The sequence below is a fragment of the Streptomyces sp. NPDC059906 genome, from assembly GCF_042730645.1.
GTDB classification, from domain to species: Bacteria; Actinomycetota; Actinomycetes; order Streptomycetales; family Streptomycetaceae; genus Streptomyces; species Streptomyces rubrogriseus.
This window is the reverse complement of the sequence record NZ_JBHWKU010000036.1, coordinates 18725-68832: the sequence shown is the minus strand read 5'-3', so window position 1 is coordinate 68832 and position 50108 is coordinate 18725. Positions and strand designations below refer to the sequence as shown.

The following is a 50108-nucleotide window of genomic DNA, read 5'->3' as shown; positions in this document are numbered from 1 at the left end:
TGGCGCATTTTCCGCAGATCCCGGTGCAGCCCGAATCGAATGACGTCAATCGCTGCTGCCGTCCTCACCCTGGAGCGGCAACGCTGAAAGAGCTCCGTGATCCCCATGCTTTGCCGCAAGGCCGGCGTCCCCGCCGCCGATGTCCGAGGGAACATCACCAGCCACCGGGCCCGCTGCACGATCGCCAGTCAGCTCCACAACGCCAAGGAGCCGATGACACTGTTCGAGCTGCAAGCCTGGCTCGGCCATCGCTCGCCACAGTCCACACGGTTCTACGCGAAGATCAGCACCACGACGCTGACCCGAGCCTACGACGACGCCGGATACTCTCCCGCAACGTCCGCACCATCGAGGTCCTCGTCGACCGGGATGCCGTCACCTCCGGTGCCGCCGCGGCCGGGGAGCCCTGGCAGCACTACGACCTCGGCCACGGCTACTGCACCTATAGCTTCTTCGAACAGTGCCAGCACCGCATGGCCTGCGCACGCTGCGATTTCTACACTCCGAAGGAGTCCAGCAGGGCCCACCTCCTCGAAGCCAAGGGCAACTTGCAGAGGATGCGGGCGTCGATCCCGCTCACCGAGGGCGAGCAAGCAGCCGTCGACGACGGGCAGGCCGCCCTCAACCGACTTCTCGACCGGCTCGCCGACGCCCCCACGCCTGCCGGTCCGACGCCTCGCCAGCTCGACCTTGCCGCAGGTGCCACTGCCCTACCGATCGTCGAAGTCCGACAGGGCAAATCGCAACAAGCTTGACAAATCCGATTCCACATAATAATCCGGTCGTCAGCGAAGTTTCGGTGAGTCTCCGTCGTGCGGATGGGGAGATCGACGAAGGCTTGGCCTGGTCGACGACAGGCGCGGATGTCTGCAGGCCTTCACTGCCGTTGCGTACGTTCCGCTGGCGCTACGGGCAGAAGCACCACTGGGGAACGCACTGGTCTTCCACCATGCGCGACCACGTCGCCTACGAGTCCCGGCTTGAGCTGACGCGCCTTCTCTACGCCGACTTCGCCCCCGACGTGTTGTTACTGGCATCGAGGAGCTCGGTCACGAGCCGACGGGCGTACGCGGCATCGAGTCCGGCCGGGCGGAAGAGGATGCGGTACATCATGGGGGCGACCACGCGATCCATCGCCGTCTCGACGTCGGGAGTTTCCTCCTCGCGACCGATCGCGCGGGCGAGCATGACGTCGATCTGTTCGGCTGCGTAGGCCGAGCACTGGCCGGCGTTGCTGCCGTCCCGATCGCCGAGCAGAGCGTCACGGATGTAGGCGCGGCCGGAGGGAGACGACATCTCGTCGAGGAACTGTTCGACCCAGGCCGTCAGGTCGGACAGCAGGTCGCCGTGGTTCTCCGGCGCTGTGTCGGGCCGCAGGCGCTCCACCGCGACGTCCGACAGCAGCTCCTGAAGGTCGCCCCAGCGGCGATAGATCGTCGAAGGGGTGACTCCGGCGCGCTGGGCGACCAGAGGGACGGTCACCGCGTCGCGGCCCTGCTCCGACAGGATTTCGCGGACAGCGGTGTGCACCGAAGCCTGGACCCGTGCACTGCGCCCGCCGGGGCGCGCCATCGGCTTGCGACTCATGACTCCACCTTAAAGCACGGATATTGCGTTTAGGAGGAGCGTGCCGGCTCGACGGGGGCGCCAGGGGCCCCTTGCCGGTCTCCTCGCTGCGGGCATCCGGTCCTGGTCCCGACCGGAGCCGAACGCATACGGGCCCGGGCCGGACGTTTCCGGCCCGGCCCGTATGGCGTTCTCAGGCGGTCGGCGCGAGCGGTCGGGCAGACTGCGTCCGCTCGTAGGCGTGGCCCACCCGCAGCAGCTGCCGCTCGCCGAAGGGCCGTCCGAGCAGCTGCATGCCGATCGGCATGCCCGCCGTGTCGTGGCCCACCGGGACGGACAGGGCGGGTACTCCGGTGATGTTGGCCGGGGAGGACAGACGCACGTAGGCGTCGGAGACGGCCTCGGTCGAGCCGTCGGACCAGTTGACACTCTCCTGACCGGCCTTCACCGCGGCCATCGGGACCGCCGGGGCGGCGATCACGTCGACCTTCTCCAGAATGCGGGCCCATTCCTCCTGCATGAGCGTCCGGGAGCGCTGGGCACGCAGATAGTCGCCCGCGCCCATCAGCTCACCGGCCTCCAGGAGGATGCGGACGTCCGCCTGGTACAGCTCGGGGACCGTACGCAGCGTGCCCTCGTGGTAGGCGGTGGCCTCCGGCACCATCAGCCCCCACTGGGTGGCCTGGACGTACCTGGTCATCGGGATGTCGATCTCGACAAGATGGGCGCCGAGCGTCTCCAGCTGCGCGATGCCCCGGCGGACGGCGGTCTCCACCTCCGCGTCGACATGGTCGAAGTAGTAATTGCGCGGCACCCCGACGCGCACTCCCGCCAGGTCCGGCTCCCGTTCCGGCCGGTAGTCGACGGCGGGGGTGTCCAGCGAGGCGGGGTCACGCGGGTCGTGCCCAGCGAGGACGGTCAGGACCAGGGCTGCGTCCTCGACGGTGCGGGTGATCGGTCCGACGTGGTCCAGTGACCAGGACAGCGACGTGACGCCGTGGCGTGGCACCAGCCCGTAGGTCGGCTTGAAGCCGACGACCCCGTTCAGCGCGGCGGGAACCCGGATCGACCCACCGGTGTCGGTGCCGAGAGCGAAGGTCGCCGCCCCGGCCGCCACCGCGACGGCGGACCCGCCGCTGGAGCCTCCCGCGACCCGGCCGCGGTCCCAGGCGTTGCCGGTCTGCGGGGTGATCAGGCCGTAGGCGAACTCGTGGGTGTGGGTCTTGCCGACCAGGACGGAGCCTGCGGCCCGTAGCCGGGCGGCGACCGTGCTGTCGGCGGCGGCGCGGTGGCCGGCCCGGACCCGGGAACTGGCGCTGGTGGCCGAACCGGCGACATCGATCACGTCCTTGAGCCCGGCCGGGACGCCGTGGAGCAGTCCCCGGAACACGCCGCGGGCCGCTTCCTGCTCGGCCTCCCGCGCCGCGCCGCGGGCCTGCTCAGCGGTGACCGCGACGTACGCCTCGACGTGCGGGTCCGCCTGGTCGATGCGGTCGAGGACCGAGTCCACCAGCTCGACGGGAGACAGCCGGCGGGCCCGGATCTGCTGCGCGGCGTCGGCCAGGGTCAGCTCATACGGCTGCATCGTGCTTCTCCTTTCCGGCGCGGTAGGCGCTGGCGGGCGGGGTGTCCCCGCAGTCCAGCTCGCGCAGGACCGCGACGACGGAGTGGATGTGGTTGGCGGTGGCGGCGACCGCGGCGTGGCGGTCATCGGGCAGAGGAAGTCCGGCACGGGCGGCCCAGCGGGCAGCCTCGGGCGGTGTGAGTTCAGCGGAGGGCATGCGGTTTCTCCTGGTCAGGGGGCATGGCAACGAAGCGCCCCGCACTAAAAGCTAACAGTTTGCTTTAGCCCGACCGTAGGCCTATGGTCGAGCTAAAGCAAATACGTTGCATTTACGGGGAGTCCCATGCCCGACGTCATGTCCGACGCACCCGCGGTGACCGACGCGCCCGCGCACGTCGCTCACCAGGCCACCCGCACCCGTGCGGGGAGGCGCACACGCACGGCTTCTTTCGCCCTCAACGTGTCGATACTCGCGGCCCTGCTGGCCGCGTCCAGCGCTCCGACCCCGCTCTACCCTCTCTACCAGGACCAGTGGGGCCTCTCCGCGCTCGCCGTCACCGTGGTCTTCAGCGCGTACGCCCTGGCCCTGTTGCTGGCCCTGCTCACCACCGGAGCGCTCTCCGACCACCTGGGGCGACGCCCCGTCCTGGCAGGCGCCCTGCTCATCGCGGCTGCTTCCATGGTCCTTCTGGCCTCAGCGGACGGCGCAAGCTCCCTGGCCATCGCCCGGGTCCTGCAAGGAGCGGCCACGGGCGCGGCCACAAGCGCCGCGGGCGCGGCGCTCCTCGACCTGGAAAACCCCCGGCGCCCGGGCCGGTCCGCCCTGGCCAACAGCGTCACCCCGGTCGCCGGCATGGCTACCGGCGTGCTCGTCTCCACCCTGCTCGTCCGTTTCGCCCCCACCCCCACGGTCACCGTCTACGTACTGCTGGCGGCGTTGTTCCTCGCCCAGGCGATCGCGGCCACCTTCACCACGGAGACGGCCCACCGCCACGCGGGAGCGCTGCCGTCGCTGCGCCCGCGGGTCAGCATCCCGCTCCCGGCCCGCCGCACTCTGCTGGCCGCGGGCGTCGCTGTCGGCGCCGTCTGGGCGCTGGGCGGCTTCTACTCCTCCCTCAGCCCGGCCCTCGTACACCTGGTGGCCCCCGACGCCCCGCAAACAGCCCGCGGCATGGTCTTCTTCACCCTCAGCGCCACCGCCGCGCTCACCGTATGGGCGCTGCGGCGAAGGCCGCCCCGTGCCACGGCGATTGGCGGCTGCATGTCCGTCCTGCCTGCCGCGGCCCTGACCCTGAGCGGTCTGCACGGCACCGGGCTGCCCGCCGTCTACGGCGGCGCGGCACTGGCCGGCATCGCCTTCGGCGCCGTTTCCCAGGGGGTGCTGCGCATGCTCCTCGCCTCGCTCGACGAGCGGGACCGCGCCGCGACACTGGCCGCCTACTACATCCTCAGTTACCTCTCCATGAGCCTGCCCGCCGTCGCTGCGGGCGCCGCTACCCAGCACTACGGGCTGGGGACCACCTCACACGCCTACTCCATCACCGCAGCTCTCCTCGCCCTGGCGGCCCTGGCGGCGCTCACCGCGTCACGACGCGGGGCGGCCCGCCCCGAAGCCGACCGCTCCCACTGAAGAGAACAAAGGAACCGACACGATGCACACCTCCCCCGCCGCCACTCCCATTCCCTCCTGGACCGTGGGCGGCGTCACCGTCCACCGCGTCGACGAAGTCGCCCTGCCGCCCGCAACCGGACCCTGGCTGCTGCCCGATGCCACCCCTGAGGTGGTGACCGCCCAGAACTGGCTGCACCCCCACTTCGCCGGCCGGGACGGGATCCTGCACATCGACAGCCACAGCTTCGCGTTCGTCGTGAACGGGCTGCGCGTTCTCGTCGACACCGGCATCGGCAACGGCAAGGAGCGGACTAACCCGGCCTGGCACAACCTGCGGACCGACTTCCTGGAGCGCCTCACCGCCGCCGGTTTCCCCCCGGACTCCGTCGACCTGGTGATCCTCACTCACCTGCACGCCGATCACGTCGGCTGGAACACACGGCAGGTGAACGGCGAATGGGTCCCCACCTTCCCCAGCGCCCGCTACCTCACCTCCCGCACCGAGCGGGAGTTCTGGGCCACGTACGACATGGAGGAGGCGCGCGAACAGATGTTCCGCGACTCCGTGATCCCGGTCGAACAGGCGGGTCTGCTGAGCACGGTCGACGTCCCGCGCAAGGGAGCCGAGATCGCCCCCGGCCTGCGCTTGATCCCGACACCCGGCCACACCCCCGGCCACGTCGCGGTGGAACTGACCAGCCAGGGGGAAACGGCGCTGATCTCCGGCGACTGCGTCCACCACCCCGTCCAGCTCGCCCACCCCGCCATCGGCGCCTGCGTCGACATCGACCCGCGGCAATCCGAGGCCACCCGCCGCAAGCTGCTCGGCTCCCTCGTCGGCACGGACACCCTCCTCCTCGGCACCCACTTCGCACCGCCCACCGCCGGCCGCGTGGTCGCCCATGGGGACGCCTTCCGGCTGGAGCCCGTCCCCGCTTCCTGATGCCGCCCTCACCTTCATCCGCAACGCCACCGGAGTCCAAATGCCTTGCTGTCCTGACGCCGGCCGGTGATTCTGGGCAGGTGCCAGGGCAGGGGAAGAGAAGGCGGCGGCAGGAGGACGCGCGGCAGCGGCTTGCTGCTCGCACCGCGCCGGACGCGGGACAGTGGGAAGTGGTCGTTGAGACACGGGATCAGGCGGAGATGCGTACGCGGTTGCGCCGTCTTCGGGAGGCAGGAGTCGACGGGTCGATGATCCGGATCGACACGCTGTGCGGGCGCCTGGGGCTGCCGACCGCTTACCGGCTGAGTCGTTTCGTGACGGGCCCCGCGCGGGAGTCCGAGCACGGGCACTCTGATCATTGATCTTGTGGCAGGTCGAGGTGATTTGACGGATGCGGCATGGGAGCGAATAGAGCCCCCGTTGCCGCGGTTGGATGGGCGTGGTCGTCCGTGGCGTGATCACCGGCAGGTGGTCAACGGGGTGCTGTGGCGGCCGACTACTCGGCGACCAAGTCAGGCATCGAGAGGTACACCATGGGGGTCGCACGGGACCTCGGGCCCCGCGACATCACGGCCAACGTCGTGGAAGCCGGGCTGATGGACGGCGGCATGCAACCGCCGGACCCCGACACCCTCAAGGCCCTGCTCAGCTCGCTGTCCCTGCAACGCATGGGGCACCCCGACGAAATCGCCGCGGCGATCGCGTTCCTGGCGAGCCCCGCCGCGTCGTACGTCACGGGCGCGGTGCTGGACGCCCACGGCGGCTACAACGCCTGAACCCGCACCCCTGCCGCGCGCCCCGAAGGACATCGCGTCTTCGGGGCACGCACCGCCAACGCCCCGCGTGTGCGTGGACACGCCTCAAGAAGCCTGGATATGGCGTCCAGGGACTACCAAATCGTCTGCGGTTCAAGCATCACCTTTCACAAAGCCATCAACCAGCACAAGGCGGCCTTCTGGGGAGACCGAACCGTTGGTCCTCCGCCCCATGGGTGAACAACCGGGAAGGCACGCTCCAGCGAGGAGCGCCGCCTGCAGGCCGTACGTCTGGCCGAAGGGGAAAGAAGAGTGAGCAGGTCTGCCTTGTCTGTCGTGTATGGCGGCCCGGCTGATCAGCAGACTGACGGTGCGGGCGATGCTGTGCAGCGAGCGATGGCTCAGCACAGCCGCAGACCGCTCGGTTGTTCGCGTTCCATTAGCGGGAGCCACAACTGCCGTGTCCTGATCTGTACGGTCTGCAACAGCGTGATGCTGGGGCCAGAGGGCAAGCTGGTCGAGGAAGTCGCGTCCTGCCGGAACAGCCGTCGTGCCACCCGCGTCATTGTCCGGGATCTCCATCGCTTCGGGGTCGGCGAAGACGACCCTCGCGCTCAAGGCGTCGCTCTGTGGCCTCGTCTCTGCTCTCCGGGTCTGCGGGAACAGCGGCACAACTGTCGCTCCGGCACGCAGTGCTCCGAAGCAGAGCACGGTGAAGGCCGCCGTGTGCGGCAGCCTCAGCCCCACGCGGTCGCCGCGGCCCACTCCATGGGCCAGCAGCCCGCCGGCGGCCCGTGCGCTGAGTTCGTCCAACTCGGCGTAGGTCAGGGCGCGGCCCTCATCCTGGACTGCGATTCGCTTCGGAAATTGCTCAGCCGCTTCCACCATGGCGGTGGCGACGTTGCTCACGTCGGTTCACTCTCATGCACACGGCCATCCTCCATCGGGATCGATCTCCACTACGGCCGGTCCGGGGCACCATGGGCAGGATGACAGGCACCTTTGTTCCCGCCGACAACGTCCCCGTCAGGGCGGCACTGCAGGCGCTTGTCCGGAGTCGAGCGCTCAAGAGGCCGGCTTGCTCGCCGCCGCAGGTAAAGCAGCGGCTGAGGAAGGTCAACGACGGGTGAACCGTCATCAGGCAGCCTGCCGCGGCGACGATCGTGACGGGGGGGGAGTCCAGATCATCCGGACGAGCTCAGAGCGTCTTTGTCAGCCACCAATGGCTGACATAGGCCGTTCCGGTCGGCTGAAATCGGGGCTGTTGATGGCGTGGCCGGGTCCTTTGCCGCTGATGCAGGTTCGCCAGGCTGCTTCGAGTGCGGTGTCATCGGCACCGTTCCTCAGAAGAGCCCGAAGGTCGGACTCTTTGGTGGCGAACAGGCAGTTGCGCAACTGTCCGTCGGCGGTAAGCCGCACACGGTCGCAGTTGCCGCAGAACGGGCGGGTGACGCTGGCGATGATTCCGATCACTGAGTCTGTCCCGGCGATGCGCCATTCTTCTGCCGGTGCGTTGTCCCGTCGGCCGATGGGCAGCAACTCGAAGCGTTCGGTGAGGCTTTGGAGAATCTCTTCAGCGGTGATCATTGCGTCGCGTTGCCACTCCCCCTGCGCGTCCAGCGGCATCGATTCGATGAACCGCATTCGGTACCCGTGCTCGGTGGCGAAGGCGGCCAGGTCGGTGACCTCGTCGTCGTTGACTCCACGAATGGGGACAGCGTTGACCTTGACCGGGGCGAGCCCCACATCACGGGCCAGGCGCAGTCCGTCCAACACGTCGGCCAGTCGGTGCCTGCGCGTGAGGACGGCATAGCGCTCCGGGCGAAGCGTGTCGAGGCTGACGTTGACCCGGCGCAGCCCGGCCGCGCGCAGGGCGACCGCGCTGCGCGCCAGACCGACACCGTTGGTCGTGAGCGACAGTTCAGGGGCAGGGTCGAGAGCGGTGAGGCGGGCGACGAGCTGGGGCAGGCCCCGGCGCAGCAGCGGCTCACCACCGGTCAGTCTGACTTCCGTGATGCCTAGACGCCGGGTGGCGACTCCGATCAGACGGACGATCTCGTCGTCGGTGAGCACGTCCTCCTTGGGCATCCAGTCCAAGCCCTCTGCCGGCATGCAATAGGTGCACCGCAGATTGCACCGGTCGGTGAGAGAGACCCTCAGATCCGTGTGGACGCGACCAAAACGGTCCGTCAGAGCCTCACCACGATGGTCGAAGGTCGGTAGGGACACTGGGACTGCCTTCTTCCTCTGATTGCAGAGCTGGTACGTCGTCGAATTCACGATACGAGAGAACCTGACTCGAGACGGCACGCCGCGTCTGCCCCGAGCCCCGCAGACGAACCTGGCGTCTGCACGCTATGCCCATCGGCCGATAAGCACCTCTTATCACCTCATCGAGATCACCTCTTTGACAACTTCTGGGGGACAGATGAAAGCTACTTTCGGGCACAGTGAGTGAATGCGGGTGTGGGTTTCGTGCTCGTGCCGCAGGGCTGCGTTCTCACAAGGGTTATGGAAGAAGAGGCAGAGCAGATATGAGCAGCAACGAGGACCCTGTCGACGACGTTCACGTCAGCTCGCCCAAGACCTGGGCGACTGGCGTGCCCGCGGTGACGCATGCGCTGGAGTACGCCCTGGGCCAGACATCGGTGCGCCGCACAGCCTTGACGCTGTTGAACATCAACCAGGGAAAGGGCATCGACTGCCCCGGCTGCGCCTGGCCCGAGCCCGCACCAGGCAAGCGGCACCTCAACGAGTACTGCGAGAACGGCGCCAAGCACATCACCGACGAGGCCACCTCGCGGCGCATCACCCGTGACTTCTTCCGCCAGTACTCGATCGCCGAGCTGGACGCCAAGTCCGACTACTGGCTCAACCAGCAAGGACGGCTCACCGAGCCCATGGCCAAGCGGCCTGGCGCCACCCATTACGAGCCCGTCAGCTGGGACGCCGCGTTCGACCTGCTCGCCAGGGAACTCCGGGGGCTGGACTCCCCCGACGAGGCCCTCTTCTATGTCTCCGGCCGGCTCAACAACGAGGCGGCCTTCCTTCTCCAGCTCTTCGCCCGCGCCTACGGCACCAACAACCTGCCCGACTGTTCCAACATGTGCCACGAGTCCAGCGGGTTTGCGATGCAGGAGACCCTCGGCACCGGCAAAGGCACCATCTCCCTGGACGACATCCACCGCTCCGACCTCGTCTTCGTGGTGGGCCAGAATCCGGGCAGCAACCACCCGCGGATGCTTTCGGCCCTCGAGGAGACCAAGCGCAACGGCGGAAGGGTCGTCGCCGTCAACACGCTGCCGGAGGCAGGGCTGCTGCGCTTCAAGCATCCACAGCGCCCGCGGGGCGTGATCGGCCGCGGCACACGGATCGCCGACCAGTTCCTGCACATCCGCGCGGGCGGAGATCTTGCCCTCTTCAAGGCCCTCAACCGGCTACTGCTGGACGCCGAGGAAGTAGCACCGGGGACCGTACTCGATCACGACTTCATCCGGACCCACACGACCGGATTCGAGGAGTTCGCCGCTCACACACGGCGGGTCACCTGGGAGGACACGCTCAGGGCGACCGGGCTGGCGCGCGAGGAGATCGAGAGCGTGGTCGACCGGGTGCTGGAGAGCCGGAGCATCATCGTGTGCTGGGCGATGGGTCTGACCCAGCACAAGCACGGGGTCCCCTCGATCCGTGAGGTCATCAACTTCCTGATGCTCCGTGGAAGCCTTGGCCGTCCGGGTGCTGGCGCGTGTCCCGTGCGCGGCCACAGCAACGTGCAGGGCGACCGCACCATGGGGGTGTGGGAGCAGATGCCGAAGGAATTCCTGTGCTCCCTGGAGCAGGAGTTCGGATTCGCCCCGCCCGCCCACCACGGCATGGACGCGGTCAACGGCATCCGGGCTATGCACGAGGGCCGAGCCAAGGTGTTCCTCGGCGTCGCCGGCAACTTTGTCAGAGCGGCACCCGACAGCGCGCGGACCGAGGCCGCCATGCGCGGGTGCCGGCTCACCGCCCACATATCCACCAAGCTCAACCGCTCGCACACCGTGTGCGGGGACACGGCCCTGATCCTGCCGACCCTCGGTCGCAGTGACCGGGACGTCCAGGCGACAGGCGAGCAGTTCATCACGGTCGAGGACTCGATGAGCGAGGTGCACGCCTCCCGGGGGAAGCTGGCGCCGGCGTCCCCGCATCTGCTGAGCGAGGTGGCGATCGTCAGCCGGCTCGCCCGCAGGACCCTGGGCAGCACGCCGCCGCTGCCGTGGGAGGACTTCGAGGCGGACTACGGCACGATCCGCGACCGGATATCCCGGGTCGTGCCGGGCTTCGAGGACTTCAATGCCCGCGTGGCCCGGCCCGGCGGTTTCCGCCTGCCCAATCCCGTCGCCGACCGGGTCTTCCCGACCCTCAGTGGGAAGGCCGTGTTCACCAGCAATGCGTTCACCGTGCCGCACGTGCCCGACGGGCATCTGCTCCTGCAGACCCTGCGTTCGCACGACCAGTGGAACACCGTCCCCTACGCTCCCAACGACCGGTACCGAGGCATCCACAACGCCCGTAGGGTCGTTCTCGTCAACCCGGACGACCTGGACGCCCTTGGCATCACGGACCGCGACGAGGTGGACCTGGTGAGCGTCTGGCACGACGGAACGGAGCGTCGCGCCCGGAGCTTCCGGGTGGTCGCCTACCCCACCAGCCGCGGCTCCGCCGCCTCGTACTACCCCGAGACCAACGTACTGGTCCCGCTGGACAGCGTCGCCGACATCAGCAACTGCCCCACCTCCAAGGGCGTGGTGGTCCGTCTGGAACCCGCACAACCCGGTGACGGCAACGCGCACGGCCCTACGGACGAGACTCGAACGCACGTATGACCGTTGGGGCGGAGGTTGCCGGCCGGCAGTGCGTGTACGGCCTCCGTTGGGCCGCTCGGCTGTGCTTGACGATCATCACCGGGTAGCTGAGGGAACCTTCCCCTTGTGCGTCGCCCTACCGACCGCATGCCCCCCATCCGCAGAAGCGGCCGGGCCACACTGCACGAAGGAAACGAGACATGGGACGAGTGACCGAGCGGCGACGGGTGCTGCGGTTCAGGGACGGGACGTCCTCGTACCGCCCGGACACCCTGGCCACCGAGGAGCCGATGGAAATCAGGGTCGGCGGACGTCCGCTGACCGTGACCATGCGTACTCCGGGCGACGACTTCGACCTCGCCGCCGGATTCCTGGTGAGCGAGGGCGTGGTGTGCACGGCCGACAACGTGGCGGGCATCCGCTACTGTGCGGGCGCCACATCGGACGGCGGCAATACCTACAACGTGGTGGACGTGGCCCTGGGCCCGGGTGTCGCCGCCCCTGACGCGTCGCTGGAACGAAACTTCTACACCACGTCGTCCTGCGGGCTGTGCGGCAAAGCCAGCCTGGACGCGGTACGCACCCGGACCACGTGGACCGTCGCCGACGACCCTCTGCGCATCGGACCGGAGATGCTCACCGCCCTTCCCGACCGCCTGCGGGCGGCGCAGCGCGTCTTCGACAGCACTGGCGGCCTTCACGCCGCCGGGCTCTTCACCGCCGACGGAGAGATGCTGTGCCTGCGCGAGGACGTCGGCCGGCACAACGCCGTGGACAAGGTCGTGGGCCACGCGTTGCGCTCGGGCATGCTTCCGTTGCGGGAGTCGGTACTCATGGTGAGCGGCCGGGCTTCGTTCGAGCTCGTACAGAAGGCGCTCATGGCAGGAATTCCCATGCTCGCGGCTGTCTCCGCCCCCTCCTCGCTTGCGGTGGATCTGGCCGCCGAGAACGGGCTGACCCTCGTCGGATTCCTGCGTGGTACTTCGATGAACATCTACGCCGGCACCGAACGCGTGCGCCCGGAACACCGCGTACGCGTCTCCTAGCCCACATGGTCACTATCAGCGCGCGCCCGGCCGAACCGGGGGCCAGGGTGTTGGATGCACACTCTGAACTGGGAGGATTCCATGAGGGAGAAGCCGCTGAGCAAGATCGGCGACGAACTGCTGCGCATCCGGCGGGACGTGTCCCGTGCCGTCGAGGGCACGTCCGCACCCGCCGGTTTCGGCGTGGACCAGGAACTGGTCACCGCTTTCGAGGCCGGGCCGCTCTCCCCGGCGGACCAGCGGGAACTGGCGCAGCAGGTGGCACAGCAACTGCCGACCCACTGGTCCCAGCCGAACACGCTCGCCGAGGCCATGACCCGGTTCATCGACGACCTCGGCGGTCAGCGCGAGCTCATCGGCTGGCTCGACCACTACCCCGGTCTCCCACAGTTGGTGGCACGGCTGTACGTCCTGATGGGACTCCTCGACCAGTACAGCGAGAACCCGGCCGTCGTCACGGCTCTGCGCGAGTACCGGCAGCGGGAACCGTATCCGGCGGGCCTCAGCGGCTATCTGGTGCCAGAGACCGACGACGAGACGCTGGCCGGACTCTCGTTCAACATCGAGGAGTTGCTGGGCGACGGTCAGCAGGGAAAGGCGGTCGACCTGGCGCTGGCGACGACCGACTGTCTGCGGCGGGTGGCCCCGCGTGCAGCGGGACTCGACCCGGCGACGGACGACATGGGTGAGGTCATGGACCACACCCACCAGGACATCCGGGAGGCGGCCGCCGCAGGCTGAACCACAAGGCCTGGCGAGACCCGACCAACCGCGTCATTCGATGTCCGAAAGCCTCTCTTCACCCGCCCCCGAGGTCATGGTGCCCCTGTCCGTTCAATCCGTGCGGCAGCCGTTCCCGCGCCGTTCCGTCTCCCGTTGGCGGGACCAGCCCGACCGAGTCGGGTGACCTGCCGAACATGCTCACCCCCCACCACGTCCTTCGGACCATTTCCCGGCACGGCTACCGGCGCTTCACGACCGACGCGATCCACACACTGACGCCCCGCGGGGTCGTCGTCCTGCACGCGACAGACGGTGCCCCTCTCTTCGCAGTGCGCTCGGCACTGGCCATGGGGTGGCTCGCACTGCCCCTCACCGAGGCTGGACGTCCCGACCTCGCCGTGTACGCCATGCTGGGCGGCTTTACGACCACCTTCGGCCGCAACCTTCCCTACGGTCGGCGCGCTCGTGCGCTCGCAGTCGTTGCTGTGGCCATGACCGCATGCGTGGGCTGCGGTTCGCTGCTGGGTGTCTGGGCCCGGCCGTGGACGGGCGGGGCGGGCGACGCGGTCGTGGTGGCGGCGACCGGGGTCGTCGCCGGCATGGCGAAACTGGCCTGCGATGCGACACAGCTCAGCGGGCTGGGGGCGGTCATGCTGCTCTTCTCGTTCGCCGTGGCAGCAAATGACCCCTCGACCTGGGCGGATGTGCTCCCCCAGACCGCACTGGCCGCCGCAGGCGCCGTAGCAGCCTGGGCGCTCGCCATGGCGGGATGGTTCCTCCACCCCGACCGCCCGCAACAGCTGGCCGTGGCCGCGGCTCTGCGGGCCGTGGCCGATCTGCTGGTCGCCCCGTCCGGGGCCGTGGCGAGCCGGGCTCGGCACCTGGCGACCCACGCCGTACTGCGTGCCTACCGTTCGCTGGGGCTCATACCTGGCACGGAACCGCTGCAGCAGAACGGCGCCTGTGCCTTCGTGCGGCTGAGCCACCTGTCCTGGTCCATGCTGATCGGCTCAGCCCGCCGTGCGCTCACCGACCCGGCCCGTACTGCCGTCCTCTTGCGCCGGCAGGCTCGGATCCTGACAGACCGACGTCGCAAGGCTCCTCTCCTGCTGCCCGAGCTGCCGTGGCCGGCGCAGCACGGCAGACGAGGAAGGTTGGCGACGGGACCCGCGAAGACATCGGCATCGGCCGACCCCGTCTCCCTTCGGACGGCCGAGCTGTTGGGCCTGCGCCGCCTCGGCGTTCCGGATCACGTCGCCGTCCTGGCCATTCCCGCGCTACGGATGGCTCTGGGGACCGCTGCCGCCGGCGGGCTGGCCGCGCTCCTGAGCCTGCAGCACGGATACTGGGCGGCCATCTCGGCAGCCGCTGTACTGCACTCCGTCAACCTGAGGACCACCGCCCAGCGAGCCGTACAGCGCACGGTCGGGACGGTCTTCGGAGTACTGCTCGCCCTCGCCGTCCTGGCCCTGCACCCCACTCCCGTCGCGCTCGCCGTGGTCATCGTGCTCATGGAGTTCCTGCTGGAGTACATCGTGGTGCGCAACTACGGCCTGGGGGTCGTGTTCATCACCCCGATCGCGCTCCTGCTGAGCGATCTCGCCGAACCGGCACCCCCCGGCGAACTGGTTGCGCACCGGCTGCTGGGCAGCCTTCTGGGGATCGTCGTCGGCCTGCTCTGCGCAATGGCGGTCGTCCACGACCACGCCGCCCTGCGGACCGAACGGGCCCTCGCGGCGTGCAGGAGAGCGACGCAACGTGCCGCGTCGGCGCTCGGGAGCACGTCGAGACCTTCACCCGCCGTCCAGGCGGCACTGGCCTCGGCTGTGGTGGAGCTGCGCGAGGCGGACGATGCGGCCGCCGGAGAACTGTGGCCCGCCGGACTGGACCCCGCCGAGGTCGCGGCGGCGGAAGAGAGCGCATACGTCCTGTTGGAGAAGCTGCACAGTCAGCCGTGGACGTGACTCCGTTCGCTTTTCCGCCCCTGCTCGGGTAAACCCACAACGTGCTATTTCGTCAACTTGAGTATCTGGTCGCCCTTTCGAGGGAGCGCCACTTCGCGCATGCCGCCCATGCCTGCCACGTCTCCCAGCCCGCACTGTCCGAGGCGATCCGGAAGCTGGAAGCGGAGCTGGATGTTCCACTGGTCCGGCGGAGCCGCAAGTACGAAGGTCTCACTCCCGAGGGCGAACGCATCGTCATCTGGGCCCAGCGCATCCTGGCCGACCGTGACGCACTCCGAGACGAGGTCGGCGCCCTCCGGACCGGGCTGAGCGGCACCATGCGCATCGGCTCCGTACCAACCGCCTCAGGGATGGTTCCCCTCCTCACAGCGCCTTTTTGCGCCCTGCACCCCCTGGTGACGGTAGAGGTTCAGGCCGATCTCCAGTCCCAGGACATTCTCCGGCAACTGCTCAACTTCGAGATCGAGGCGGGAATCACCTACGTTCAGAACCTGCCCGCCGACTTTCGCGCCGTGCCTCTCTACGAGGAGCGCCATGTACTGCTCACACATGTCGCCGACGGGCTGGCGCACCGAGACTCGGCGACCTGGGAAGAGGCCTCGCGGCTGCCACTGTGCCTGCTCAACGGGGCCATGCAGGGCCGGCGCGTCATCGACGCACTGTTCAACGAGATCGGGCTGCGCCCCTCGCCCCGGATCGAAACCGATTCGGTGGCCACGCTGTTCGCCCACGTCAGGACGGCCCGGTGGGCCAGCATCGTGCCGCACACATGGCTGCACGTCTTCGGAATCCCCCACGGAATGCAGGCGGTACCACTGATCGAACCTGCGCGTACGGTGCCAGTGGGGCTTGTGGTCACCGCGCGGGAGCCGGGTTCGACCATGGCTCGAGCCCTGCTGGAGGTCGCCAGACACACGGACGTGGCGTCCGCCCTGGAGCTTCTCCCCCACCGCTCGGCAGCCGAACCGTTCACCGGATAGCCGCCACCCTGCCCGCGTGAGAATCTGGAAGGCGTATCAGAGTCGAGATGCCGCATCCCGCGCATCCCGTCGGCCGGGGAACGGAACGGAGAGACCTCACATGACGGACGATTTTTCCGTGGGAGACCACGTGCGCTGGAACTCCGAGGCCGGATACGTCGAAGGCGTCATCACCAAGAAACACACCCGCGATGTGCAATTCAAGGGCTATACGCGCCACTGCTCGCCGGACGACCCACAGTACGAAATTAAGAGCGACAAGACCGATCATGTCGCCATGCACAAGGGTGGAGCGCTGAAGAAAGCGTAGGGACCGACGTGAGCCGGGTCTACACGATCGGGCATTCGACACGTGGATTCGACGAGGTGCTGGACATGTTGCGCAGCCATGACATCACCTGCCTGGTCGATGTGCGCTCCTACCCTTCGTCGAGGAAACATCCCCAGTGGAACCAGTCCACTGTCGAAATGAACCTGCCGCCCGACATCAAATATCTCTGGATCCCTCGGCTCGGCGGTCGGCGGCACACCCCCAAGGGGGTCCCGAGTGCAAATGGTGCATGGCGAGTAAAGGCCTTCCGTGATTACGCCGATTACATGGCGGGGGAAGAATTCGCGGAGGGCCTGGACGAGCTGATCGGGCTGGCGCGGCACGAGCGGCCCGCGATCATGTGCAGCGAGGCGGTGCCGTGGCGCTGCCACCGCCGGCTGATCACTGACGCGCTGCTGGTCGCCGGGGTGGAGGTCGTGCACATCATGTCGCGGACGGGCACGAAGCCGGCGGTCCTGAACGAGCACGCACGGGTCCGCGACGGCCACCTCACCTACCCACCGCCCGCCGCGGAGGTGCCGTGACCTTCGTCGACGAGGTCCGGGACGCGGTGTGCTCGATCCCCGCGGGTGCCGTGGCCTCCTACGGTGACGTCGGTCAACGGACCGGTGTCGGTGCACGGCAGGTGGGTCGGGCCATGAGTCTGCTGGACGAGGACGTGCCGTGGTGGCGTGTCGTGTACGCGGACGGGACGCCGCCCTCCTGCCACGGCGGGCGGGCGCCGGTCCTTCTGCGGGACGAGGGAACGCCGATGCGCGGGACACGCGTGGACATGGCCCGAGCCCGCCACCACTGGACGCCCTGACGCCCACCGTCGCTCTGCGGGTGAGGGATGTCAGGTGGCCACGAGCAGAGTCTGTGGCGCGGCCGCCTTCATGCGCATCCGCAGCCAGTCGAGTTGGGCCGTGGTCTCGGCCGAGCAAGCGTCGATGGCCTGAAGGAGCTCATGGTCGCGCAGGGCATTGCCCGCCTGGGCCACGAGGTGCCAGGTGATGTCGACGAGGTTGACGAGTTGGTAGAGGTCCAGCAGGTCGCGCAGCAACCCGGCAGGGCCCGACCGGGCGGCCGTGATGCCCTGGACGTGGAGGCGCTCGGGTGCCGACTCGTCCGGCTCGTCGAGGCGGGCCAGGACGGGGTCCAGCGCCTGGGAGTGAGCAGCGCACTGGCGGGCGAAGCGCGCGGCGGCCCAGTGGACGTCGGCATCGGCGATGTGGCCTTCGGAAACGACCGTGAAGCTGCTGCTCAGGGTGGCTTCGCTGGTGCGCTGGAGGCCCAGGTAGGTCACGAGGTGCATGAGGTGATGCCTTTCAGTCACGGGCCGTGTCGAGGGGGCGGACCGGCGCGGAGGCCGTGTGGATCGGCGCCGGTGCGGGCCCGTCGCCGGCGGCGATCCGTTCGACGGCGACCGCGGCGACCTTCAGTTCCGGTTGTTTGGAGACAGGGTCCCAGCCGGTGAGGGTGAGTTCGTTGGCCGCGGTACTGCTGTCCCCGTAGTGCCATGGTGCGAAGACGACGCCCTCCCGGATGTGCGAGATACGGGCGGGGGCCTCGATGCTGCCCCTGCGGGAGGTGACGCGCACCAGGTCGCCCTCGTCGACACCGAGCCGCCGGGCGTCGGGTTCGGAGAGCTCCACCCACATCGAGGGGGCGGCGTCGTTGAGCTGCCGGCTGCGGCGGGTCTTGGTGCGGGTGTGCCAGTGGTAGACGGTGCGGCCGGTGGTCAGGCGCAGCGGGTAGGCGTCGTCGGGTTCCTCGAAGGCGTGCTCGTAGGCGGTGGTCTTGAGGATGGCGCGGCCTTCGACGCGACGCGCGCGGTAGGCGGTTTCGCCGACCGGTGCGCCGGTGGCCAGGTCGTGGCCGTAGGTTTCACACGTGTCGACGTCGGTGTTGAACACGCCTTCGGTGTAGAGCCGTTCGGTGCCCTCGGGTGCTTGCCCGGTGCAGGGCCACTGGATGCCGCCGACGTCGTGCAGCTTCTGGTAGGTCAGTCCGCTGTAGTCGCACGGGCGTCCGGCGCTGGCCGCCTTCCACGCCTCGAATGCCTGCTCCGGGGTGTCCCAGGCCGGCAGCGGGCGGCCGTCCTTGTCCGTGAGGCCGAGGCGGCGGGCGTAGTCGGTGAAGACGGCCTGGTCGGCCCGGGCCTGGCCGGGTGGTTCGACGGCCTTCTCCTGGAGGTGGACGGTGCGGTCGACGTTGGTGAACGTGCCGGTCTTCTCCGCCCACAGCGCCGCGGGCAGCACCACGTCGGCGAGTTCGGTGGTCTCGGTGCGGTAGCCGTCGGAGACGACGACGAAGCACTGGTCGCCGGCGAGGATGCGGCGGATCCGGGCGAGGTCCGGCATCGACACGGCCGGGTTGGTGCCGGCGATCCACAGGAAGCCGACGGAGCCCTGCTCCGCGTAGCGGAAGATCTCGTTGGCGTTGGTGGGAGGAGACCAGTGCGGGATGGTCATGGGATCGACGTTCCACAGTTCGGCCAGCTCGCGCACGTGGTGGGGGTTGTCCCAGTTGCGGAATCCGGGGAGTGCGGGACCACAGCCGGCCTCGCGGTTGTTCTCCGCGGAGGGCTGGCCGTTCATCTGGAGGATGCCCGCACCGGGGCGGCCGAGCATGCCGCGCAGCAGGTGCAGGTTGTTGACCTGGCAGGAGGCGGCGGTGGCCTGGTGGGACTGGTAGTAGCCCATCGAGCAGGTCGAGACCACCCGCTCGCTCGTACCGAAGATCTCGGCGGCCGCCCGGATGTCGTCTGCGGGAACGCCGCAGATGTCGGCGGCCCACTCCGGGGTCGACTCGCGGGTCAGCGCGTCGAGCTGTTCGAAGCCGACCGTGTGCGCGTCGACGTAGTCGCGGTCCACCCAGTCGTGTGCGATCAGCTCGTGGACCAGGGCGTTCATCAAGGCGAGGTTGGTGCCGTTGCGGATCGGCAGGTGGACGGTGGCCCGTTCCGCGACCTTGGTCCGACGGGGGTCGACGCACACCAGCCGCGGAGGGTCGGCCGCCTCCAGCCGGTCGAGCATCCGGGCCCACAGCACGCTCTGGGTCTCGGCGACGTTGTGCCCGAACAGGAACAGCGCGTCGCAGCTGTCGACGTCCGAGTACGAGCCGGGCTGCCCGTCCGAGCCGAAGCTCTCCTGGAAGGCTGAGGCCGCGGTGGCCGTGCACAGCCGGGTGTTGCCGTCCATGTGCGGGGTGCCGATACCCGCTTTGCCGATCACGGCCAGCGTGTAGTACTCCTCGATCGTCAGCTGACCGGACGTGTAGAAGGCGTGACTGAGCGGGCCCTTGCCGTCCAGCAGCGAACGCGAACGCTCGACCACCCGGCTCATGGCGGTCTCCCAGTCCGTCTCGACCAGTCGCCCACCCTCGCGGATCAACGGCATGGTGAGGCGGTCGTGCTGCTCGCCCTGCCACCCGTACAGGCCCTTGGGTCCCAGGCGGCCGTGGTTGATCCGGTCCTCGGCCCGTCCCCGGACACCGACCATGCGGCCGTCTCGGACGGCGACCTCCAGTCCGCAGCCGTTGGAGCACAGCAGGCACGCGCCGCGCACCCAGGTGTCCACGTCGGCCTCGCCCACCCCGTCGATCAGGTACTGGTCCACGCGCCGGGGCCACGGTGTACCCGCGGTGTGCGGGGTGCTCGGCCCCCAGATGTCCGCGATGCGATCGCTAACCATGCCTGTTGTCCTCTCGTGTGGCTGCGTCCGAGTGCTTCCTCTCGGGCTGAATGAATGCCTTGACCATGGCGATCGCCACCGCGATCCATGCGGCGAAGCCGATCCATACCTCCACCCGGGCGATGTCGACCATGAAGTCGAGTCCGGTCGCCCGGCCGTAGCTCGCGCTCGCCGCGGCGTACATGCCCAGGGGGAAGACCATGCTCCACAGTGTGGGGTCGTAGCCGACCCGTTCGTTGCTCACCAGGTGACGACGCGCCGCAAAGGCGAGCAGGAGAGGGATCCACCAGGTACCGAACGCCCACAGCAGGAAACCGAGACCGGACACCACGTGCCGGGTGGCCACCAGCACGGGCAGCTTCGGGGGCAGGGCCAGGATCGCGGCGGCGGCGAGCACGCTGATGGCGGTGGCGCCCATGTAGACCCAGTACGTGGGGCTCAGCGCGTGCGGCGTGACCGGGTCGTCGAGCAGACGCACGGTGACCAGGCCCACCAGCATCAGATACAGCACCACGCCGATGCCCCAGAAGGCCACCGCCAGCGGCGCCAGCGAGGACGTCAGGTCCGAGTCCTTCGCCGCGACCGTCGCGGTCGCACCGGCGAGCGACTGCGTGCCCACCACCCACAGGAACCAACTGCCGTTGGTGCGAGGCAGCACCGGATTCTTCCGGTGGCCCACCACCATGGCACCGGGAACCGCATAGGTGAACACCAGCCACAGCGGAACGCTTACCAGTGCGAGTACCGCGCAAACGAGCCAGTGATACTCGAGAGCCAGACGCATGCCCAGGACGTTGAGCGCGGCCACGACGGTGAAGTACCCAAAGCCCCGGGCGGGGTCCTGAGCGTCTGCCACCACCCGCTGTGGGAAGGAGATGAGTCTCCAGGTGTAAGCCACGAGGAGTACGGCGAGGGCCACAGCGCCCACAACGAGCAGGATGTCGGACAGGAGGCTCCAGCCGAAGAGGTGAAGGCCGGTGGAGACGATGCCCGTGGCCATGACCAATGCCGCATAGCCGGGGTTCAGGCCGGCGACAGCCAGCCGGGCATGCCTGCTCACCGGTTCTCCTCCGAACCCGGGACTTCTGGCACACGGCACCTCATTCAAAAGCAATGACCCGATTCAAATTCTTGCGATATAGAGCGGCGTACCGCATCTCGGAGTGAAGTGAACGGCGCCGGTTCCCGTTTCGCGAGGCTTCAGCACTCCGCCGTCGACAGGCCAGGCGGTGTCGCACTCCTCCGGGCCACCGCGGTGGTCGCGTAAACCGCCGTCCAGGACACATGACGGGCTCGCCCTGCGCTGATACCTCGACATCAAAGCGGGCCGCGCGGGGCGGGCGGCCCTCGATGCGAATCTGCCAGCGGTCGCCGTTGCGCGACGTTTCGGTGACCGCGTAGTCCTGCCGGCCCGCCGGTCCGGCGAGTTGGAGGACGGCCGCGACGGCGGCCTGCTGTGGCGGAATGAGGTCCGTGTACCCCCGCAGGTGCTCGGCGTGGATCCGGCCGGCCAGGTGCTCCCCGACCGTCTCGACGCACGACCGGGCGTCGAGACCGCCGTAGTAGACGCCGTCGGGGGCGATGAGAACGTTCGCGGCGTACCTGTCGCCGCCGACGTGCGCGCACTCCCACACGAGGTCCGGCCACCTCTCGCTCAGCGCACGTGCGACGGGACGCCCGCGCACCGCGCAGCAGGGGTCGTGCTGACCGTGCGCACAGACAAGGACAACGGGCGGGAGACCCGCTTCACCTGGTGCGGCGAGAGCTTCGACGACCTCTGTCAAATCCTCGTCTCTGCGCCAGGTGCCCCATCTCTGTCGGTGGGCCCCGAAACGGTTGTACCGCAGCACGGCCCAGCGATCGGTCGACGCAATGGCCGTGCGACGTCCGTGTCGCCTCACCAGGAGGACCCGAGCTCGCACCGCTTGCACGGCGCGGTACACATGTGCTTTGACGTGAGGCTGGAGGTCGAGACCGTCGAACCCGTTGGCCGGCCAACCTCCCCGGTATTCGATGAGGATCCAGACGCCGCCGTACGGTGCCGTGCCTGCGAGAGGGTCGCCGCGGGTGCGGGCGGCGTCGGAGCAGAAGAAGGGACCGGGCGCAGCCGTCTCGGGCGTCACGGTTCGCTGGGCACCAGTACGCCCGCCCGCAGTAGTCTCCCGGCGAGTGCGACGCCGAGGTCGCCGGCGGTGTGTACGTCACCGTCGAGCAGGCGGGTGACGGACGCCAGGTCGCTCGGGGGGAACTCGAGCCAGCCGACGCGGGTACGCAGGCACCGCCCTTCCAGACGCGCCTCCAGGCCGTCACGCAGCCGCACTGCGGAGTCGAGGTCCAGTCCCTCGATGGCCTCGAACTGGCCCAGCGGTCCCAACGCGCCGGCCGTCCCTGCGCGCGCCGGGCCCGGTGGAACAGCGGCTCGGAGTGCGCCTCCTCGACGGCGGCGACGAGGAGGCTCCGGACGAGGCCGATCTCTTCGCCGGGTCCTCCGATTCCCAGGGGAAGGGTGGTGCGCATCTTGGGGTCGTCCCGCAGCACGGCGAGGGCCGACTGCGCAAGCTGTTCGGCCAGGGCGTAGCGCGTCCAGGTGTGAATGCCCAGGGTCAGGTGGATGGAGACCGCGCCCTGCGCCCGGGCGGAGTGCAGCCACCCGCGCGGCGGGTAGAGGGTGTCGCCGGGCTCAAGGACGGCGTCGATGCGGGCGTCGCCTTTCGTGGCCTCGGCCACAACCGAGCGCCGGGCTCCCGTTGGCGCAATGTCTATCTCGAACGGGGCAGCTCGTCGCGGGTATCCCCCTGTCAGCCACGTTAACGCTCCCCAGCGGAAACATCGATTCGGGCGAGGTTCCTGGTCTGCGGAAGGGTGATGCGCGTCAGCAGGATCGTGCACATGTGGGCGACAGCCTGGAGACAGTTGCCGAAGCCCCAGAAACTCTGCAAGTTCGTCTGGTGAGCGGTCTGTCCGGGAACTGATCGGCCTCCGGAGGGCACAGTCAGGCGTCATCGCAGCACAGGACGCAGTTCACCGAGGCATACGCCCCTTGTTCAGGCGGTCAGCGCTGCGACGGCTTCGTCCGTGTAGACGAGGAAGGTAAGCGTCTGGTGGAGATACAGCTCGATGTGTTGAGCGTCGTGTCGGGTGTAGCCGATCGCGAGGTCCTCGCCGAGCCACAGTTCGAAGTCGCCGCCTCGCGTGGACAGTACGAACGCGCCATGGAGGGCGGGTCCCCAGATCGGCGGGGCATCCAGGAGTCGGCCGAGGTGGGCGGCAATGGGGTAGCCGTGATCGGAGGTCTCATTGACCGCGGTGTAGGCATCTGCGCCCAGTACCAGCATGTAGGGACCTTCGACGCCTGCCTGACGCAGCGATGTCACGGCCTGGCTGACAGTGTCGGTGTATTCACGAGGATCGGTTGGAAGGCGTTGGACCGGGTTGGAAGTGCGGGTGCGTAGGCCGTCGATCTCCGCGGCCGGGTATCCGTCGAAGATGGCCTGGTCCTCGGCGAAGGCCATGGTACGGGCCGCGTCTTTGACCGGTTGCCAGTCCGAGTCCTGGGCGCCGCGTTCCACGTCGTCCACGGCGTCACGGGTGACGGTGAAGGGCACCCGCAGTTCGACAAGGCGTTGCACCTTGCGCAGCCGGGCCTCGAGTCCTGCCGCGGGCGCGTCGACAGGGTCGAGGTGCCCGGTGCCGACGGCGGCGAGGCCCGGGCCGTCCGGTCCGGTCACGTCGACGACGCGGCGTCCTGCGACGTTGCGCTGGAAGGTGCGTCGGGCTTCGTCCTCGATTTGCTTCCACGCCGCCGCGGTGACCGGAGCGAGTTCGCGGTGCAGGTTGCTCGTTGGGGTGGATGTCGCCATGGGATCAGACTCCTTTGAGGCTGCCGACGCCGAGAGAGCCGTCTGAGGTCGCGGCGACCGTCGGCCGGGCGGGCGGATCGTCCAGGAAGTCCGCGCTCGGCACGTGGAAGAGACAGCCGGTGACGGCGGTGGAGAAGTCGAGGATGCGGTCGTGGACGCCGGGGCGGTCGCCGAGGAACATGTGGCGCAGCATCTGTTCGATCACTTCGGGAGTGCGGGCGTATCCAATGAAGTAGGTGCCGAATTCCTGTTGTCCGATGCGGCCGAAAGGCATGTTGTCCCGTACGATCTTCCGCTCGTTTCCGTCCTCGTCCGTGATGGTGTTGAGCGCGACGTGGGAGTCCACGGGCTTGACGTCGTCGGGAAGCTCGATGTTGTTCGACTTCGTCCGGCCCATGACGTGTTCTTGAGCTTCGGTGGTCAGGGCGTTCCAAGCGGTGAGGTCGTGCAGGTATTTCTGAACGATGACGTAGCTGCTACCGGTGAAGTCTGGGTCGTCGTCGCCCACGAATACCGCCTGTGCCGCCCTTGAGCCCTCGGGGTTGGCGGTGCCGTCGACGAAGCCGAGCAGGTCGCGCTCGTCGAAGGACTTGAAGCCGTGCACTTCGTCCACGACGACGGCCGCACCACGCAGTCGCTCGGCGATCAGCTGGGCCAGCTCGAAGCACAGGTCCATGCGTCGGGACCTCAGGTGGAAGAGGAGGTCGCCCGGCGTGGAGGGGGCGCGGTGCCGGGAGCCGGCCAAGGGCACGAACGGATGCAGGTCGCGCGGCCTGGGACCATCGAAGAGTCGGTCCCAGGCGGTGGAGCCGATGCCCACCACACAGTTCAGGTCTCCGTCCGGGGCCCGGAAGCCTACTGAGCGCTTGAGCCCTCCCATGTCCTGCAGCAGGGCGCTTACCTGCTCTTCGCCGCCGGCCGTGATGGTGCACACGAGGAACACCGCTGCTTTGGCCGGTGGAGCGAGTACGGGTTGCGACTCGACCACCGTTTCTCCCTCCTGCCGATCGCTGAGCGCCGGCCGTCACGCGGCCGTGATGGTCACCTTGACGTGCTTCATGATGGGTTGGTCGCTCTGTGTGCTGTAGTCGCTGATGGCGCAGAGTACGTTCATTTCGGGCATATATCCGGCTGCGCATCCGCGGGGGATGTCGTAGGGGACGGCGAGGAAGCCGTCGAGGGAGCGGGTACTGCCGTCTCGGGCCAGGCTGGTGATGTTGACCGGGTCGAATTCGGTCAGGCCGCGCTCGCGCATGTCGTCGGCGTTCATGAAGACGAGGGTGCGGAGGTTCCTGACGCCGCGGTAGCGGTCGTTGTCGGAGTAGATGGTGGTGTTCCACTGGTCGTGGGAGCGCATGGTGCCCAGAGAAAGGGTGCCGGCGGCCGGGACGACGTCCGGCAGGGGCGCGCTGGAGAACTCCGCGCGGCCGGAGGGTGTGTGGAAGACCAGTTCGCGAGCCGGCTGCTTGATGCGGAAGCCGAGTGGCAGACGCACCCGGCGGTTGAAGTCCTCGAAGCCGTCGAGGACTTGCGCCATGGTGTCACGGATGCGGTCGTAGTCCTCGATGTACCACTCCCAGGGGGTGGTGCTGTTGGGCAGGGCGGCACGTGCCATGCCGGCGATGATGGCGGGTTCGGAGAGCAGATGGGGAGAGCCGGGGCGTTTCATGCCGACGGACAGGTGGACCATGCTCATCGAGTCCTCCACGGAGGTGCTTTGGAGGCCCTTGCGCTGGTGGTCCTTCTCCGTTCGTCCCAGACACGGCAGGATGAGCGCCTGGCGGCCGTGGACGAGGTGGCTTCGGTTCAGTTTGGTGCTGACCTGCACGGTGAGTTCGCAGGAACGCAGTCCTTCGTGCGCGTACTGGGTGTCGGGTGCTGCCATGGCGAAGTTGCCGCCCATGCCCACGAACACTTTCACGTCGCCGCGGTGCATCGCCTTGAGGGTGCCGACGGTGTCCAGTCCGTGCGCTCGCGGCGGACTGATCTCGCAGACTTCGGCGAGGCGGTCGAGGAACTGCGCGGTCGGGCGGTGATCGATACCGCAGGTCCGGTTGCCCTGCACGTTGCTGTGACCACGAACCGGGGAGGGACCTGCGCCTTCGCGCCCCAGGTTGCCGCGCAGCAGCAGCACGTTGACGATCTCTCGCACGATGTCGACGCCGTGCTCGTGCTGGCTGATGCCCAGGCACCAGCTGAAGATGCTGCGGTCGGCATCCCGGTAGACACGGGCTGCCTTCAGGACCTCCTCGCGGGTGAGTCCCGACTGGCGTTCGATCTCCTCCCAGGACGTGGCCTCGCATACGGCGCGGTAGGCGTCGATGCCCGTCGTGTAGCGGTCGATGAACTCCTGGTCGACCGCTTTGGGATCGGTGGCGGCCTGTTCCAGAATGGTTTTGGCGATGCCGCGCAGCAGCGCCATGTCCCCGCCGACGCGGGGCTGCAGGTTCAGCGTGCTGGTCAGCGTGGCACGGAACGTCGCCATGTCAAGGAACTCGTGCGGGACGATGGTCCGCGTGGCGGCCGCCTCGACCAGCGGGTTGACGTGGACGATCTGGGCACCGCGGCGATGGGCCTCGGCGAGTGTGGTGAGCATCCTGGGTGCGTTCGAGGCAGCATTGACTCCCAGGATGAACAGCGCGTCGGTCGTCTCCCAGTCCTTGAGGTCCGCGGTGCCCTTCCCTGTCCCCAGAGACGCGTCCAGGGCGCGGCCACTGGCCTCGTGACACATGTTGGAGCAGTCCGGCAGGTTGTTCGTGCCCAGTTCGCGGGCCATCAGCTGGTACAGGAAGGTTGCTTCGTTGCCGAGTCGGCCCGATGTGTAGAACGAGGCCTGATCAGGACTCGGTAGGTTGCGCAGGGCACGACCAACGGTCTCGAACGCCTCTCGCCAGGTGATGGGCACGTAGTGATCCGACTCGGCGTCGTACACCATGGGTTCCGTCAGCCGGCCCTGGTCCTCCAGCTCGAAGTCCCTCCACCCGAGCAGTTCGGTCACCGAATGGGCGGCGAAGAACTCCCGTCCGACCCGTTTGCGGGTCATCTCCCACGTGACGTGCTTGATCCCGTTCTCGCAGATGTCCAGGTGCAGGCCCTTGAGCGAGTCCGGCCACGCACACCCCGGGCAGTCAAAACCGCCGTTCTCGTGGTTCATCCGCATGATCGCCCGCGGCCCGTCCACGAGCTCGTTCTCACTCAGCAGCACCTGGCCCACGCTCTTGGCCGCGCCCCACCCCGCGGCGGGGTGGCGGTAGGGACGGACCTGCGCCTCCCCTCCGGGGACCGGCCCCATGCGCGGCTCGCGCTGTTCCGGCTCACTGCGGGACTCGTCCGACATTCTCATCACTTCCGTCATCCGGATCCGGGCACACGTCGACAGTGATCGCTGACTGTCAGCGTATGCCCGCGAATCGGTGTTCGCCCCTCAACAGCGTTCTCCGGCCCGGGTCAGTCGGCGCGCCGGGGCGGGGTGGGATCCAGATAGACGCGTTTGACGGCCGGGACCAGTGCCCGGAGGCGGGACTCGGCCTCCTCGCAGGACCTTTCGATCTGCTCCGACGTGACAGCGTCCCGGAAGTCGACCTTGGCGGCGATGAGGATTTCTCCAGGCCCCTGCACCAGGGTCGTCAGCTCCAGGACTTCCTGGACGTGTTCGACCGCTGTCAGCTCCCGTTCCACGGCGTCCCGCAGCGATGCGGGAAGGGCGCGACCGACGAGGAGTTCGGTGTTGGACCGGCCGAGAACCCAGGCGACGACGACAAGGAGAAGGCCGATGAGGATGGACGCGATCCCGTCCCACACGTTCGATCCGGTGAGCTGCCCGCCCAGCAGTCCGAGCGCGGCCAGCACCAGGCCCGCGAGGGCCGCCGTGTCCTCCATGACAACCGCCTTGACGGCCGTGTCCGGAGTGTGTCGGAGGTAGCGCAGCATGGGGACGCTGAAATGCCGTGCCCTTCCGGTGGCCTGCTTGATGCCGGTACGCAGGGAGAGGCCCTCGAGGACGAAGGCGACCGCCAGCACGATGTACGAGATCAGTGGGTCGCCGGGCTCCCCTCCGTGCAGCAGAGCCCGAATGCCGTCGTACACGGCGAACACCCCACCGCCCACGAACGTCGCGACGGACGCGAGCAGTGCCCAGATATAGCGTTCGGGACCGTATCCGAGAGGGTGCTCGGCATCCGCGGGCTTCTTGCTGCGCTTGAGAGCGACCAGCAGGAGCAGCTCGGTGACGGTGTCCGCGACGGAATGCCCCGCCTCCGACAGCATGGCACTGGAACCGCTGAGGACACCCGCAACCGCCTTCGCCAGGGCCACCCCGAAGTTGGCGGCCGCTGCCACGATCACAGTGAAGGCGGACCCGCCGGCCCCGGGCCCCCGAGAGGAACCGACCCGAGGATCAAGCAGCGGACGAGTCGGTCCGCCTCCCCCCTTCCCACTATCACTCTTTGAACTCATACGACTACGTTAAGCCACCTCGTCTGCCTTCGGCGCGCGACCAACATGCGCGTGGGACCGACCGACGGTTCGATGACCAAAGCGAGCTCCGCAGGGGCCCTGCAGCGGGTCCCGCGCGGGCGGCGCCCGGGGAAGGAGTAGCAATGATCACTGATTGCGCCATCTACCGCGACGGCCGCAGAGTGCACGGCCGCACGGGACTCCCGGAATCCTTCAACTCCGCACGCACACAGGGAGGGTTCGTCTGGGTGGAACTACACAAGCCCACTCGCCAGGAAATCGATCAGGTCATGGAGACGTTCGGGCTCCATCGACTGGCCGTCGAGGATGCCGTCAAAGCACACCAACGGCCCAAGCTGGAAACCTTCGGTGCGTCGCTCTTTCTCGTACTCAGGCCCGTGATGTACGACAAAGAAACCGGCACTGTATCCAGCGGCGAAATCATGATCTTTCTCGGCGAACACTTCGTCCTGACTGTTCGACACGGAGAGGGATCACAACTGGACGACGCGCGAAAACGCCTCGAGGGCGATCAGGACATGCTCGCGAAGGGACCCGTGGCGGTGCTGTACGCAATCGCCGACACCGTGGTCGATCATTACTTGGATGTGGCAACAGAACTGCTGGTCGACTTGGAAGAATTGGAATCGAAGGTTTTTTCGTCAACAAAAAGGAACCCTACAGAGACCGCATCACACATTTACATTTTCAAACGACAGATTGTGGAGTTTCAGCGGGCCACCAGTCCGTTGACTCAAGCACTTACTGAGCTTTCCGGCGCCGGACCGCTCGGCACGAAGATCCCTCTGGTCCAGGACGCGGGCCGCCCGTTCTTCCGGAATGTAAACAGCCACCTCACGCGCGTGAACGAGTCCGTGGACGCCCTGGACCGACTGGTGTCGGACATCCTGTCCGCCCATCTGGCTCAGATGGGCGTCCGGCAGAACAACGACATGCGGAAGATTTCCGCCTGGGCCGCCATGGCCGCCGTACCCACCATGATCGCGGGCGTCTACGGCATGAATTTCGAGCACATGCCCGAACTTCACTGGATTCAGTCCTATCCGGTCGCCGTTGCCGTCATGCTCGTCCTGGTGGCACTTCTCTACCGCCTGTTCAAGCAAAAGGAATGGATCTGATCACTTGAATTCTGACAGGTGGCGAGCGAGGTGACGACCGGCAGTCGGAGTTCTCCCGTCGCGGGCAAGGTCGGCAGGTCGGCCTTCGGCGACGATGCGGCCACCGGCATCATCGGCTCCGGGCCCCAGGTCCACGACCCAGTCCGCAGCAGCGATGGTACGCAGGTCGTGCTCCACCACGACAACCGTGTTCCCGGCGTCCACCAACCGTTGCAACTGCCCGACCAGGCGATCGATGCCGGCGGGGTGCAGCCCACCAGTAGGTTCGTCGAGGAGGTACAGCGTGTGGCCGTGCGGCGCGCGGTGCAGTTCGCTCACTAATTTGATGCGCTGGGCTTCCCCTCCGGACAGCGTCGTGGCGCTCTGCCCCAGTGTGAGGTAGTCCAGGCCGATATCGGAGAGCAGGGCGAGGATGCGCGCGGCGGGTTGTACGTCCCGAAGGAAGTCGTGGGCTTCCTCCACACTCAACGCCAGCACGTCGGCGATGGTCATGTCGCGATAGCGCACCATGAGGGTGCCGGGGTTGTAGCGGGCGCCCTCGCAGACCGGGCAGGGGGCGGTCTCCGTCGGCATGAAAAGGAGTTCGATGCTGACGACACCGTCGCCCAGGCAGTGCGGACAGCGGCGCTGGGCCTCGGTGAACGAGAACCGGCTCGCGGTGTAGCCGAGTTCCCGTGCGGTCGGCTGGGCAGCGAACAGCTTGCGGACACTGTCGAACAGCCCGGTGTACGTGGCGAGGCTCGAACGCGGGGCGCGTCCGATGGGCTTCTGGTCCACCACCACCAGCCGGCCGACAGGATCGAGCCCGATGCTCGACTCCGCCTTCACACGGTCCTCGCCCATCTCCCAGAGCGGCGCCCCGGCCTCGGTCCCGTCAGCGCTCTCCGGCGCGGAGCCGAAGGGGTCGTCGTCGGTCTCGTCGCCGCGCAGGTGCTCGCGGACCGTCTCCGCGAGGGCACGCCGCACGAGGGTCGACTTCCCGGAACCAGAGACACCGGTGACCGCGGTCAGCGTGCCGAGCGGGAACCTCGCGGCCACGTTCTGGAGGTTGTGGCCGGTGACACCGCGCAGCCGCAACCATCCTTGCGGCGGCCGCGGCTCCTGAGGTCCGGGCACGGCAGGCGCGTCCGGCGTGAGGTACCGGGCGGTCACCGAAGCCGGTGACCGGTGCAGGGCTGCGGTGGGCCCGTTGTAGAGAACCTGGCCGCCGTGGCGGCCGGCACCCGGCCCCATGTCGACGATCCAGTCGGCCGATGCGACTACCTGGGCGTGGTGTTCGACCACGAAGACGCTGTTCCCGGCTCCCCTGAGTCGTCGCAGGGCTTTCAGAAGCAACTCGGTGTCGGCGGCGTGCAGGCCGGCCGAGGGCTCGTCCAGGACGTACAACCCCGAACAGGCCGCTGCGGAGCTGGGTGGCCAGGTGCAGCCGCTGCAGTTCACCGCTGGAGAGGGTCGACGTCGCACGTCCGGTCGCGAGGTAGCCCAGACCGAGGCCCATGAGCGTGCCCACCTGGTCCTGAAGTCCGGAGACCAAGGCGTGGGCGGCCTGTCTGCGCTCGGCGGGCAGGGCGAGAGTGTCGGGGTGGTCGCGCGTGGTCTCCAGGAAGGCCGAGAGCTGAGCGAGGGGCATGGACGTGGCGACCGAGATGTCCTCTCCGGCGATCGTCACCGCCAGAGCCTCGGGGTTGAGCCGCTTGCCGTGGCAGGTGGGGCAGACCTCCTCGGTCATGAAGGACGCGGTCTTCGCCCGCAGGTGCGCCGCCTTGGATGTGGCGAAGGTGTGCAGTACCCGTCTGCGGGGGCTCATGTAGGTGCCCTGGTAGGAGCGTGCGACGCGGTGCGCGTCGCGAACGGGGTGCACCGTGACCGTGGGCTGCTCGTCGGTCGTCAGCAGCCACTCGCGGCGAGCTGCCGGCAGTGTTCGGAAGGGGCGTCGATGTCCACGCCCAGCTCGCCGAGGATGTCGCGGTAGTTCTTGCCCTGCCAGGCGCCCGACCACGCGGCGATAGCACCTTGCCGAATGCTCAGGGACTCGTCACCGACGAGCTTGTCCTCGTCGACGCTGTGCAGGCGCCCCAGTCCGGAACACGTCTGGCATGCGTCCGCCGCCGTGTTCGGCGAGAAGCTGTCCGAGTCCAGCGGTGCCGCGTCCCTCGGGAATGTCCCGGCCAGGTCCTCGGGCGACCGGCCCGCCGGGTAGGTGCCGGCGCGGGAGTACAGCATGCGCAGGACCTTCGAGACGCGGCTCACCGTTCCCACCGTCGAACGCGTGCTGCCGCCGCTGTGCTGCTGACGCAGCGCGACGGCCGGCGGCAGTCCCGTGATCGTGCCGACTCTCGGCACCGAGCCCTGGTCGATCAGTCTGCGGGCGTACGGCGCGACGGATTCGAGGTAGCGCTGCTGGGCCTCGGCGTAGATGGTGGCGAAGGCGAGTGACGACTTGCCAGAGCCGGACACTCCGGTGAACGCCACCACGAGATTGCGGGGTACGTCCACATCGACGTGTCGCAGATTGTGCTCGTCGGCGCCCCGTACCTTGATCTGTCCGGTGCCATGTCTGCAACGTAACCTCGCAACCCGGCACCCGCTCGCATCTGTGGCGATCGGGTGACACTCACAACCCCGCCGCGCGGGCCCTTGATCCAGCAGCAGCGCATACTGCTCCGTCGCGGTCCCCACAGCTTCTGGCGAGGCGGCCGCAGTTTGGTGCTGGCTGTGTCCCACTGGAGTAACGCGGGCGGCGCGGCGGAGAACCAAGATGCGCTGCCGTTCTGTGGTTTCGTACTGTCGCTCGATACACCGTCCGGCGCATTGCCGCAAGCACTCCGGCTCGTGACTCAGATACACGTTCCCACGAGTGCAGCCAGGATGGTCAGCACCGCCACGGACAGTATTACCGTGCGCCACCCAGCCAGTTGGCCGACGGTTCCGATCCCACCGCTCCGGTCCCCGTTCTGAGCAGCAGTTGCGGCAAAGATTGAGATAGTGTCGGTCGTCTCGTCATTCGCAACACTCACAGCCGCTCCAACGGTGGAACTCGTCACTTCGATACTGCCGCATGCCGACTCGTGACCCTGTCGGCGCCAATGCGTTGCTGCTGACGCCGCATACGAAGCCCGGGCACCCCGTGTCGGTTGCCTGACTGAGCTCTGTCATACCCCTAGACGCTGTGGGCTTCCGTGATCAGGACCGCGACGTCGTCGTGGTCGTCGGGGTGGCGCAGGGAGCGCAGGAGGTTCCGGCAGGTGTCCTCGAGCGACTGGGGTTGCCCGTCCAGGGCGTCGACCAGGGCGTCCAGCCGCTCGTCGATGGCGTGATCACGTGTCTCCACCAAGCCGTCGGTGTACAGGACGAGCCTGTCCGCGGGGTTCAGGCCGATGGTCACGGTCTCGAACGGCACTCCGCCGACGCCCAGGGGCGCTCCGGCCCGCAGGGACAGGAGTTCGGGACGCCGTCCCGGGCGTACGAGGACGGGGGGAAGGTGTCCGGCGTTGGCGATACGGCACGTGTGCCGGTGCGGGTCGTACACGGCGTAGAGGCACGTGGCGATGTAGTGCTCGAGCCCGCAGGTGAGTCTGTCGAGGTGCCGGAGCACCTCGTCCGGTTCGAGGTCGAGGTCCGCGTAGGCGCAGGTGGCCGTGCGCAGGCGTCCCATCGTCGCGGCCGCGTCGATGCCGTTGCCCATCACGTCGCCGACCACCAGCGCGGCCCTGTCGCCGGACAGGGGGACGACGTCGTACCAGTCACCGCCGACCTCGCTGGATGCCTGCGCCGGCTGGTAGAGCGAGGCGACTTCGAGCCCGGGGAGCCGGGACGGGTGGCTGGGCAGCAGGCTGCGCTGGAGGCTTTCGGCGGAGTTGCGCACGCTCTGGTACCAGCGGGCGTTGTCGATGGCGATGGCGGCTCTCGCCGCCAGTTCCCGGGCGAGGACGAGGTCGTCCTCGTCGAAGGGAAGCGGGTTCTGGGCGCGTATCAGGTCGAGGGCCCCGAGAATCTCGTTGTGAGCGATCAGGGGCACCGCGAGGTAGGAGTGGACACCGGCGCGTGCGAGCGCGGTCGCGGCCTCCTGGTCCCGTGCGATGCGCGGCAGGTCGTTGGGACCGGTGCGGGGCACCAGGACGGGTCGGCCGGTGTGCACGCACTGCGTGATCAACCGGTCTGCGCCGTACGAGGCGACGTCTCCTACCGGGTCCGCCGCGGCGGCGACCTCGCTCGGGTGGGCGGTCGCGACGGCGAGCGCGCGGAAGAGCTCGGGACCGTCGCGGTGACCGTTGCTCCGGCGGAAGGAGAGAACACTGTCGAGGACGTCGACCGCGGCGACGTCCGCCAGTTCCGGCACGGCGGTGTGGGCCAGTTCCCGCGCGGTCTGCTCCACCCCGAGCGTGGTGCCGACCCGGGCCGAAGCGTCGGCGATCAACGTCAGCCTGCGGCGGGCCCGGTCCGCCTCGGCCGCCACACGGTGACGCTCAGTGACGTCGATGACCGAGTTCGCCACGCCGATCACCCGTCCTCCGGGTCCTTCGAGTCGGTAGTACGACACCGACCAGGCGTGATCATGATCCGGGTCCCCGTCGGTGCGGCCGACGATGTACTGGTCGACCATGGGCATGCCCGTGAGCAGCACCTCCCGCATCATCGCCTCGACGACGCCGATCTCCGAGGAGCGGTGAACCTCGTGCGGCTGCCGACCGAGGTGGTCGGCCGCTGGCACGCCGTTGATGCGTTCCAGGGCGGGGTTGACCAGGAGGTATCGCAGATCCGTGTCCAGCAGTGCGATACCGACCGGTGTCTGCGACACGAGCTGCTCGGACAACGCGAGCCTGGTCTCCGCGCGCTCCAGCACCGCCTGGTCCGCGGCGATGCCCAGGGCGTACACCTCGCCCCGGTCGTTCTCCAACCGCACGTTGCGGAACTCCACCAGCCGCGTACTGCCGTCCTTCCGCTTGACGGGGAAGGCACCCGCCCAGTTCTCCCCCGTACTCAATACCTTGGCGAACAGCTTCATCGCGAGGCCGCGGTGCTCCTCGTGCAACAGAAGCCGGGCGGCGTAGCGTCCCAGCGCCTCCTCGGATGAATATCCGAACACGTCACTGGCCTGCGGGCTCCAGAACACGATCCGCCCCCGGCCGTCCACCACGACGGCCGACACACCAAGCAGATCGAGCAGTCCCCCCGCCGACGACGACCAGGACCGGGAGGTCTCCGGTCCAGGTTCCCAGCTCGCCTCGGAGTCGAGCGCACTCATCGTCATGCCCCCTTCCTGCTGCCACGGCCGCACCCGCCGCATCAACGGCTCGCCCCTCCATCCTGCTCCTTACCTAGGGCCAACAACAGCGGAAGCGAACCCACAGCCACAATGCGCCGGAGCCGCTTTTTCGAACCGTGGTCCTGCGACTGCGGCCCGGGGGGCGTCACAGGGGCAGGAGGCACTGGCTGGTAGGCACTATCAACCTGCCGCCGCGACGCCTCGGCGAACCGAGCACCCACCGAACGATCCCCAGCATGGTGTGTCGTCGCAGTCCTGCGAGGACAGCGCCACCACGGCGAACACGTGGGCACAGTGCCTCCTGGTGCTGATCACCACACGCAGGTCAGGGACCAACTTCCCCGCCCCCGCCAGATCGCGGGCGGGGGTCCCCCGCGGACAGAACGAGGGGCTGTGGTGGACGTAGCGCCGCCCGTGGCGTCCCCTGAACTCGGCCCAACAGCTTCATAGACCCTACGAACTCGTTCCACTTCCCGCATCGACCAGGCCACCTGCAATCAAGTTGTGCCTTGTCGACAGGTGGTATGCTGCCGAGTTGATCCCTTCTGATGCATGATCTGCCCTCCAGAAGGGATGGTCTGGAGTGGTGCATCAGCGCAAGGTGGCCCTGGCCGGGTCGGCTCATCTGGAGCTCGCCTCCGGGGTGGTCCAGCTGCGTCCCGAGGACGCGATGTTCGAGGCGATGCTGCGCGGCTGGCGTGCTCAGCAGAAGTCGCGGGGGCTGAAGGACGGCACGATCGACTCGTGGGAACGGCTGATCCGCCGGTTTCTGGACTTCACGAACGAGTACCCGTGGCGATGCACGCCCGCTCACCTGGACGAGTGGTCGGCGTCGTTGACGAGCGAGAGACACTTGGCACCGTCCACGGTCCGCAGCTACCAGGGCATCGTCCGGCTGTTCACCGAGCTCCTCATCGACGCCCGATACGGCTGGGTCCCGGCCTGCGAGGAAGCCTTCGACACCTTCCCGGTGGCGATCTGCCATGAGCGGAATACCCTCCCCTCACCTGCAGGATTACGAGGGAGACCCCGAGGCCAGGCCCTTCACGCGAGAAGAGCTGCAGTGTTTCCTCGATTACGTCGACGACCAGGTCGAACGAGCGGTACGGGCGAAACGCAAGGGAGTGCTCGCGGCCTACCGCGACGCCACCCTGTTCAAGGTGATCTACGGGTGGGGACTTCGGCGGACCGAGACGTCCAAGCTCGATGTGGTCGACTTCGGACGTAACCCGCAGGCCCGCCAGTTCGGCCGGTACGGCACGCTCAACGTCCGCTACGGCAAGGCGAAGAAGGGCCAGCCGCCGCGCCGGCGGAACGTGCTGTCGGTGATGGACTGGGCCGTCGAGGCGGTCGCCGACTACGTCGAGAACGTCCGCCCTCGCTTCGGGTTCCCCGATCACCCTACTCTGTGGATCACCGAGCGCGGGGGCCGCCGGCAGCCCGGCTCGATCAACGACCGGTTCGAGGGATACCGGGACGCTGTCGGGCTGACGAAAGAGCTGACCCCGCGCAGTCTTCGGCATTTTGTCTCCGCTTAGTTTCCGTGTGGCGATTGGCTCCAACTGGGCGGATGGCCTGGGGGTTTGGGCTTTGCGCTGAGCCGTGTGGTGTTTCTACTGTCAGCGCCCATGATCCTGAGCTTCTTCTCGTCCCGGGGCTGGGAGTCCTGGGACGTCGAGCATCGGCCGCTGATCCCCGAGGGGATGCCCGTGCTCGTCGACGACGACCTGTGCTTCGAGGACGGTCCGGCCGCGCCGCGTCCGACGGTGGTGGTGAACCGGTGGTTGCGTGAGCTCCCGGCCAGTGGGGCGCCGGCTCCGAGCTCGTGGGAGAACTACGCGCGGGTGGTCAAGGAGTGGATGGAGTTCCTGGCCGAGCATGGGGTGGGTCTGTTCGACTCGCGGGTACGGTTGAAGGCTGGCCTGAGCCGGTACGCCGAGCATCGAGCGGCGGGTCCATTGAGGGCCCCGTTCGCGGCGACGACGTGGGGCCAGCACATGAGCGTCCTGTCGCTGTTCTACCGGTGGGCGATGCACGAGGAGTACGCGAAGGCCGAGCCGTTCACCTACCGCGCCGCGCGAGCCCTGTTCGCCGGGACCGGCCGGGAAGTGAAGGTGAACCTGGCGGTCCGCCGCACCCCGAAGCCGCACGTGACGATCAAGTACCTGGAGCCGGACTTCACCGAGCTGTTCCGCAACGGACTGCGCGGACTGGCACCGGACGGCTCGCAGGACACCGGCTTCCACGGGCGGGAGCTGACCCGCAACGCGGCTGTCGGGGATCACGCGCTGGCCACCGGAATGCGGCTGCAGGAATTCACCTACCTGCTTCCCTGGGAGATCCCTGCCCTGCCGCCGGAGCCGACCGCAGTTCCCATCCCGTTCCCGGTGCCAGCGGGGATCACCAAGGGCAAGAAGTTCCGCACCACGTGGACCTCTTACGAGGCCCTGGCCGGGCTGCACGACTATCTCGAGCTGGACCGGGCCGCCACGACGGACGGCTCACTCTGGCGGCCGCCACGGCGGTGGGGCGAACCGCTGATGGTGAGCGAGCCGGACGCCCGGGGAGGACTGATCAACGGAGTCCGGCGGCCCTGGGAGTCGCTGACGCCAGCCGAGCGGCGTCGCTTGGTCGCCCCGGAAGGCGGTTCGTGCCTGCTCGCGGTGAAGAACGGTGGAGGACCGTTCACCGCCTGGGCCACGGTCTTCGAGCGGACCTCGGACCGGATCCGGGCCCGCTTCGAGCCCCGGTTCCCGCACGTCTGGCCCCACCGATGCCGTCACACCTTCTCGATGAGGACCTTGAAATACCTGGTCACCGGGCACTACCGGCAGGCCGCGAAGCTCGTGCGGGACACCGATGCCGACGCCGCCCTGGTCTTCTACCTCAGCAAGGCCGACCCGCTGCTGGTTCTTCGTGATCTTCTAGGACATTCCACTGTCCTCACCACGGAAAAATACCTCCGGCGCTTGGACACAACGCGCATCTTCCGGGAGGCATACGAGGGTGCCGGTGCCGCAGCCGGACTGACCGACGACGCGAGCGCCGATCGGGAAGCCGCCGCCGAGTTCGACGACGACATCGAGGACGGGGCTGCTTGATGCCGACCATGCTGATCGACCAGCCCCTGGGAATCACCCGCGTGTTCAGCGACGGAAGCCGTGCGGCGTTTTCGCTGGACGGCCTGCCGAACCCGTTGCTGGCCCGGCAGTTGGCCACCGGCCTGGTGGACCTGATCCACCCGCACGGCACTGCGGATTCCGCGGGCACGGTCAACCACTACGCCCAGGCGATCCGGGGCATGGTGCGGACACTGGCCGCGCAGGGCTTCACCGGCGGCCTCGACCAGCTCAGACGGGGCAGGCTGGCCGAGTATTTGATGGGATGCTCGGGCGGCCGGGAGGCATGCACCCGCGCGATGATCGAGGCGTTCGGTCAGGCCGGCGGCTCGCTGACGGACGGTGTGCTGGAGCTCGCGGCTGGACGGAACTTCAACGTTCAGCCGAACCACCACACCCTGCCTCCCTACTCCGAGACCGAGTGGCAGCGGCTGGGAGACCTCTGCCGACGACTCGTCGAGGAGTCGTACGCGGCCCACCGGCAGGCCCTGACCTCTGTCGCTCACGGCCAGCACCCCGCCGAGGGCGGATGGACTCCCCGAAATCTTCGCTGGCTGCTGGCCACCATCGAGCCGGTGAACATCTCCACGTTCGGCCGCAACGTCGGCATCTCGGCCGCTCTCGTTCACCGACGCGGCGGCTTCCACGACGCGACGCAGGCCCTGTTCCCGCACCTGGAAGTGCTCATCGCCTACCGGCTGCTGTTCGGCATCTACTCCGGCATCGTCCCCGACGGCATCGAGGACCTGGTCACGCAGGACGTCGACTGGGCCGGGGACTCCACGATCCTGCTCTCCTACGTCAAGGGCCGCACCGCCGCCGAGAGCCTGAATCTGCCGCGCAGGGCCGTGCGCCTGCTGGAGCAGTGGCTGGCCCACTCCACGCTGCTGCGGAGCTTCGTTCCGCCGGACGAGGGCCGCAAACTGTGGTTGGGGCTGAGCCGGGCCGGCGGTGACCGCCGGGTGAGGCAGTTCGACCGCGTCGCCATCCAGCGGTGGGTCCAGCGGCACCAGCTGGTCGGAGACGACGGGCAGCCCTTGAAGATCCATCGGTCCCGGATCCGCACCACGCACGAGGCGATGCGGGATAAGAGCACGTGGACCGGCAGCGGCCGGGCCACCATCGACCCGAACCACACCCCCGCCGTCGAAGGCGACCACTATCTGACGGCCACGACCCCCGCCCAGCAACGGGCGGTCGAGGCCGTGATCGAAGACGCCCAGCATGACCTGCTGCGCAGGTCGCATCCGCCGACGGTGATCAGCGAGGAAGAGGCCGCCGCCCTGGCCGAGGGATATCCGCAGCTCGTGGCGGACCTTGCCCTCGACGACGAGGTGATCGCCGAACTCGTGGGCGGACAGCGGGATGTGTTCACCGCCGCATGCGGCGATCAGCTGTCCGGACTTCACGGCCCGAAGGGCAAGCCCTGTCCGGCCCGCCCCTGGGTCTGCCTGTTGTGTCCCCTGGCGGTGTTCGCACCACGGCACGCGGTCAACCTGCTGCGGCTGAAGGCGTTCTTCTCCCGGCAGTGGCAGCAGATGCCCGCCGCCCACTTCATGGCGGTCTTCGGCCCCTACGCCGCCCGCATCCAGCAGGTCCTGGACCGCTTCGATCCGGCCGTGGTCACCGCGGCCGCCGCCCACGTCACCGACCGGGACGACGAACTTCCCCTGCCACCCGAGGAGATGACCGCATGAACACCGCTCTCGCACCCGCATTCGATGGACGCTCTGCCGTCTTTGCCGGCGCCGATGTCTGCGACGAAGCCGGCCTGACCCTTCCGGTCAACGCCGATCGCCCTGTGTTCGAGGACGACATCTGGGACTTCACCCACGTCATCGGACTGCCGACCCAGCTGAGCCCCTCGCTGAGGCGCTTCGACTTCACCCTGATCAAGGACTCGCGTTGGCGACTGGTGGCCAAGGAACTGGTCCTGGCGATGCTCGCACCCCGCCACCAGACGATCGCCCCATTGCCCCGCGCCTTCCGCAACCCACTCCACGTCACCAGCTGCCGCGGTCGCCTCGACGAACTTGTCCGCTTCTTCAGCTGGCTGAGTGACCAGGCGACCAGCAGCCTGCAGCAGATCACCACCCGGGATTGCGAGGCATATCTGGCTCACCGCCGCTATGTGCTCGACGAGGACGGAGCCGTGGTCGGCGAGAATAGCCACGCGACCAGGAGATCGGCCGCTCAGGTCGTCGTCGACCTGGTGAACTACCGCGATCTGTTCACCGCCGACCGGGTTTCCGCCGAGCTGCGGCCCTGGGGCGGTGCTACCGCCTCCGCCGTCGCGGAGATGCCTTGCGGCCGAGAGGAGAACAAGACCCAACCCGTCGCGGACGAGATCATGCAGCCGATGCTCGCGGCCGCCCTCTACTTGGTGTCCACACTGGGCCCGCACGCCGTCGACCTGGCACACAAGATCCGCGAATCCGACCTTCACTCGGTACGGCGGGCCCAAGGACTCAAGCGCGTCGGCCCCAAGAACCGCGTCCCGGTCCGGGAACTCAGCGAAATCCTCGCCGAGTACACGCGAACGTGCACAGCCCTGCCCATGCTGGAGGACCATTACATCTCGAAGCGCCTCGAACAGGGCTGGGTCGAGGACGATCCTCTTCTCCCGGTGGCCATGGGCACCCTCGCCCGCCGGGCCGGGCTGAGCCAGTTCTGCCATCCATGGCTGCCAACCATGCGGCCGGCGCTGGAAGACGCCCTGGCCCAGGTCGGTGTCGAGAGACCGTTCGGCCGCGAAGCCGACCTGGTTCCCGCGGCCGATGGAAAAGCGTCACTGCCCTGGACCCTGCCGCTGTCCCGACTCCAGGCCGTCGCCCTGGTCGGCATCGTCCGCACCGCCGCGATCATCACCGCTGCCGCCATCTCAGGCATGCGCGCGAGTGAGCTGATGGAATTGCGCATCGGCTGCCGGCAACCGCCCGAAGAGTCCGTCCCGGGCCTGTCCCGCTACCGGATCGCCAGCAAGATCGTCAAAGGGCAGCCGCTGGGCGGCACCGGCGACGAGTGGGTCGTCATCGAGCCAGTCTATCGCGCGATCGAGCTCCTCGAGCAACTGCACGACGCCCCGGCAGAAGGAGCCCTGCTGATCGGCAGGTTCTCCTTCAACGTCCGCTTCAAGTGGTTCAAGAACTGGACCAACTCCGAAGTCGGCCGACGACTTGGCCTGGCGATGATCCCCAAGGGACCAGTCAACTTGCGGATGCTGCGGCGTACTTTGTCCCTGGAAATGGCCTACCGGCCCGGCGGCGTCCTGGCTGCCAAGATCCACATGAAACATATCGCCGTGGCCACAACGGAGGGCTATGCCTCGCGCCCTGGCGGGGCCCAGGCCGAGCTGTTGGCTGAGGTCAACAAGCACGAGAGCGAGCGCAATCTCCAGCTGGCACTGGAGGAGTTCCGAAACTACCAGGACGGCGTTCTGCCCGCCGGTCCCGGCGCCCGCAGCCTCACCGAGTTCTTCGCCGGCATCGACGCCCAGCTCGATGCCGCCTCGGCCACGGCCCCGAAAACCCAGCGCAACGACCGAGACGTCCTCAACCTCCTGACCAAACGCGCCAACGTTCTGCACCTCGGACCGGCGAACTACTGCTGGTTCACCGACCCGTCCCGGGCACTCTGCCTCAAGCTGGCCGACACCCCGACGGCCGACCGTCCGCTGGTCGGGATGTGTGACTCCGCCCGCTGTCCGCAGGCCACCCATCACCCCTGCCACCGGCCCGTCTGGGCCGAGCACGCCGAACGCACCGAGACCTTCCTCGGCCAGCTCGGCACCACACGCAAGACCGAACGCACCCGGCTCCAGGCCGACTACGACAGGGCCCTCCGCGTCGTCGCCGAGATCGACGCCGCCAGCACCACCATGGACGAGGAGTCCGCATGAGAATCTCCGCAGCCCAGCGGGCCGAGAACGAGAACCGCATCCGGGCCGCCATGGACCGGCTCCTCCGAGGCGAGATCCCGCCCGGCGGAAAGTGCGACATCAAGACCCTCGCCGCCGAAGCCGCGGTCGACCGCACCGCGTTCTACGGCACCCGCCCCTACGCTCACCTCCGCGTCGAGTTCGAACGACGGGTCCAAGCGCTGCAGCAGGCCGGCGAGATCCCCGACCCCCGCGAAGCCCAGATCACACGCCTCAAGGCGGAGAATGCCAAGCTCAGGGAGCGACTGGCCAAGTCGGAACAGACGATCGACGAGCTCGCGGACTTCCGCACCCAGGCCCTGGCCCGGCTCGCCGCACAGCACGAGGAGATCGTTCGGCTCCGTGATGCCGCCGCCGGGGCCAGCCGGGTCAGCCGCGTTCCCGCACCACGAACCACCGTGATCGGGACGTGCAGTTGAAGCACGATCTCCGCGGGTCAGGCAGGCTCGGGGAGGTGACCGAGATGCTCGATAACGCGCTCGCGCAGAAGGAGATACTCCTCCCAGCGCCGAGGAAGAGGCCCAGGTGGACGTTTGACGACCCGGGCTGCGGTGACGGTCTGGCCATCCCGGAACTGCTCGTGCGTCAGGTCGAGGTCCACACCGCTGGGCAACCGATTCCACCAGTGAAATCCGTGCTGTTCCCCGCCGCAGTGGACCTCCCCGACCATGAGGTCGCCACCGAAGATGTCGTTCACTATCAAAGCGGTGATGTCACAGTGACCCCATGCCGGGTTGTCGGGCTGCCAGCCGGCGCGGGCGAGGTCGTCCGGGGAACAGGTGTCAGCGGCCCAACTGGCCCGCAGAGCCTTGTCGATGACCAGGAGGTTCCAAGGGATCATGCCGACAGCATCGCAGTCGCCACTGACATCGGCGGATCGCCGGGGAGACGCCTCTTCAGCTGCCGGCCCGGACTCGGACTGCAGGTATCGGCACAGAGCTTTCCGCCCTCCCGGAACGAAGAGCCGTCGATCGACGACCTCGCGCAATTCGGCCTCTGTCAGCCAGCCCTGCCAGGCGATCTCGCCTGGGTCCGGGATCAGGGGTTCAGTCACGACAGCCTCATGCACCCCAAACCACACGGGGCTGATCCCCTCCCGGCAAAGGAACTTGAACATGAAGCGCACGGGCACACGAACGCCCAGCTCTTCGGACAGTTCCCGGGCCGCGGCTTCCTCATACGACTCACCCACGTTCACGGCGCCACCGACCATCACGTCGTAGTAGCCAGGGAACCGGGAATGCGTCTCGGACCGTCGCAGAACCAAGATCCGCCCTTCCCGATCACGGCAGATCGTCGTCGCAATGCGATGCGGCCAGTCCTGACGCTCCGCCTCGCCTCGTTCGACGACTCCCAACACGCGGTCCTGCTCATCTACATGCTCCACCAATTCGCTCACGGAGGCACGATCCCAGTCCCCACTGACAGCGAGGCCCCAGGAACACGAAAGAGAGTGACCTGCATCACGGGAGGTCCTGCGGAATACAACACAGCCGACCATCTGCGTCGCGCAAGCCGCCTCTGCGATCGGACCTGGCCAATCGCCACACGGAGTCATCCGCACACGGCCTCTGCTAACACAAGGCACAGGTATGTCACGCACCTGACCGAGGACGGGGTGGACCGGCGCTTCATCCAGCAGCAGGTCGGCGACGAGTGCGACAGCTCCCTGGGCATCTACACGCACGTCAGCGACGACTTCATGAACACTTCCCTGCACAAGGCACTGGCCCCGGCGTTCGCCGGGGCCTGACAGGAGGGATCCGGCGTTGGCCGCCAAGCTCGACTACCACTGGCACCTGCGCAAGGTCATGGCAGACCGCGGGATGTTCTCCACCACCGACCTCCTCCCTCCGCTCGCCGAACGCGGCATCACGCTGTCCACGAGCCAGGTCTACCGGCTCGTCGTCGAGCGACCGGAGCGGCTGAGCCTGAAGATCCTCATGGCCCTGCTCGACATCCTCGACTGCACCATGGGCGACCTCATCGAGCCCATCGCGGCGGCCGGGGTCGTGAAGAAGCCGAAGAACGCAGCCGCTGGCGGCTCGGCGCCCGAGTCGGAGGGGCTCGGCGGACTGCGTCCCAAGCGTGCTCGCATCAGAGGGGATGATCGGTCTTGACCACGGCTGACCTGGATCGCGCCGTCGTGGACCCGATCGGTCTGATCACAGACCTCGTCACCGATGCCGAGAAGGAACTCGGCGCCGAGAGGATCCGGGCCGTGGGCACCGCGGTCGCGGGCGGCCGCGCGAAGTCACGGAGCCCGGCCAAGGCCCTGGCGATGCGACCCGCGCTCCTGACCGACGGCCGGTCCCCGGCACCCCGGGCGATCGGTGATCTGCCCATCGAGCTCCCCAAGGCCGGCGCCTCAGCGATCGCGGCACCGGTCTGCGCCGAGTGCGGCAAGCAGCTGCGAAGCGTCCAGCGCAAGGGCCAGGACTGGTAATGCGGAGTCTGCGGGCAGGAGAGAGCCGAGTGCACCGCCTGCGGCAACGTTCGACGCGTCGGCTTCCGGGACCGCAAGGGCCTGCCCCGCTGCAAGATGTGTCCCAACAACGACGACCGTGATCCTGCCGCGGTCGTCCACGAACTGATCACCGCGATCGCCCCTGGCGCCGACCGTGACGCGGTCGCCGAGGCCCTCCGCCGGTCGGCACCCCACCGTCCGCACTATCGCCAGAGAGTGGTCTGGGCCCTGGAGGACAACCCTCGCCTGCTGACCGGGGAGGGACACCTGGCGCCACACCGAGCCATCCTGCGGTTCATCGACCTGCTGCACGAGGCCGAGCTCGCCGGGATCATCCGGCCCGCCTGCCCTCGCTGCCACCGAGTGGTCCGCATCGAAGAATGCGTACGCTGCGGCGCCCGGCGCGAACCGGCCACCCGCGACGCCGCCGGGCGACCACCGTGTCCGAGCCGCCTGGTCAAGGACCGGGCCAACCCGGAGACGTGCATCGTCTGCGGCGAGTCACGCATGGTCAGCAACCGCACCGCGGACGGGCCGATCTGCCCGAACTGCCATCCCCTGCCCATCTTGCTCTGTTCGATCTGCGGTCGCACCGCACCCTGCATGCTCTCGAAGCTCACCGGCCTGCCTCGCTGCGGCGGCTGTGACAGGCGCCAAGCTCACTGCACCGTTTGCGGACGAAGGCGCGGCATCCACTCCGGCACGCCGACGCCCCGTCTGCGGCCCCTGCACCACGCCAGAGGCCGAGCTCTGGCGCCCCTGTCCCACTTGCGGACAAGCCGAACGGCTGCACGCACGGGACCGTGCCCGCGCTGCACCCTCAAGCAGCGGCTCCACGAACTCCTCGCCGATGACACCGGCTCGATAAACCCGAAACTGCAGTCCCTTCACGACACCCTGGCCGACACCGAGCGGGCCGACACCGCGATGCGCTGGCTCCAAGGGCATCGTCTCCACCGTCCTGTCCGATCTCGGCTCCGGCCGGCGGCCTCTCGCCCATGAGGCCCTGGACGAGCTCCCCGAAGGCAAGGTCGTCGAGCACATCCGCAGCGTCCTCGTCGCCACCGAAGTCCTGCCCCAGCGGGACGAGCAGATGGTCCGTCTCGAACGGCACGTGCAGGACCTCGTCACCTCCCACGCGACGGCCGAGGGCCGGAAAGTCCTGCACCGGTACGCAGCATGGCATCTCCTGCGCCGGCTCCGCCAGCGCAGCCGCGGCAAGGAGATCACGCACTACCAGCTCACGGTCGCCCGCCAGCATCTGCGGGCGGCCGTCCATCTCCTGGACTGGCTCGAGGAACAGAATTTGACCCTGACCACCTGCCGCCAGGCCGACCTTGAACGCTGGATGACCAGCGACGACGTCCGCCATCGCCGGGAGGCAGGCCACTTCGTGCGCTGGGCCCTGGCCCCGGAGATCGCCCGCGATCTCAGCTTCCCCGCCGAGCGATGGAACGGCCCCTCCCAGGCGATGGACGACGAAGCCCGCTGGGACACCGCCCGCCGCCTGCTGCACAACGGCACTCTCAAGCCCGAAGACCGCCTGGCAGGACTGCTGTTGCTCCTCTATGCCCAGTGGCCCGCGGCGATGTCCCGGCTCACCGTCGACCACATCGAGGAGACGGACGGAGCCGTGCGCATCCGCCTCGGCGCCGTTCCGGTCGAGCTTCCCGCACCCGTCGCTGATCTGGCCCGACAGCAGGTCGCGGTTCGCCGCAGCCATGCCGTCCTCGCCCGAACAGAGTCACCCTGGCTCGCTTCCCCGGCGGCCAGCCCGGCCGTCCGATCAGTGCCTGGGCCATGGGCGAACGACTCCGCAAACTTGGCATCCGGCTCGGGGAAGCCCGCTCGACCGCGCTCTTCCAGCTCGCCACCGAGCTGCCCGCCGCCGTCCTCGCCCGCACCCTCGGCATCGACATCACCGTCGCCGTCAAATGGCAGCGAGCCGCCGCCGGGGACTAGGCGCCCATGCGGCCGAGGTCAGCCGCCGCCACCATGACGTCTGAGTCCAAAGGCAAGGCAGCAACACAGATGCTGCTACGTGATGTTGAGTACGGCGACGCGCCTACGTCCGGATGCGATGCGACCCGGTCATGATGGCCGAGCTGGGTGGGCCGCTGCCTCGCGAGGGCATGGCGGCGAAGGTCCAACGTGATGTTCAACGGGTGGCAGCGGACACCGACTGGACAAAGATGATCGTGCCCGATGAGGCCGAGCTGGACGTGGTCGCGGGAACCGTGACCTTGTGGGCCCATGACGCAGACGGCGAGCGCGTCTCCGAAATCGGCTGGATGGTGCTGCCGGAGTACCAGGGACGGGGACTCGGGAAGCAGGGCGTCCGCACGCTGCTTGAGCTGGCCCGCGACGACGGCCGGTGGGGGCTGATACACGCATGCCCCGCAACAACCAACGCTGCGTCCAACGGCATCTGTCGCACCCTCGGCTTCCGATTCCTGGGCAAGCAAGACGTGTCCTTCGCCGGTCGAGTCCTGCACACCAACCACTGGGCTATCGACCCTCGCACCGACCTGACCTGAAACAGGTCCGCAGCATGCCGGGGGCCCACACGGAGTCCCGGCAGCGGGGCATTCGGAGAGTGCCCATACCCGACTCCACCATTACACCCGGACGTACCCAAATCACGGCCGCCGGAGCAGCGCTCTCCGCCCACCTCAGCGTGCTCCGCGCACCGCGCTCCCTGCCGAGCCCGATCGTCATGACCCGCTGACCCCGGTCAAGGACGCCGGTCCCCAACTGGTCCCCAAGAATGATCAAGGGCCGGTTTCGGATATCTCCGAAACCGGCCCTGACATGTGACTGTCTCCAGTCGGGACGACAGGATTTGAACCTGCGACCCCTTGACCCCCAGTCAAGTGCGCTACCAAGCTGCGCCACGTCCCGGTGCGCGATCCGGATTCGTCGTGATCGCGCTGGTCAAGCCTACCCCATGCGCGCGGCGGGGCGGAGTCGCCGGCCGGCCCCTCCCCTCCGGGGCGGCCGACGACGTCCGGGGGGGGGCGCGCTACACGGTCCCGGGCGGCGTGATCCCGGACGCCGCCGCCCGCTCGGTCAGGGCGCGCCACACCTTCGGTGCCACCGGTACCCCGTCGGCGGCGCGTTCCAGGGCGAGGGCGGCGCTGCGTTCGCCGGGGTAGTACACGCCGTCGGCGCCGTCCGCGGCCGGCAGGCCCTTCAGGGTGCCGAGGGTCTCGTCCACGGCGGCCGTGAAGTCCGCGGCGTTTCCGCCGAAGGCGGCCGGGGCGAGGGCGATCAGCAGGGCGTTCTGGCGGTGCTCGCGGCCGGCCGGGTCGTCCGAGTGGAAGGACGAGAGGATCGGCGCGCCGACGAGGACGCTGGTCAGCAGCTCGAAGGCGAGGGACATGCCGGAGCCCTTGGCGCCGCCGAGCGGGAGCGGCAGGACGGCGAGCGAGGGGTCGGTGGTGGGGGTGCCGTCAGCGGTGGCGGCAGCGTTCTCCGGCAGCGGGGTGCCGTTCGCCTTCGCCTGGCGGATCCTGCCGAGGGCGATGGTGGCGGTGGCCATGTCCAGCAGCAACGGGGCCCGGTCGGCCGCGGGTACGGCGATGGCGAGCGGGCTGGTGGCGACGGCGGCGCCCTTGACGCCGGTGTAGCCCATGTTGGGCATTCCGGCGACGAAGCCGAGGCCGACCAGGCCCTGTTCGGCGATGCGGGAGACGTAGTAGCCGATGGCGCCGGTGTGCACGGTGCGGCGCACGCCGACGGAGGCGACGCCGAAGGTACGGGCCCGTTCGACCGCCTCGTCGGCGGCGGCCACGAGGGCGACCGGGCCGGGGGCGCGGTCGGCGTCGATCACCGCGGCGGCCGGGGTGGTCGACTCGACCCGGAGGCCGGGGTCGCTGTTGGCGACGCCCTTGGCGAGCAGGTCCAGGTAGGCGGGGACCCGGGCGAGGCCGTGGGAGTCGACGCCCCGGCGGGCCGCCCAGACGAAGACGTCGGCGGTGGTGCGGGCGTGCCGGGCGCTCAGGCCGCCCTTCTCCAGCAGGGCGGCGGCGAAGGCGCCGAGGTCGTCGGCGGGGACGCGGACCTTCCCCGGCCCGGGGGCGGGGGTGGGTGTGTCGGTCATGGGGCGGGCTCTCCTGGGTCAGCGGGTGACGAGGACGTCGACGACGGCGGTGGTGCCGTCCGACACGGCCTTCAACGCGCGCTCCAGGGCGGGCGCGAGGGCGTCGGCGGTGTCGACGGTCTCGGTGTGCATGCCGAACGGTTCGGCGAAGGCCGCGAGGCGGGGCAGCCGGTGCAGGTCGGTGCCGAGCCACTCCCCGGTCTCGGCCGCCGCCCCCTCGGGGTAGAAGCGGCGGTGGTTGAGGTTCATCGACTTGTAGACACGGTTGTTGAAGACGACGATCAGCACCGGCAGGTCGTACGCCTTCGCCGCGTCGTACGACGGGATCACCGGGTTGTAGGTGAAGGCGCCGTCTCCGACGGTCAGGACGACCGGGCGCTGCCGTCCTGCGGCGAGTTTGACGCCGAGGGCGACGGCGATGCCCTGGCCGAGGCCGCCCTGGACGTAGAAGTAGGCGTCGGGGTCGGCGGTTCGCAGGTGGCGCTTGACGACGCGGCTGTGGGTGATGGTCTCGTCGACGACGATGCCGTCCCGGTCGGCCAGCAGTCCGCGCAGGGTGGCGGCGACCAGGACCGGGTCGACTCCCCCGGACTGCCCCGCCTTCGCCTCCGCGGCGGCGACGGCGGCCTGCTCGGCGGCGTGGCGCTCCTCCTGCGCCGCGCGCCGTACGGCCACCGCGGCCGGGTCCAGGTCCCGCGCCCGCTTGGCCAGTTGGCGCAGGGTGTTGGTGACGTTGCCCTCCAGGTAGGCGTCCGCGAAGAGGACCTGGTAGACGATGTGCGGGCGCTGCGGCACCTGGTCGATGACGACGATCTTCGCCTTCGACGGCTTCCGGCTCGGCGGGTAGAACGGGGCGCGGCAGTTGACCAGGAGGATCAGGTCGGCCTCCTCCATCCACGGTCCGATGTCGCTGCCGGCGTGCAGCGGGTGGGTGCGCGGGAAGTTGCCGCACACCGCCGAGTCGGGCTCGACGACCGGGATGTCCCAGGCCTCGGCGAAGGCGACCAGGGCCTCGAAGCCGCCCGCCTCGCGCCCGGCCGTCTCGGTGACGATCACCGGGTTCTGCGCCTCGCGGATCAGCTGCGCGACCGGGTCGACCTCCTCGGGCGAGGAGTGCGTGGAGCCCGGCGCCACGACGGGCTTGGCCTCGCGGCCGTCCCACTCCTCCAGCAGGATCTCCAGCGGGATGTTCAGGTAGGCGGGGCCCGCCGGGGCCCGCCAGGCGAGTTCCGCGGCCCGCGTGACCATCGTGGGCAGGGTGCTGATGTCGGCGGCCTCGTTGGCCCACTTGGTGAACGGCTGGGCCACCTGGTGCGGCCCGCCCACGATGGACAGGTTGCGGTACCACTGGCCGCCCGGGTCCTGACCGGGGCCGTCGCCGTACGTGGTCGACTCGGAGGAGGCGACCAGCATCGGTACGCCCGCCAGGAGCGCTCCGTGCACGGCCATGGAGCCCTGGAGCAGGCCGGGCGCGGCGTGCAGCAGCACGGCCTGGGGGCGGCGCCGGAGCAGTCCGTAGCCGGTGGCCATGCCGACCGCCACCGTCTCGTGGGTGAGGTCCAGGTAGTGCGGTGCCGGCTCCCCGTCGCGGTGGCGCCGGGCCAGCGACTCCCACACCGGGGCCCATTCGGACCCCGAGGAGCAGAAGACGTGGTCGGCGCCGACGGCGGGGAGGGGGGGGACCACGGCGGCACCCCCCGCGGCGCCCCGCCGGGTAGTGGAGTGCCGGATCACCGGGTCGAACGTGGAGGTAAAAAA

Annotated in this window: 40 protein-coding genes, 1 tRNA gene and 6 pseudogenes; 25 read left to right on the top strand and 22 right to left on the bottom strand. The window is 68.5% G+C overall.

All coding sequences use genetic code 11. The features are described from left to right. Positions 1 to 87, top strand: a pseudogene (locus tag ACFV9J_RS35015) (IS5/IS1182 family transposase); the annotation flags it as partial. 912 nt (positions 88 to 999) lie between these two features. Here the strand turns inward: ACFV9J_RS35015 and ACFV9J_RS35010 are convergent. From ACFV9J_RS35010 to ACFV9J_RS35000, 3 genes are all read right to left on the bottom strand, one after another. Continuing rightward, positions 1000 to 1587 (bottom strand): TetR/AcrR family transcriptional regulator, encoded by a 588-nt coding sequence (locus ACFV9J_RS35010; protein ID WP_385361334.1) that lies wholly within the window; start codon positions 1585 to 1587, stop codon positions 1000 to 1002. A 172-nt stretch (positions 1588 to 1759) separates the two neighbouring features. After that, positions 1760 to 3151 carry an amidase gene (locus tag ACFV9J_RS35005; protein ID WP_385361332.1) on the bottom strand — a complete coding sequence of 464 codons (1392 nt, stop codon included), beginning with the start codon at positions 3149 to 3151 and terminating at the stop codon, positions 1760 to 1762. After that, positions 3138 to 3347 (bottom strand): hypothetical protein, encoded by a 210-nt coding sequence (locus ACFV9J_RS35000; protein WP_385361330.1) that lies wholly within the window; start codon positions 3345 to 3347, stop codon positions 3138 to 3140. Before ACFV9J_RS35000 ends, ACFV9J_RS35005 begins: the two co-directional genes overlap by 14 nt. Before the next feature lie 126 nt (positions 3348 to 3473). Between ACFV9J_RS35000 and ACFV9J_RS34995 the strand changes: the two genes are divergently transcribed. The 4 genes and pseudogenes from ACFV9J_RS34995 to ACFV9J_RS34980 all read left to right on the top strand — a co-directional run bounded on the left by ACFV9J_RS34995 (position 3474) and on the right by ACFV9J_RS34980 (position 6461). Further along, positions 3474 to 4760, top strand: coding sequence for an MFS transporter (locus tag ACFV9J_RS34995; RefSeq protein WP_385361328.1), 1287 nt, complete (start codon positions 3474 to 3476; stop codon positions 4758 to 4760). 22 nt (positions 4761 to 4782) lie between these two features. Continuing rightward, a complete protein-coding gene (locus tag ACFV9J_RS34990; RefSeq protein ID WP_385361327.1) occupies positions 4783 to 5685 on the top strand; it encodes an MBL fold metallo-hydrolase in 903 nt (300 codons plus the stop codon). A gap of 366 nt (positions 5686 to 6051) precedes the next feature. Next, positions 6052 to 6222, top strand: a pseudogene (locus ACFV9J_RS34985) (transposase); the annotation flags it as partial. Further along, positions 6171 to 6461, top strand: a complete 291-nt coding sequence (locus ACFV9J_RS34980) for an SDR family NAD(P)-dependent oxidoreductase (RefSeq protein WP_385361325.1) — start codon at positions 6171 to 6173, stop codon at positions 6459 to 6461. The pseudogene ACFV9J_RS34985 and the gene ACFV9J_RS34980, both read left to right, overlap by 52 nt. A 132-nt stretch (positions 6462 to 6593) precedes the next feature. On the opposite strand, the gene ACFV9J_RS34975 is transcribed toward ACFV9J_RS34980, so the two are convergent. Together ACFV9J_RS34975 and moaA are read right to left on the bottom strand one after the other, a co-directional pair. Then, positions 6594 to 7349, bottom strand: coding sequence for an AMP-binding protein (locus ACFV9J_RS34975; protein ID WP_385361323.1), 756 nt, complete (start codon positions 7347 to 7349; stop codon positions 6594 to 6596). Positions 7350 to 7652: 303 nt separating this feature from the next. Continuing rightward, a complete protein-coding gene (gene moaA, locus ACFV9J_RS34970) occupies positions 7653 to 8633 on the bottom strand; it encodes a GTP 3',8-cyclase MoaA (RefSeq protein WP_385361347.1) in 981 nt (326 codons plus the stop codon). 341 nt (positions 8634 to 8974) lie between these two features. Here moaA and ACFV9J_RS34965 point away from each other — a divergent pair, with 341 nt between their 5' ends. The 8 genes from ACFV9J_RS34965 to ACFV9J_RS34930 all read left to right on the top strand — a co-directional run bounded on the left by ACFV9J_RS34965 (position 8975) and on the right by ACFV9J_RS34930 (position 17136). After that, positions 8975 to 11308, top strand: a complete 2334-nt coding sequence (locus tag ACFV9J_RS34965; protein ID WP_385361320.1) for an FdhF/YdeP family oxidoreductase — start codon at positions 8975 to 8977, stop codon at positions 11306 to 11308. 179 nt (positions 11309 to 11487) lie between these two features. After that, positions 11488 to 12333 carry a formate dehydrogenase accessory sulfurtransferase FdhD gene (fdhD, locus tag ACFV9J_RS34960; protein WP_385361318.1) on the top strand — a complete coding sequence of 282 codons (846 nt, stop codon included), beginning with the start codon at positions 11488 to 11490 and terminating at the stop codon, positions 12331 to 12333. 81 nt (positions 12334 to 12414) lie between these two features. Then, positions 12415 to 13074: a hypothetical protein gene (locus ACFV9J_RS34955; protein ID WP_385361315.1), complete on the top strand. Its 660-nt coding sequence runs from the start codon at positions 12415 to 12417 to the stop codon at positions 13072 to 13074. A 176-nt stretch (positions 13075 to 13250) separates the two neighbouring features. Next, positions 13251 to 15020 (top strand): FUSC family protein, encoded by a 1770-nt coding sequence (locus ACFV9J_RS34950; protein WP_385361312.1) that lies wholly within the window; start codon positions 13251 to 13253, stop codon positions 15018 to 15020. A 41-nt stretch (positions 15021 to 15061) separates the two neighbouring features. Next, the gene (locus ACFV9J_RS34945; protein WP_385361310.1) at positions 15062 to 16000 is read left to right on the top strand and encodes a LysR family transcriptional regulator; all 939 of its coding nucleotides are present in this window, start codon (positions 15062 to 15064) and stop codon (positions 15998 to 16000) included. 100 nt (positions 16001 to 16100) lie between these two features. Then, a complete protein-coding gene (locus ACFV9J_RS34940) occupies positions 16101 to 16310 on the top strand; it encodes a DUF2945 domain-containing protein (protein WP_385361308.1) in 210 nt (69 codons plus the stop codon). Positions 16311 to 16318: 8 nt separating this feature from the next. Then, positions 16319 to 16855 carry a DUF488 family protein gene (locus tag ACFV9J_RS34935; RefSeq protein WP_385361305.1) on the top strand — a complete coding sequence of 179 codons (537 nt, stop codon included), beginning with the start codon at positions 16319 to 16321 and terminating at the stop codon, positions 16853 to 16855. Beyond that, positions 16852 to 17136 carry an MGMT family protein gene (locus ACFV9J_RS34930; RefSeq protein WP_385361304.1) on the top strand — a complete coding sequence of 95 codons (285 nt, stop codon included), beginning with the start codon at positions 16852 to 16854 and terminating at the stop codon, positions 17134 to 17136. The genes ACFV9J_RS34935 and ACFV9J_RS34930 overlap by 4 nt, the downstream gene beginning before the upstream one ends. Before the next feature lie 30 nt (positions 17137 to 17166). On the opposite strand, the gene ACFV9J_RS34925 is transcribed toward ACFV9J_RS34930, so the two are convergent. The 9 genes and pseudogenes from ACFV9J_RS34925 to ACFV9J_RS34885 form a co-directional block, all read right to left on the bottom strand. Beyond that, positions 17167 to 17625, bottom strand: a complete 459-nt coding sequence (locus ACFV9J_RS34925) for a hypothetical protein (RefSeq protein ID WP_385361302.1) — start codon at positions 17623 to 17625, stop codon at positions 17167 to 17169. 13 nt (positions 17626 to 17638) lie between these two features. Beyond that, positions 17639 to 20005: a molybdopterin oxidoreductase family protein gene (locus ACFV9J_RS34920; RefSeq protein ID WP_385361299.1), complete on the bottom strand. Its 2367-nt coding sequence runs from the start codon at positions 20003 to 20005 to the stop codon at positions 17639 to 17641. After that, positions 19998 to 21065 carry a tellurite resistance/C4-dicarboxylate transporter family protein gene (locus tag ACFV9J_RS34915; protein WP_385361296.1) on the bottom strand — a complete coding sequence of 356 codons (1068 nt, stop codon included), beginning with the start codon at positions 21063 to 21065 and terminating at the stop codon, positions 19998 to 20000. The genes ACFV9J_RS34920 and ACFV9J_RS34915 overlap by 8 nt, the downstream gene beginning before the upstream one ends. A 40-nt stretch (positions 21066 to 21105) precedes the next feature. Beyond that, entirely contained in the window at positions 21106 to 22128 is a 1023-nt protein-coding gene (locus ACFV9J_RS34910; RefSeq protein ID WP_385361294.1) for a sucrase ferredoxin, read from the bottom strand. Further along, positions 22125 to 22756, bottom strand: a pseudogene (locus tag ACFV9J_RS34905) (JmjC domain-containing protein); the annotation flags it as partial. The gene ACFV9J_RS34910 and the pseudogene ACFV9J_RS34905, both read right to left, overlap by 4 nt. Before the next feature lie 293 nt (positions 22757 to 23049). Then, a complete protein-coding gene (locus tag ACFV9J_RS34900) occupies positions 23050 to 23865 on the bottom strand; it encodes a family 1 encapsulin nanocompartment shell protein (protein WP_385361291.1) in 816 nt (271 codons plus the stop codon). Positions 23866 to 23869: 4 nt separating this feature from the next. Beyond that, the gene (locus ACFV9J_RS34895) at positions 23870 to 24853 is read right to left on the bottom strand and encodes a Dyp-type peroxidase (RefSeq protein ID WP_385361289.1); all 984 of its coding nucleotides are present in this window, start codon (positions 24851 to 24853) and stop codon (positions 23870 to 23872) included. A 36-nt stretch (positions 24854 to 24889) separates the two neighbouring features. Beyond that, the gene (locus ACFV9J_RS34890; protein WP_385361287.1) at positions 24890 to 27202 is read right to left on the bottom strand and encodes an FdhF/YdeP family oxidoreductase; all 2313 of its coding nucleotides are present in this window, start codon (positions 27200 to 27202) and stop codon (positions 24890 to 24892) included. A 110-nt stretch (positions 27203 to 27312) separates the two neighbouring features. After that, a complete protein-coding gene (locus tag ACFV9J_RS34885; protein WP_385361285.1) occupies positions 27313 to 28203 on the bottom strand; it encodes a cation diffusion facilitator family transporter in 891 nt (296 codons plus the stop codon). 260 nt (positions 28204 to 28463) lie between these two features. Between ACFV9J_RS34885 and ACFV9J_RS34880 the strand changes: the two genes are divergently transcribed. Beyond that, the gene (locus ACFV9J_RS34880; RefSeq protein WP_385361282.1) at positions 28464 to 29459 is read left to right on the top strand and encodes a magnesium and cobalt transport protein CorA; all 996 of its coding nucleotides are present in this window, start codon (positions 28464 to 28466) and stop codon (positions 29457 to 29459) included. On the opposite strand, the pseudogene ACFV9J_RS34875 reads toward ACFV9J_RS34880, so the two are convergent. Together ACFV9J_RS34875 and ACFV9J_RS34870 are read right to left on the bottom strand one after the other, a co-directional pair. Continuing rightward, positions 29460 to 32000, bottom strand: a pseudogene (locus ACFV9J_RS34875) (ABC transporter). A gap of 619 nt (positions 32001 to 32619) precedes the next feature. Further along, positions 32620 to 34704, bottom strand: coding sequence for a SpoIIE family protein phosphatase (locus ACFV9J_RS34870; protein ID WP_385361344.1), 2085 nt, complete (start codon positions 34702 to 34704; stop codon positions 32620 to 32622). A 691-nt stretch (positions 34705 to 35395) separates the two neighbouring features. Here ACFV9J_RS34870 and ACFV9J_RS34865 point away from each other — a divergent pair. The 6 genes and pseudogenes from ACFV9J_RS34865 to ACFV9J_RS34840 all read left to right on the top strand — a co-directional run. Beyond that, positions 35396 to 35593, top strand: a pseudogene (locus tag ACFV9J_RS34865) (phage integrase N-terminal SAM-like domain-containing protein); the annotation flags it as partial. Between the two features lie 115 nt (positions 35594 to 35708). Beyond that, positions 35709 to 36263, top strand: a complete 555-nt coding sequence (locus tag ACFV9J_RS34860; protein WP_385361349.1) for a tyrosine-type recombinase/integrase — start codon at positions 35709 to 35711, stop codon at positions 36261 to 36263. A 90-nt stretch (positions 36264 to 36353) separates the two neighbouring features. Next, positions 36354 to 37826 carry a site-specific integrase gene (locus ACFV9J_RS34855; protein WP_385361280.1) on the top strand — a complete coding sequence of 491 codons (1473 nt, stop codon included), beginning with the start codon at positions 36354 to 36356 and terminating at the stop codon, positions 37824 to 37826. Continuing rightward, a complete protein-coding gene (locus tag ACFV9J_RS34850) occupies positions 37826 to 39541 on the top strand; it encodes a hypothetical protein (protein WP_385361278.1) in 1716 nt (571 codons plus the stop codon). The genes ACFV9J_RS34855 and ACFV9J_RS34850 overlap by 1 nt, the downstream gene beginning before the upstream one ends. Beyond that, positions 39538 to 41742 (top strand): site-specific integrase, encoded by a 2205-nt coding sequence (locus ACFV9J_RS34845; protein WP_385361276.1) that lies wholly within the window; start codon positions 39538 to 39540, stop codon positions 41740 to 41742. The genes ACFV9J_RS34850 and ACFV9J_RS34845 overlap by 4 nt, the downstream gene beginning before the upstream one ends. Beyond that, entirely contained in the window at positions 41739 to 42200 is a 462-nt protein-coding gene (locus tag ACFV9J_RS34840) for a hypothetical protein (RefSeq protein ID WP_385361274.1), read from the top strand. Before ACFV9J_RS34845 ends, ACFV9J_RS34840 begins: the two co-directional genes overlap by 4 nt. A 17-nt stretch (positions 42201 to 42217) precedes the next feature. Here the strand turns inward: ACFV9J_RS34840 and ACFV9J_RS34835 are convergent, their stop codons facing one another. Continuing rightward, a complete protein-coding gene (locus ACFV9J_RS34835; protein ID WP_385361341.1) occupies positions 42218 to 42622 on the bottom strand; it encodes a hypothetical protein in 405 nt (134 codons plus the stop codon). 153 nt (positions 42623 to 42775) lie between these two features. Beyond that, positions 42776 to 43282: pseudogene (locus ACFV9J_RS34830) on the bottom strand (NUDIX hydrolase); the annotation flags it as partial. Between the two features lie 117 nt (positions 43283 to 43399). Here ACFV9J_RS34830 and ACFV9J_RS34825 point away from each other — a divergent pair. The 3 genes from ACFV9J_RS34825 to ACFV9J_RS34815 are packed head-to-tail and all read left to right on the top strand — an operon-like array spanning position 43400 to position 44227. Beyond that, positions 43400 to 43534, top strand: a complete 135-nt coding sequence (locus ACFV9J_RS34825; RefSeq protein ID WP_385361272.1) for a hypothetical protein — start codon at positions 43400 to 43402, stop codon at positions 43532 to 43534. A gap of 16 nt (positions 43535 to 43550) precedes the next feature. Beyond that, positions 43551 to 43901 (top strand): helix-turn-helix domain-containing protein, encoded by a 351-nt coding sequence (locus tag ACFV9J_RS34820; protein WP_385361270.1) that lies wholly within the window; start codon positions 43551 to 43553, stop codon positions 43899 to 43901. Further along, complete coding sequence (locus tag ACFV9J_RS34815) at positions 43898 to 44227, top strand: hypothetical protein (RefSeq protein ID WP_385361267.1); 330 nt, start codon at positions 43898 to 43900, stop codon at positions 44225 to 44227. Before ACFV9J_RS34820 ends, ACFV9J_RS34815 begins: the two co-directional genes overlap by 4 nt. A gap of 841 nt (positions 44228 to 45068) precedes the next feature. Here ACFV9J_RS34815 and ACFV9J_RS34810 read toward each other — a convergent pair. Then, positions 45069 to 45971: a hypothetical protein gene (locus ACFV9J_RS34810; protein WP_385361265.1), complete on the bottom strand. Its 903-nt coding sequence runs from the start codon at positions 45969 to 45971 to the stop codon at positions 45069 to 45071. Positions 45972 to 46048: 77 nt separating this feature from the next. Here ACFV9J_RS34810 and ACFV9J_RS34805 point away from each other — a divergent pair, with 77 nt between their 5' ends. Both ACFV9J_RS34805 and ACFV9J_RS34800 read left to right on the top strand, forming a co-directional pair. After that, positions 46049 to 46210 (top strand): hypothetical protein, encoded by a 162-nt coding sequence (locus ACFV9J_RS34805; protein ID WP_385361262.1) that lies wholly within the window; start codon positions 46049 to 46051, stop codon positions 46208 to 46210. Between the two features lie 131 nt (positions 46211 to 46341). Next, entirely contained in the window at positions 46342 to 46785 is a 444-nt protein-coding gene (locus ACFV9J_RS34800; RefSeq protein ID WP_385361260.1) for a GNAT family N-acetyltransferase, read from the top strand. Positions 46786 to 47075: 290 nt separating this feature from the next. On the opposite strand, the gene ACFV9J_RS34795 is transcribed toward ACFV9J_RS34800, so the two are convergent. The 3 genes from ACFV9J_RS34795 to ACFV9J_RS34785 all read right to left on the bottom strand — a co-directional run bounded on the left by ACFV9J_RS34795 (position 47076) and on the right by ACFV9J_RS34785 (position 50084). Next, positions 47076 to 47149, bottom strand: a tRNA-Pro gene (locus ACFV9J_RS34795). Positions 47150 to 47270: 121 nt separating this feature from the next. Next, positions 47271 to 48350, bottom strand: a complete 1080-nt coding sequence (locus ACFV9J_RS34790) for an Ldh family oxidoreductase (protein ID WP_385361257.1) — start codon at positions 48348 to 48350, stop codon at positions 47271 to 47273. Positions 48351 to 48368: 18 nt separating this feature from the next. Next, on the bottom strand, positions 48369 to 50084 hold the full coding sequence (locus ACFV9J_RS34785; RefSeq protein ID WP_385361339.1) for a thiamine pyrophosphate-dependent enzyme: 1716 nt from the start codon (positions 50082 to 50084) through the stop codon (positions 48369 to 48371). Positions 50085 to 50108: the final 24 nt, after the last annotated feature.

Bases quoted from the DNA above. Each gene is read 5' to 3' on its own strand.
- ACFV9J_RS34790 (WP_385361257.1), bottom strand. From the start codon at position 48,350: ATGACCGACACACCCACCCCCGCCCCCGGGCCGGGGAAGGTCCGCGTC.
- ACFV9J_RS34965 (WP_385361320.1), top strand. From the start codon at position 8,975: ATGAGCAGCAACGAGGACCCTGTCGACGACGTTCACGTCAGCTCGCCC.
- ACFV9J_RS34860 (WP_385361349.1), top strand. From the start codon at position 35,709: ATGAGCGGAATACCCTCCCCTCACCTGCAGGATTACGAGGGAGACCCC.
- ACFV9J_RS35000 (WP_385361330.1), bottom strand. From the start codon at position 3,347: ATGCCCTCCGCTGAACTCACACCGCCCGAGGCTGCCCGCTGGGCCGCC.
- ACFV9J_RS34990 (WP_385361327.1), top strand. From the start codon at position 4,783: ATGCACACCTCCCCCGCCGCCACTCCCATTCCCTCCTGGACCGTGGGC.
- ACFV9J_RS35005 (WP_385361332.1), bottom strand. From the start codon at position 3,151: ATGCAGCCGTATGAGCTGACCCTGGCCGACGCCGCGCAGCAGATCCGG.
- ACFV9J_RS34800 (WP_385361260.1), top strand. From the start codon at position 46,342: ATGATGGCCGAGCTGGGTGGGCCGCTGCCTCGCGAGGGCATGGCGGCG.
- ACFV9J_RS34995 (WP_385361328.1), top strand. From the start codon at position 3,474: ATGCCCGACGTCATGTCCGACGCACCCGCGGTGACCGACGCGCCCGCG.
- ACFV9J_RS34955 (WP_385361315.1), top strand. From the start codon at position 12,415: ATGAGGGAGAAGCCGCTGAGCAAGATCGGCGACGAACTGCTGCGCATC.
- ACFV9J_RS34870 (WP_385361344.1), bottom strand. From the start codon at position 34,704: ATGAGTGCGCTCGACTCCGAGGCGAGCTGGGAACCTGGACCGGAGACC.
- ACFV9J_RS34950 (WP_385361312.1), top strand. From the start codon at position 13,251: ATGCTCACCCCCCACCACGTCCTTCGGACCATTTCCCGGCACGGCTAC.
- ACFV9J_RS34900 (WP_385361291.1), bottom strand. From the start codon at position 23,865: ATGGCGACATCCACCCCAACGAGCAACCTGCACCGCGAACTCGCTCCG.
- ACFV9J_RS34835 (WP_385361341.1), bottom strand. From the start codon at position 42,622: ATGATCCCTTGGAACCTCCTGGTCATCGACAAGGCTCTGCGGGCCAGT.
- ACFV9J_RS34940 (WP_385361308.1), top strand. From the start codon at position 16,101: ATGACGGACGATTTTTCCGTGGGAGACCACGTGCGCTGGAACTCCGAG.
- ACFV9J_RS35010 (WP_385361334.1), bottom strand. From the start codon at position 1,587: ATGAGTCGCAAGCCGATGGCGCGCCCCGGCGGGCGCAGTGCACGGGTC.
- ACFV9J_RS34855 (WP_385361280.1), top strand. From the start codon at position 36,354: ATGATCCTGAGCTTCTTCTCGTCCCGGGGCTGGGAGTCCTGGGACGTC.
- fdhD (WP_385361318.1), top strand. From the start codon at position 11,488: ATGGGACGAGTGACCGAGCGGCGACGGGTGCTGCGGTTCAGGGACGGG.
- ACFV9J_RS34805 (WP_385361262.1), top strand. From the start codon at position 46,049: ATGGGCGAACGACTCCGCAAACTTGGCATCCGGCTCGGGGAAGCCCGC.
- ACFV9J_RS34925 (WP_385361302.1), bottom strand. From the start codon at position 17,625: ATGCACCTCGTGACCTACCTGGGCCTCCAGCGCACCAGCGAAGCCACC.
- ACFV9J_RS34840 (WP_385361274.1), top strand. From the start codon at position 41,739: ATGAGAATCTCCGCAGCCCAGCGGGCCGAGAACGAGAACCGCATCCGG.
- ACFV9J_RS34810 (WP_385361265.1), bottom strand. From the start codon at position 45,971: ATGGCTGCGGCGAACCGCGACCTGCTGTCGGGCCAGATCAGCGACGGG.
- ACFV9J_RS34845 (WP_385361276.1), top strand. From the start codon at position 39,538: ATGAACACCGCTCTCGCACCCGCATTCGATGGACGCTCTGCCGTCTTT.
- ACFV9J_RS34850 (WP_385361278.1), top strand. From the start codon at position 37,826: ATGCCGACCATGCTGATCGACCAGCCCCTGGGAATCACCCGCGTGTTC.
- ACFV9J_RS34920 (WP_385361299.1), bottom strand. From the start codon at position 20,005: ATGGTTAGCGATCGCATCGCGGACATCTGGGGGCCGAGCACCCCGCAC.
- ACFV9J_RS34880 (WP_385361282.1), top strand. From the start codon at position 28,464: ATGATCACTGATTGCGCCATCTACCGCGACGGCCGCAGAGTGCACGGC.
- ACFV9J_RS34890 (WP_385361287.1), bottom strand. From the start codon at position 27,202: ATGTCGGACGAGTCCCGCAGTGAGCCGGAACAGCGCGAGCCGCGCATG.